The 57,671-nt window shown below is 29.2% G+C and carries 54 protein-coding genes, 1 other RNA gene and 2 pseudogenes (1 of these 57 running past the window's edge); 54 read left to right on the top strand and 3 right to left on the bottom strand.

Translation table 11 applies throughout. The annotated features are described in order from the left end of the window. The 13 genes from M4I33_RS01355 to holA all read left to right on the top strand — a co-directional run. Positions 1-680, top strand: partial view of a DUF4003 domain-containing protein gene (locus M4I33_RS01355; RefSeq protein WP_257915037.1) — the 3' portion only. Its footprint begins 292 nt before the window's first position; only the last 680 of its 972 coding nucleotides appear in the window; its start codon lies off the left edge, out of view; it ends in the stop codon at positions 678-680. Positions 681-693: 13 nt separating this feature from the next. Continuing rightward, on the top strand, positions 694-1,743 hold the full coding sequence (locus M4I33_RS01350) for a DNA polymerase IV (protein WP_257915035.1): 1,050 nt from the start codon (positions 694-696) through the stop codon (positions 1,741-1,743). A gap of 115 nt (positions 1,744-1,858) precedes the next feature. After that, positions 1,859-2,533 carry a deoxyribose-phosphate aldolase gene (gene deoC / locus M4I33_RS01345; RefSeq protein ID WP_257915033.1) on the top strand — a complete coding sequence of 225 codons (675 nt, stop codon included), beginning with the start codon at positions 1,859-1,861 and terminating at the stop codon, positions 2,531-2,533. A gap of 173 nt (positions 2,534-2,706) precedes the next feature. Then, a complete protein-coding gene (locus M4I33_RS01340) occupies positions 2,707-4,995 on the top strand; it encodes an AAA family ATPase (RefSeq protein ID WP_257915031.1) in 2,289 nt (762 codons plus the stop codon). 145 nt (positions 4,996-5,140) lie between these two features. Continuing rightward, a complete protein-coding gene (gene spoIIAA, locus M4I33_RS01335; RefSeq protein ID WP_257915029.1) occupies positions 5,141-5,476 on the top strand; it encodes an anti-sigma F factor antagonist in 336 nt (111 codons plus the stop codon). Between the two features lie 15 nt (positions 5,477-5,491). After that, positions 5,492-5,917, top strand: coding sequence for an anti-sigma F factor (spoIIAB, locus tag M4I33_RS01330; RefSeq protein WP_257915027.1), 426 nt, complete (start codon positions 5,492-5,494; stop codon positions 5,915-5,917). 12 nt (positions 5,918-5,929) lie between these two features. Beyond that, complete coding sequence (gene sigF / locus M4I33_RS01325) at positions 5,930-6,685, top strand: RNA polymerase sporulation sigma factor SigF (protein ID WP_194190880.1); 756 nt, start codon at positions 5,930-5,932, stop codon at positions 6,683-6,685. Between the two features lie 132 nt (positions 6,686-6,817). After that, positions 6,818-7,288 carry a stage V sporulation protein AC gene (gene spoVAC / locus M4I33_RS01320; RefSeq protein WP_257915019.1) on the top strand — a complete coding sequence of 157 codons (471 nt, stop codon included), beginning with the start codon at positions 6,818-6,820 and terminating at the stop codon, positions 7,286-7,288. Between the two features lie 13 nt (positions 7,289-7,301). Then, the gene (spoVAD, locus tag M4I33_RS01315) at positions 7,302-8,333 is read left to right on the top strand and encodes a stage V sporulation protein AD (RefSeq protein WP_257915017.1); all 1,032 of its coding nucleotides are present in this window, start codon (positions 7,302-7,304) and stop codon (positions 8,331-8,333) included. After that, complete coding sequence (gene spoVAE / locus M4I33_RS01310) at positions 8,333-8,686, top strand: stage V sporulation protein AE (protein ID WP_374707684.1); 354 nt, start codon at positions 8,333-8,335, stop codon at positions 8,684-8,686. The genes spoVAD and spoVAE overlap by 1 nt, the downstream gene beginning before the upstream one ends. A 99-nt stretch (positions 8,687-8,785) precedes the next feature. Next, complete coding sequence (locus tag M4I33_RS01305; protein ID WP_257915015.1) at positions 8,786-11,140, top strand: cation-transporting P-type ATPase; 2,355 nt, start codon at positions 8,786-8,788, stop codon at positions 11,138-11,140. A 14-nt stretch (positions 11,141-11,154) separates the two neighbouring features. Continuing rightward, positions 11,155-12,840: a ComEC/Rec2 family competence protein gene (locus tag M4I33_RS01300; protein WP_257915013.1), complete on the top strand. Its 1,686-nt coding sequence runs from the start codon at positions 11,155-11,157 to the stop codon at positions 12,838-12,840. A 13-nt stretch (positions 12,841-12,853) separates the two neighbouring features. Beyond that, positions 12,854-13,888 (top strand): DNA polymerase III subunit delta, encoded by a 1,035-nt coding sequence (gene holA, locus M4I33_RS01295; protein ID WP_257915011.1) that lies wholly within the window; start codon positions 12,854-12,856, stop codon positions 13,886-13,888. A gap of 94 nt (positions 13,889-13,982) precedes the next feature. On the opposite strand, the gene rpsT is transcribed toward holA, so the two are convergent. Then, the gene (gene rpsT, locus M4I33_RS01290; RefSeq protein ID WP_194190874.1) at positions 13,983-14,246 is read right to left on the bottom strand and encodes a 30S ribosomal protein S20; all 264 of its coding nucleotides are present in this window, start codon (positions 14,244-14,246) and stop codon (positions 13,983-13,985) included. Positions 14,247-14,420: 174 nt separating this feature from the next. On the opposite strand from rpsT, the gene gpr reads away from it, so the two are divergent. The 27 genes and pseudogenes from gpr to ppdK all read left to right on the top strand — a co-directional run bounded on the left by gpr (position 14,421) and on the right by ppdK (position 41,387). Continuing rightward, positions 14,421-15,395 (top strand): GPR endopeptidase, encoded by a 975-nt coding sequence (gene gpr / locus M4I33_RS01285; protein ID WP_257915009.1) that lies wholly within the window; start codon positions 14,421-14,423, stop codon positions 15,393-15,395. A 60-nt stretch (positions 15,396-15,455) separates the two neighbouring features. Then, the gene (locus M4I33_RS01280) at positions 15,456-16,499 is read left to right on the top strand and encodes a stage II sporulation protein P (RefSeq protein WP_257915007.1); all 1,044 of its coding nucleotides are present in this window, start codon (positions 15,456-15,458) and stop codon (positions 16,497-16,499) included. A 64-nt stretch (positions 16,500-16,563) separates the two neighbouring features. Further along, positions 16,564-16,932 (top strand): hypothetical protein, encoded by a 369-nt coding sequence (locus tag M4I33_RS01275; protein WP_257915006.1) that lies wholly within the window; start codon positions 16,564-16,566, stop codon positions 16,930-16,932. Between the two features lie 109 nt (positions 16,933-17,041). Then, positions 17,042-18,850, top strand: coding sequence for a translation elongation factor 4 (gene lepA, locus M4I33_RS01270; RefSeq protein WP_194190871.1), 1,809 nt, complete (start codon positions 17,042-17,044; stop codon positions 18,848-18,850). A gap of 201 nt (positions 18,851-19,051) precedes the next feature. Beyond that, positions 19,052-19,492, top strand: coding sequence for a hypothetical protein (locus M4I33_RS01265; protein ID WP_257914997.1), 441 nt, complete (start codon positions 19,052-19,054; stop codon positions 19,490-19,492). A 139-nt stretch (positions 19,493-19,631) separates the two neighbouring features. Beyond that, entirely contained in the window at positions 19,632-20,756 is a 1,125-nt protein-coding gene (gene hemW, locus M4I33_RS01260; protein ID WP_257914995.1) for a radical SAM family heme chaperone HemW, read from the top strand. A gap of 203 nt (positions 20,757-20,959) precedes the next feature. After that, positions 20,960-21,991, top strand: coding sequence for a heat-inducible transcriptional repressor HrcA (gene hrcA, locus M4I33_RS01255; RefSeq protein ID WP_257914993.1), 1,032 nt, complete (start codon positions 20,960-20,962; stop codon positions 21,989-21,991). Between the two features lie 19 nt (positions 21,992-22,010). After that, positions 22,011-22,649 (top strand): nucleotide exchange factor GrpE, encoded by a 639-nt coding sequence (grpE, locus tag M4I33_RS01250; protein ID WP_257914991.1) that lies wholly within the window; start codon positions 22,011-22,013, stop codon positions 22,647-22,649. Between the two features lie 85 nt (positions 22,650-22,734). Continuing rightward, positions 22,735-24,585, top strand: coding sequence for a molecular chaperone DnaK (gene dnaK / locus M4I33_RS01245; RefSeq protein ID WP_257914989.1), 1,851 nt, complete (start codon positions 22,735-22,737; stop codon positions 24,583-24,585). A 101-nt stretch (positions 24,586-24,686) separates the two neighbouring features. After that, on the top strand, positions 24,687-25,826 hold the full coding sequence (dnaJ, locus tag M4I33_RS01240; protein WP_257914987.1) for a molecular chaperone DnaJ: 1,140 nt from the start codon (positions 24,687-24,689) through the stop codon (positions 25,824-25,826). A 114-nt stretch (positions 25,827-25,940) separates the two neighbouring features. Continuing rightward, positions 25,941-26,882, top strand: a complete 942-nt coding sequence (gene prmA, locus M4I33_RS01235) for a 50S ribosomal protein L11 methyltransferase (protein ID WP_257914985.1) — start codon at positions 25,941-25,943, stop codon at positions 26,880-26,882. Between the two features lie 15 nt (positions 26,883-26,897). Next, positions 26,898-27,647, top strand: coding sequence for a 16S rRNA (uracil(1498)-N(3))-methyltransferase (locus M4I33_RS01230; RefSeq protein WP_257914983.1), 750 nt, complete (start codon positions 26,898-26,900; stop codon positions 27,645-27,647). Further along, positions 27,647-28,954, top strand: coding sequence for a tRNA (N(6)-L-threonylcarbamoyladenosine(37)-C(2))-methylthiotransferase MtaB (gene mtaB, locus M4I33_RS01225; protein ID WP_257914981.1), 1,308 nt, complete (start codon positions 27,647-27,649; stop codon positions 28,952-28,954). The genes M4I33_RS01230 and mtaB overlap by 1 nt, the downstream gene beginning before the upstream one ends. A gap of 34 nt (positions 28,955-28,988) precedes the next feature. After that, positions 28,989-29,333 carry a histidine triad nucleotide-binding protein gene (locus tag M4I33_RS01220; protein WP_257914980.1) on the top strand — a complete coding sequence of 115 codons (345 nt, stop codon included), beginning with the start codon at positions 28,989-28,991 and terminating at the stop codon, positions 29,331-29,333. A 120-nt stretch (positions 29,334-29,453) separates the two neighbouring features. Continuing rightward, positions 29,454-29,630, top strand: a pseudogene (gene rpsU, locus M4I33_RS01215) (30S ribosomal protein S21). A 23-nt stretch (positions 29,631-29,653) separates the two neighbouring features. Next, the gene (locus tag M4I33_RS01210; protein WP_194190860.1) at positions 29,654-30,106 is read left to right on the top strand and encodes a GatB/YqeY domain-containing protein; all 453 of its coding nucleotides are present in this window, start codon (positions 29,654-29,656) and stop codon (positions 30,104-30,106) included. A gap of 142 nt (positions 30,107-30,248) precedes the next feature. Beyond that, positions 30,249-30,548, top strand: coding sequence for a sporulation protein YqfC (gene yqfC / locus M4I33_RS01205; RefSeq protein ID WP_257914977.1), 300 nt, complete (start codon positions 30,249-30,251; stop codon positions 30,546-30,548). Then, complete coding sequence (gene yqfD / locus M4I33_RS01200) at positions 30,535-31,653, top strand: sporulation protein YqfD (RefSeq protein ID WP_257914974.1); 1,119 nt, start codon at positions 30,535-30,537, stop codon at positions 31,651-31,653. The genes yqfC and yqfD overlap by 14 nt, the downstream gene beginning before the upstream one ends. Before the next feature lie 41 nt (positions 31,654-31,694). After that, positions 31,695-33,764 carry an HD family phosphohydrolase gene (locus M4I33_RS01195; RefSeq protein ID WP_374707683.1) on the top strand — a complete coding sequence of 690 codons (2,070 nt, stop codon included), beginning with the start codon at positions 31,695-31,697 and terminating at the stop codon, positions 33,762-33,764. 76 nt (positions 33,765-33,840) lie between these two features. Beyond that, positions 33,841-34,341, top strand: coding sequence for an rRNA maturation RNase YbeY (gene ybeY, locus M4I33_RS01190; RefSeq protein ID WP_257914973.1), 501 nt, complete (start codon positions 33,841-33,843; stop codon positions 34,339-34,341). A 27-nt stretch (positions 34,342-34,368) separates the two neighbouring features. Next, a complete protein-coding gene (locus tag M4I33_RS01185) occupies positions 34,369-35,070 on the top strand; it encodes a diacylglycerol kinase (RefSeq protein ID WP_257914965.1) in 702 nt (233 codons plus the stop codon). 99 nt (positions 35,071-35,169) lie between these two features. Beyond that, positions 35,170-35,568 carry a cytidine deaminase gene (locus M4I33_RS01180; protein ID WP_257914963.1) on the top strand — a complete coding sequence of 133 codons (399 nt, stop codon included), beginning with the start codon at positions 35,170-35,172 and terminating at the stop codon, positions 35,566-35,568. A 13-nt stretch (positions 35,569-35,581) separates the two neighbouring features. After that, the gene (era, locus tag M4I33_RS01175; RefSeq protein ID WP_257914955.1) at positions 35,582-36,472 is read left to right on the top strand and encodes a GTPase Era; all 891 of its coding nucleotides are present in this window, start codon (positions 35,582-35,584) and stop codon (positions 36,470-36,472) included. 21 nt (positions 36,473-36,493) lie between these two features. Further along, a complete protein-coding gene (gene recO, locus M4I33_RS01170) occupies positions 36,494-37,234 on the top strand; it encodes a DNA repair protein RecO (RefSeq protein ID WP_257914953.1) in 741 nt (246 codons plus the stop codon). A 5-nt stretch (positions 37,235-37,239) separates the two neighbouring features. Beyond that, positions 37,240-37,845, top strand: a complete 606-nt coding sequence (locus M4I33_RS01165; protein WP_257914951.1) for a DUF4342 domain-containing protein — start codon at positions 37,240-37,242, stop codon at positions 37,843-37,845. 201 nt (positions 37,846-38,046) lie between these two features. Then, positions 38,047-38,679 carry a helix-turn-helix transcriptional regulator gene (locus tag M4I33_RS01160; RefSeq protein WP_257914949.1) on the top strand — a complete coding sequence of 211 codons (633 nt, stop codon included), beginning with the start codon at positions 38,047-38,049 and terminating at the stop codon, positions 38,677-38,679. Positions 38,680-38,759: 80 nt separating this feature from the next. Continuing rightward, a pseudogene (gene ppdK, locus M4I33_RS01155) lies at positions 38,760-41,387 on the top strand (pyruvate, phosphate dikinase). Positions 41,388-41,425: 38 nt separating this feature from the next. Here ppdK and M4I33_RS01150 read toward each other — a convergent pair. Beyond that, entirely contained in the window at positions 41,426-42,487 is a 1,062-nt protein-coding gene (locus M4I33_RS01150) for a CotS family spore coat protein (RefSeq protein WP_257914948.1), read from the bottom strand. Between the two features lie 171 nt (positions 42,488-42,658). On the opposite strand from M4I33_RS01150, the gene M4I33_RS01145 reads away from it, so the two are divergent. The 14 genes from M4I33_RS01145 to M4I33_RS01080 all read left to right on the top strand — a co-directional run bounded on the left by M4I33_RS01145 (position 42,659) and on the right by M4I33_RS01080 (position 56,788). Then, a complete protein-coding gene (locus tag M4I33_RS01145) occupies positions 42,659-43,669 on the top strand; it encodes an HD domain-containing protein (RefSeq protein ID WP_257914946.1) in 1,011 nt (336 codons plus the stop codon). A 199-nt stretch (positions 43,670-43,868) separates the two neighbouring features. Beyond that, complete coding sequence (gene dnaG / locus M4I33_RS01140; protein WP_257914944.1) at positions 43,869-45,638, top strand: DNA primase; 1,770 nt, start codon at positions 43,869-43,871, stop codon at positions 45,636-45,638. 26 nt (positions 45,639-45,664) lie between these two features. Then, a complete protein-coding gene (gene rpoD / locus M4I33_RS01135; RefSeq protein WP_194190846.1) occupies positions 45,665-46,774 on the top strand; it encodes an RNA polymerase sigma factor RpoD in 1,110 nt (369 codons plus the stop codon). A gap of 101 nt (positions 46,775-46,875) precedes the next feature. Next, positions 46,876-47,571, top strand: a complete 696-nt coding sequence (locus M4I33_RS01130; protein WP_194190845.1) for a class I SAM-dependent methyltransferase — start codon at positions 46,876-46,878, stop codon at positions 47,569-47,571. Between the two features lie 20 nt (positions 47,572-47,591). Continuing rightward, entirely contained in the window at positions 47,592-48,380 is a 789-nt protein-coding gene (locus tag M4I33_RS01125) for a Nif3-like dinuclear metal center hexameric protein (protein ID WP_257914941.1), read from the top strand. Positions 48,381-48,441: 61 nt separating this feature from the next. Beyond that, positions 48,442-48,702 (top strand): hypothetical protein, encoded by a 261-nt coding sequence (locus tag M4I33_RS01120; RefSeq protein ID WP_257914935.1) that lies wholly within the window; start codon positions 48,442-48,444, stop codon positions 48,700-48,702. A gap of 53 nt (positions 48,703-48,755) precedes the next feature. After that, positions 48,756-49,128, top strand: an RNA gene (rnpB, locus tag M4I33_RS01115) — RNase P RNA component class A. Between the two features lie 186 nt (positions 49,129-49,314). After that, positions 49,315-50,133, top strand: coding sequence for a hypothetical protein (locus M4I33_RS01110; protein ID WP_257914934.1), 819 nt, complete (start codon positions 49,315-49,317; stop codon positions 50,131-50,133). Next, positions 50,130-51,212 (top strand): FtsX-like permease family protein, encoded by a 1,083-nt coding sequence (locus M4I33_RS01105; RefSeq protein ID WP_257914932.1) that lies wholly within the window; start codon positions 50,130-50,132, stop codon positions 51,210-51,212. The genes M4I33_RS01110 and M4I33_RS01105 overlap by 4 nt, the downstream gene beginning before the upstream one ends. A gap of 3 nt (positions 51,213-51,215) precedes the next feature. Then, positions 51,216-52,373, top strand: coding sequence for an FtsX-like permease family protein (locus tag M4I33_RS01100; protein ID WP_257914930.1), 1,158 nt, complete (start codon positions 51,216-51,218; stop codon positions 52,371-52,373). Between the two features lies 1 nt (position 52,374). After that, a complete protein-coding gene (locus M4I33_RS01095; RefSeq protein WP_257914928.1) occupies positions 52,375-53,043 on the top strand; it encodes an ABC transporter ATP-binding protein in 669 nt (222 codons plus the stop codon). Positions 53,044-53,096: 53 nt separating this feature from the next. After that, positions 53,097-53,393, top strand: a complete 297-nt coding sequence (locus M4I33_RS01090) for a hypothetical protein (RefSeq protein WP_257914927.1) — start codon at positions 53,097-53,099, stop codon at positions 53,391-53,393. A 525-nt stretch (positions 53,394-53,918) separates the two neighbouring features. Continuing rightward, positions 53,919-54,683 (top strand): formate/nitrite transporter family protein, encoded by a 765-nt coding sequence (locus M4I33_RS01085; RefSeq protein WP_257914925.1) that lies wholly within the window; start codon positions 53,919-53,921, stop codon positions 54,681-54,683. 224 nt (positions 54,684-54,907) lie between these two features. Continuing rightward, the gene (locus M4I33_RS01080) at positions 54,908-56,788 is read left to right on the top strand and encodes an FUSC family protein (RefSeq protein ID WP_257914923.1); all 1,881 of its coding nucleotides are present in this window, start codon (positions 54,908-54,910) and stop codon (positions 56,786-56,788) included. 22 nt (positions 56,789-56,810) lie between these two features. Here the strand turns inward: M4I33_RS01080 and M4I33_RS01075 are convergent. Next, a partial coding sequence (locus M4I33_RS01075) for a 3D domain-containing protein (RefSeq protein ID WP_308366953.1) occupies positions 56,811-57,671 on the bottom strand: 861 nt, incomplete at its 5' end.

The following is a 57,671-nucleotide window of genomic DNA, read 5'->3' as shown; positions in this document are numbered from 1 at the left end:
CTTTAAAAGATAACGGTTTCAAAAGTAGCCCGTATTTAGTACTAGCCTCATACTCTATAGTTAAAAGAAGTAATAAAAGTGAAAGAAAAAGAGTTTTAACTAACATGAAACTTATATATTCACTTTTATATAAAGAGTTTAATAATATAACAGATGATGAAGATTACTTAATCTGTGCACTTTTAGCTATTAAATTTGTAAGAGATAATGAAGAGCCAAAAGAAGTATTAAAATATATAGAAAGTATGTTTAACTCACTTTTAGATTTAGAAAACTACAGTAGAAATGATCTTCAAAACATAGCAACTTCAATGCTTTTAAATAGTAGTGCAACGGCTCAATATGAAATAAAAGATTTAATAAATGAATTTAAAGAAAGTGATATGAAAATAGGAGATCAAGTTTTAAATATTATAAGTGTAGTAGCAAGAGACGAAGATATAAGAACCTATGTTCAAAATGTAAAAGATGTTGTAGAATATTTATGTGATGAAGAAGGGGAATATGCGTTCTATATGGATAAGACTTTTAGGACTATGATAGGTATAGTTATAGTTGAACTTTATGAGCGCAAAGAAAGTGGATTCACAAATAGATATTTAAAAGAGCTATTATGCTTCTCAATTTATTCTTTTATAGCTAGAAAAAAGCAAAACGTTTTTGAAGAGGTATTAGCTTAAGAAAAGGTGAAAGATGGAAAGAATCATATTACACGTTGATATGGATGCGTTTTTTGCATCAGTAGAACAATTAGATAATAAAGCCCTTAGAGGAAAGCCTGTTATAGTTGGTGGAGTAAGAGAGAGAGGCGTTGTATCTACTTGTTCTTATCAAGCTAGAAAATATGGTGTGCATTCTGCTATGCCTGCATTTATGGCAAGGAACCTTTGTCCAAATGGGATATTCGTTCCAGTTAGAATGCAAAGATATAAAGAAATTTCAAGAAAGGTATTTGAAATTTTTAAAGAAGTTACAGATATAGTAGAACCTCTTTCTATAGATGAAGCATATCTAGATTTAACTAATAATATAAGGTTTAAAACTGGTATGGAAGCTGCAATGTATATTAAAAGAAGAGTTTTTAAAGAAATTGGATTAACCTTATCTGTTGGTATTTCTTATAATAAGTTTTTAGCAAAAACTGCATCAGATTGGAATAAGCCAAACGGGATTAAAGAGATATCAAAAGAAATGATGCCAGATATACTTTTTGATTTAGATATAAAAAATGTTTATGGCCTTGGAAAAAAGTCAGTTCATAAGCTTAATAATATGGGACTATATAAAATAAAAGACCTTTATAAGTTAGATAAAGAGTTTTTTATTAAATACTTAGGGAAAAATGGTTTAGAAGTATATGATAGAATCAGAGGAATTGATAATAGAGAATTAAATATAGATAGAAAGAGAAAATCTATAGGAAAAGAAAGAACTTTAAAAACCGATACAGAAGATAAAGAAGAATTAAAAGAATATATTATAAATTTTTCAAAAGAAATTAAAAATATATTAGATAGAGATAATAAGAGTTTTAAAACTATAGTTTTAAAATATAAAACAAAAAGTTTTAAAAATCACACTAGATCTAAAACCCTTAATTCTTATATAAAAGATGAAAAAGAAATAATAAAAGAAGGGTTAGAACTTTTAGAAAATGAAGAATTTAATGAACCTATAAGACTTATAGGATTAAGTGTAACTTCATTTAAGGAAACTATGGTAGAACAAATTAAGTTATTTTAGTTATAAACTGATTTAAAGTAGATTTAAGCTGAAAATCAAAGATTCTATAAATTGACAAATATATACGTTTACAATTATAATTCAAGAGTAATATATTTTTAGGAGTGAGCAAAAGATGAATAAACAAGAACTTGCAAAAATGATAGATCACACAGCACTAAAGCCAGAAACAACTGGTAAAGAAATCGAAAAATTATGCAAAGAAGCATTAGAATATAATTTCGCTTCAGTTTGCGTAAATCCAGGAAGAGTAAAAGAAGCATACGAATTACTTAAGGGTAGTGATGTAAAAGTATGTACAGTTATAGGATTTCCTTTAGGTGCAAATACTAAAGAAGTTAAAGCTTTTGAAACTACTGATGCAATCAAAAATGGTGCAACAGAAGTAGATATGGTTATAAATGTTGGAAAACTTAAAGATGGAGATTTAGCATACGTTAAAGAAGATATAGAAGCTGTAACAAATGCAGCTAAAGGAAAAGCATTAACTAAAGTTATAATAGAAACTTGTCTTCTTACAGATGAAGAAAAAGTTACAGCTTGTAATTTAGCAAAAGAAGCAGGAGCTGATTTTGTTAAAACTTCAACTGGGTTCTCAACAGGAGGAGCTACAAAAGAAGATATAAGTCTTATGAGAAAGACTGTAGGGCCTAATATGGGAGTTAAAGCTTCAGGTGGAGTTAGATCTTTTGAAGGTGCTAAAGATATGATAGATAACGGAGCAACTAGAATAGGTGCTTCAGCTTCAATAGCTATCTGTGAAGGAAAAGAATCAAATAGTAATTATTAATTTTAAAAATATGATTCAAATTAAAAGAAGGCGCATAGCCTTCTTTTTTGTATTTTTGTTTATAAAAATTTTTTTAAGAAATTATCGCTAAAATTAATATATAAGAATACTAATATAATATACGACTATTAATAAGGAGGAAATACTAAATTATTTTAATTTAGGAAAGTAGTATGAGGAAAGAATTAACTCCAAAAGAAGTTATATTTAATTTAGAGATAAGTGAAAGCGAAGGGGTTAAGAAATTAAAAGATATAGATGAGATAAAAAATAATTATAAAAAGATAAAAAGGGCATTAAATATAAAGAAAGAAGGTTATAACCTTTATCTTATGGATACTTTTTCAAAAGAAAAGGTAGATGAGTTAGTTCTTTTTATTGAGGAAGAATACAAATCATTAGAACCTCCTTCTGATATATGCTATGTAACTTTAAAAGAAGATAAAAAGCCATTCCCGATATTTTTAACTAACGGGAGAGGAAAAGAACTTAAAGAAGAAATAAAAAATTTAAAAGAAGAATATTTAATTAAAGCAATAGAATTTTATAATACATCCTCAAATGAAGAAAAAGATACTATTGTAGATGATATTCATTCAAAGAGAAATACTTATATCTCAGAGCTTATGGAAGTTGCAAAAAAAGAAGGCTTTGACGTAAAGGCTACAAGTGGTGGCTTTGCATTTATTCCTTTAGATAACGGAGAAGTTATGACAGAAAAGGAATATGATGACCTTCCTGTAGATGAGAAGGATATTATTTTAAATAAAGCATCTGGACTTAAAGAAATAGCAGAAGATATATTAGAAAAACTTAAAAATATAGAAGTTAATTCTTTAGATAAACTAAAAGAGATATTTAAAGAATATATAACAGAAGAGATGCGAGAATATAAAGAAGATGTTTTACTAGAATTTATAGTAGATGATGATGTTTATAATTATTTAGAAAAGCTTTTTATAAATATAGAAGATGAACTTTTAGATAATTATAATATTGATTTAGAAGACGAGAGCACCTTAACTGAAATAGTATCAAAATATGATATTGAAGTTATAGTAGATAACACTAACTTTAAAAATCCTAGAGTAATTTATGAAGACGATCCAAGTCTTATGAACCTTTTAGGAAATATTGAATATGAAAGTCAAAATGGTAATTATATAACAGACCTTTCTTTAATAAGTAGCGGTTCGTTACTTGAAGCAAATGGTGGGTGTTTAATAATTAGATTAAATAGTTTAATAAGTAATATTAACAGTTATTATTATTTAAAGAAAACTTTGCTATCTGGAAAGCTTAACTTTGACAGCAATAGAAATTATCTAGAACTTTTATCTATAAATGGATTAAAGCCAGAAGAAATTCCGATAGATGTAAAAGTTATATTAATTGGAGATTATGAAAGTTATAACATTCTTTATAATAATGATGAAGATTTTAAAAAGATCTTTGGAATGAAATGCGATATGACAAGAACTCTAAAAGGAGTTAAAAGTAAACTAGATATTATTTGTGATTTTATAAAAGAAAGAGGGGAAAAGAATTCTTTAAGAACTATTTCAAATGATGCTATAAAATCTATAATAAGATCTTTAACTAGAAGTTCAGGAAATCGAGAAGAAATTAATTTAGAAGAATATGATATAGATAAAATCTTAATAGAAGCAGATGAAATAGCAGAAGAAAATGAAAAAGAAATTATATTAAAAGAGCATGTAGATGAAATTATTTATGAAAAAGAAAATATTGAAAAAGCTTATATAGATATGTATAAAGACAAAAAGATGAAAATTGTTTTAGAAGGGAAAAGGGTTGGTAATATAAACGGCCTTGCTGTTTTAGATACAGGACTTAGTCAGTTTGGAAAACCACTTAGAATAACTTGCCTTGCTTTAAGAGGAAATGGAAATATTATTGATGTTCACAGAGAATCAAAATTAAGTGGAAGAATACATGAAAAGTCTATAAATATATTAAGTGGGATATTAAAAAGTTTAGTTTCAAAATACGAAACATTACCAATAAATCTTCACGTTAGTTTTGAACAAAGTTATGGAATAATCGATGGAGACAGTGCATCAGTTGCTGAGATGATTGTAATGCTATCTTCAATTACTGGAAAGCCTATAAAACAAAATATAGCAGTTACGGGGTCTTTAAATCAATTTAAAGAAGTTCAAGCTATAGGTGGAGTTAATGAAAAAATCGAAGGCTTTTTCAATATATGTAAAGAATTAAATACAATAAATGATAAAGGAGTTTTAATTCCGAGTGAAAATGTAGATGAGTTAATCCTAAATGATGAAATAGAAAATGCCGTAGAGAGAGGGTATTTTCATATTTATAAAATGGATACGTTAGATGATGCTATAGAGACTTTACTATTAGAAGAAGGAGAGAGTTTAGAAAGCTTTTTTGAATTATTTAAAGAAGAGATAGATAAATTTAAGGTGGATTAAAATAAGAAACTGCATGAAAAATGCAGTTTCTTATTTTACTGTAAAAAAATGGAATAAAATAAATTGACGAGGAATATAATATATGTTAAAATATGGAAGAAAGAAGAGGGTGGAGGTGAGCTACTCTAAGTATTAGAGTGATTGTATGCATTTAAATTTTATAAAAAAATCAAATATATTAATAGTCGGCTTAATAGGCGAATTAGACCATCACACGGCTGCAGAAGTTAGATCTAAAATCGATGACAAGATAGAAAGTGAAAATATTAAAAAGTTAATTTTAGACTTTAGTAGAGTATCTTTTATGGATAGCTCTGGAATTGGAGTAGTTGTTGGACGAAGTAAAAAGTTATCACACTTAGGTGGAAGTGTATGTATAGCAAATGCTAGTGGAAGTGTAAAAAAAGTTTTTGAACTATCAGGGCTTTATAAAATAATAAGGAATTTTGATACTGTAGAAAAAGCAGTAGGGGAAATATAAAACGGAGGGGTTTTCATGTTTGATAATAGGATTAAAATAGAATTTATGAGTAAATCTCAAAATGAGGCTTTTGCAAGGGTGGCAGTAGCAGCATTTATTGCACAAATTGACCCTACTATTGAAGAGTTAAATGATGTAAAGACTGCAGTTTCAGAGGCTGTTACTAATTCAATTATTCATGGATATGATAATAAAGAAGAAAATAAAGTCATAATTGAAGCTGAAATATCAGGAAGAGAAGTTGAGATAAGTGTAATAGATTTTGGAAAAGGTATATGTGACATAGAAAAAGTTAAGGAACCTTTATATACTTCAAGACCAGATTTAGAGCGCTCAGGTATGGGATTTACAGTTATGGAAAGTTTTATGGATAGCTTAGAGATTCAAAGTAAACAAGATGAGGGAACGAAGGTTGTAATGAGAAAAAATTTTGAAGTATAGGTTGGGGTAGATATGGATAATGGGAGTTTAAAACGAGAGGAATATAATTATGAAGAAAACTCAGAGCTACTACCTTTAGCAAAAAACGGCGACGAAGAAGCTCTTAATAGATTAATTCAAATGAACCTTCCCTTAGTTTCTTCTATTTCAAAGAAATTTTTAAATAGAGGATATGAATATGAGGATATTTTCCAAATAGGTTCTATGGGATTAGTTAAGGCTATTAAAAATTTCGATCCAGAATTTAAAGTTAAATTTTCAACTTATGCTGTTCCTATGATAATGGGTGAAATAAAGAGATTTTTAAGAGACGATGGGATGATTAAAGTTAGTAGGAATGTAAAAGCTTTAGCAAGAAAATTACATTTTGCAAGGGAAGATTTAACTAAAGAACTTGGAAGAGAGCCAACTATAGATGAACTTAGTAAATTTTCTGAGATAGATAAAGAAGATATAGTAGTAGCATTAGAGTCATCATCTAGTATGCAATATCTTTATGATACTATTCATCAAGATGACGGTGCACCTGTTCTTTTAATTGATAAGCTTTCAGAAAAAGGTGAAGATGATTCTTTAATGATTGAAAAAATTGCTTTAAAAGAAGCTATAGGAAGTTTAGATAGTAAATCAAAACAGATTATAATGCTTAGATATTTTAAAGATAAAACTCAAATACAAGTTGCTAAAATGCTTGGTATTAGTCAAGTTCAAGTTTCTAGAATAGAAAAGAAAGTATTACTTAAAATGAAAGAAAAATTAATTGAATAGATTGTTAGATAAGATTGCTATTAAAGTTTTTTTATAACTTTAATAGCAATCTTTTTTTTAATTCTATATTGAGATTTTAATTTTATATTTTTGGAATACTAACTATAGGATTATTTTTTTAGAGGTGATTTTATGAGAAAAAAAGACATAAAGGAAGAGGAGATAATTGAAAAATTTGAAGCACTTGCAAAAGAAAGTGAACCAAACCCACAAATTACAAAAAACTGTGTGAGGGCGTTTATAGTAGGAGGTTTAATTTGCGTTATAGGTCAGGTTATTTTTGATTTATTTATCTATTTAGGATTTGCTGAAAATGATGTTAAAACCATAACTACAATAATAATGGTATTTTTAGGTGCACTTTTAACTGGTGTTGGAATTTATGATAAAATTGCAAGCTATGCTGGTGCTGGAACTGTTGTACCTATAACAGGTTTTGCAAATGCTGTTGTGGCACCTGCTATGGAATTTAAAAAAGAAGGGTTTATTTTTGGAGTAGCAGCTAAGATTTTTACTATTGCAGGTCCAGTCTTAGTATACGGAATAGGATCTTCAGTTATAATCGGGATAATTTATTATTTTATAGATATATGGTTTAAGTAAGGAGGATAAAGGGATGAATAATATAAAAAAAATAGGAAAACAAACAATCAAATTAGAATTTCCTCCAAAAATAATAAGTGCCTTTTCTATTGTAGGGCCAAAAGAAGGAGAAGGACCTTTAAAATCATATTTTGATGAGATACTAAACGATGAGATGTGCGGAAAGGAAAGCTATGAAAAAGCTGAAAGTGATATTATGTATAACGCCATTAAAGGCGCTATAGGTAGAGCGGATCTTAAAGAAGAAGATGTTGATTATTTATTTGCAGGTGATTTATTAAATCAAATTATTTCATCAAGTTTTGCAGCTAGGGAATTATCGATTCCGTTTTTTGGACTTTACGGTGCCTGTTCTACTATGTCTGAATCCTTAAGTCTTGGTGCACTTATAATGGATGGAGGATTTGCAAGACATGTAGTTTGTTCGACTTCTTCTCATTTTTGCGCAGCTGAGAGGCAATTTAGATTTCCTCTTGAATACGGCGCTCAAAGAAGTAAAACAGCTCAGTGGACAGTTACAGGTTCAGGTGCTATGGTACTTGGAAGAGAAGGTGATTTTCCTGAGATAACTTACGTAACTACGGGCATAGTTAAAGATTATGGAATTAAAGACCCAAATAATATGGGAGCTGCAATGGCGCCAGCTGCTGTAGATACAATTTACGCTCACTTTAAAGATACAGGGAGAGAGCCAGAATATTATGACGTTATTGCAACAGGTGATTTAGGTAGAGTTGGAACAAAGATTTGTAACAACTTAATGCTTGAATACGGCTACGATATAAGAGGTAATCATATAGATTGTGGTGATATTATATTTAATAATGAAACTCAAAAAACAGAATCAGGAGGAAGCGGCTGTGGCTGTTCTGCAGCGGTATCTTCTGGATATCTTTATAAAAAGATAATGAGAAAAGAAATTAAAAACTTTTTACTTGTCTCAACGGGTGCTTTAATGAGTACAACATCTTCACTTCAAGGTGAAACTATACCAGGCATTGCACACGCTATTGCAGTTGAGATGAAAGGGGATAAATTATGTTAATGTATGTTAAAGCATTTTTAATAGGTGGTATAATTTGTGTAATAGCACAAATTCTTATGGATAAAACAAAGTTAACTCCAGGGAGAATTTTAGTTTTATTTTTAGTGCTCGGATGTATTTTAGGTGCCTTTGGAGTATATGATAAACTTATAGACTTTGCAGGTGCAGGTGCAAGTGTTCCTCTTCCTGGCTTTGGAAATGTTTTAGCTAAAGCAGTTATTGAAGAAGTAAAAAGAGAAGGATTTATTGGTGCTTTTACTGGCGGAATTAAAGGAGCCGCAGGAGGAATAACAGCTGCAATATTCTTTGGATATATAATGGCGGTTATTTTTAATCCTAAAAGTAAAGGCTAAAACCTTTATAATAGGATAAAAATGTATTATAATCTTAAAGTAAATTAAATTATAAAATATTTTAGATTAAAATATAATAAAAAGAGAGTAGGGGGATGGATGAATAATTTTTATAATAGTAAATGGCAAGACGTTGTCGAAGGTTTAGGTAGTGACATAATAAAAGGCCTAACTAGTATAGAAGTTGAAAAGAGAAGGAAAACTTTAGGGAATAACAAAATAAGTCTTCCTAAAGGAAACAGTATCTTTAGGCAAATTCTTAAAGAATTTAAAAAAATCTATATTATATCATCTCTTATAATATTTTTTGTATTTGCGTATTATTTAAAGTTTATTTATGCCTTTATTGTTTTATTAAGTTTAGTTTTAACTATCTTAGCAAAATGGTATGGTATAAAAAAGAAAGAAGCAGACTTAAAATACATAGATAGAATAAATAAAACAAATGTTGAAGTAGTTAGAGATAGGCACAATATGATAATTCCAACTGAGGATTTAGTAGTTGGTGATATAGTAAACTTTAAAAAAGGTTCACTTATAGGGGCTGATATTCGGATAATACAAAGTGAAGATTTAAAGGTTGATGATAGTAACGTTACAGGAGAAACCTTTTTAAAAGAAAAATATGAAAATATGTTTGAAGGAAGAGCATACAACATAGGCGAAGTTAAAAATATGGTATTTAAAGGTGCTGTAATAAAAAGCGGAAGTGGAACTGGGATAGTTGTGGAAACAGGTGATAAAACTAGCCTTGGAAAACTTTTAAGTATGCTTAAATACTGTGACGTAAATAAACATAGCTTTGAGCATAACATAGAAAAGAGCTTAAACCACGTATCACTAATTCTTTTAAGTGCATTTGTTTTAATAACTTTATTTTTAAATAACAAATTTAACTTAAATACTATTTTTAATACATTACTTTTAATAAGTTTAGTTCCTTTATCTATAATAATTACAGTTTATATAAGTAGTGTTAAAAAGAAATTCAAAAAAGACGGTATTGATATATTAAATATATCTTCTTTAGATGAACTTAGTGGACTTGAAGTATTCTTTATAGATAAAATTGGAGCAATAACAAAAGAAGAAATGATAGTTAAAAAGCTTATAACAGATCACGAATTAGTGCCTTTAGAAAAAGTAGATTTTAAAAATAATATAAATGCAAAAAGAGCTATAGATATACTTCTTTTATCAAATGATTCAACATTTAATGCAGAAGATAACACAGGTAAAGGTGATTTAGAAGAGATTGCATTCTTAAAATGGGGAGCGGAAAACCAAATCTATAAATCTATATTAGATAGTCAAAATAGAAGGGTTTTTGAACTTCCTGTTGATACGGACAAGCCTTTTTTAACAACTATAACTAAATCTAAAAAAGGATTTAGAGCAAATATAAAAGGAAACGTAGAGCAAATCGTAGATAGATGTACTCATATAATGGTAAATGGTATTGAAAAAGAAATAACAAATGAAGACTTAGAAAAAATAAGGGCTATGGATTTTAATCTTTCAGGAGAAGGTCTTATAACAAACGGTATAGCTTATAGAAGTTTTAGTTATGAACCTAGTATAGATGAAAATATTGAAAGTAATTTAGTTTTTGTTGGGATAGTTGGTCTTTTAAATCCTTTAAATGATTTTATAGATAAAAAGATAATGGCTATTAAAAAAAGAGGAATTATACCTATACTATTTACAGAAGATAATAAGATAACTGGTGAAGCACTAGGAAAGAAAACAAGGATAATTAATTCAGATAGTGAAGTTATATCAGGGGTAGAACTTGATTCTTTAAATAGAGAAGAGATTATATCTGTTTTATCAAAGGTTAGAGTATTTTCAAGAGTAACACCTGAAATAAAAAATAAGATAATTGGATTATTTTCAAAAGATAAATATAGTGTTTTAGCAACAGGAGAAGGGCTTGGAGACTTACCGGCACTTAGCCTTTCTAAGGTTGGAATAAGTAAAGGAAAAGCATCTAATCTAGTTAGGAAGGTTTCAGATATCTTTATATCAGAAAATTATTTAGATAAAGTAATGATGCTTTATGGAGAAGGGATTAAAGTTAGGGATAATATATTTAATATCTTTAGCTTTTACGGAATGATTTTAATTCTTCAAATGGCACTTGTTAATATTTTAAATATAGATTTTTTATTTATGATACTTGGAAGTATAGCTTTAATTTTTATAATTTACTGGAGAATGTTTTTAAATACTTCTGAATGTAATATAACAAAGCTAGGTATTATATTCATTATAGTAGCATTAGCTTCGCATTTTGGAGTTAATAAATTTAATTTAAATCCTAATTATATTTATTTAGGGGCAATAACTCTTCTTACTATTATCTTAAATATAATAGATGGTAAGCTTATTAAATTTAAGAAGATAAAGAAAAAGATGAATGATGAAAAGAAAGATGGCAACACTCTAAAATAGGGGTGTGATGCTTTATGTTTAAAACTTTAAATAATACAAAGGCACCTATAATTTATATAGGTGTCTCTTTTTTATTTAGTTCTATACTTTATTTATTTTTAAATGTAGATATTTTTTATGGATTTATATTTTCTTTAGTTTTCTTTTTATTTATATATTTAAAAGAAGGATTTGGTTTTCTTATTTTAATTTCTTTATTTGTGATTTTTGGTTTATTTATAAATTATAATTTTTATAATTTTGAATTAAAACCTTTAGAAATAGCAAAAATAGAAAAAATATATAGTTATGGAGGGATTTCTGAAATTAGGGGTAGGAAGGTTTATTTAAGTGGTGACTTAAAAGATTTTAAACCCTTAGAAAAAGTTATCCTAAAAGGAGAATTTACTAAAAATATAGATATCGAAAAAGGTTTAGTTGGAGAAATTAAGGTCTTAAGTATAAAAAGTCAAAAGAGCATTTTAAATAAGATAAACGATTTTAAAATAGAATTTGTAGAAAAATTAAAAGAAAGTATAGGAGATAGAGAAGGAAGTCTTGTAAATTCTATTCTTTTTGGGGATAAGAGCGGTTTAGATGAAGAGGATAAGGAGAATATGAAAAAGTACGGAGTGGTACACGTAATTAGCGTATCAGGCCTTCATATAGGGTTAATTTATTTAATATTTAAAAAGCTATTTAAAGAATATATAGGGCTTTTAATTTGCTTTTTTTATTGCGTTATTACAGGGTTTGCCTTTTCAAGTATAAGAGCTTTTATAATGATTTTTATTCTAAGCTTAGGATTAAAACTTAGAAAGAGTAGTAATAGTAAAGCTGCTTTAGCTCTTTCAGCTATTATAATATTTTTAATAAAACCTTATAGTATTTTTGATTTAGGGTTTATATTATCTTTTTTAGCTACTCTTTCAATTATTTTATTTTATAAACCTTTAAGGAAAAAACTATATAAAATAGGGGGTTGGCTTGGTGATACTATAGCTATATCTTTAAGTGCTCAAGTTTTAGTTATGCCTATATTAATATTTTATTTTAATGAGTTTTCTATAATGTTTTTAGTTGGTAATATAATTTTAGTTCCTTTGATTAATTTAATATTAGTATTAGGTTTTTTAGGATTTATTTTATTTAAGATAAGTGTTATTTCTAATATAATAAATTTTATTTTAGGTACTACTATATATCTTTTAGATTACTTAATTGAAATTTTAGATAAGTTTTCTTTAGATATAATATTTTTAAATGAAAAGTATGCAATATTTTATGTTAGTTTATTAATCTCCTTTTATTTTTATAAAAGGGGTATAAAAAAGATTATAGTGCTTCCCTTAGCGACTATATTATTTATAGGTATTAATCTTTATAGCTTTTACCCAAAGATTATAAATCTAAAAGAAGGCTTACTAGTAAGGTATAAGGGAGATAGCGTAATTTTACTTAAAGATAAAGTAGATTATAAAAGGGCAGTTTCTGTTTTTAAACCTAGAGATATATATAAAGAATTTGAAAAAACCTATATTAAAGAAGATTGCACTTTAGTTAGAAATGGAGAAAATTTCATTTTGGATTTAGGAGATAGAGAATTTACACTTTTATTAAAGGATTTAAAAAGGGAAAGTTCTTATGATATAATTAATTTTGAAAAAGAAAAGATAAGAGAAATTATGATATTTAAAGATTATATAATAGATTTAAGATAAATAGGTGATTAATTTGATAAATTACGAAGTATTAGAAAAAGATTTAAAAAGTAAAAAGTTTAGTAATTCTTATGTTTTATGTGGAGTAGATGAAGAACTTTTAAAAGAAGGGGTTAAAAAGATAATTAAACCATTTATAGACAAAGACACAATGGATTTTAATTTTGTTAAATTCGATGGTATGAAATGTACTGTAGATGAAATAATAAACGCATCAGAGACCTTGCCTTTTATGGGAGAAAAAAAGGTTGTTGTTGTTTATAGAGCTGCATTTTTAAGTGATAAGTTAGATAGTGCAAACAAAAAGGCATATAACGAAATGAAAGAATACTTAAAAGATGTTCCAAGTAGTACTGTTTTAGTTATGTATTATTTATTTAGTGATAAAAGAGATACAGCTAAAAAAAATAAAAATATTATGGCTTTAGATAAAATAACAACAGTCGTATCTATAGATAAGCTTAGAAGAGATGGGTTTAGTAAAAGAATAGAAGAGTATTTTAAGAAAAACTCTGGAAACATAAATAAAATAAACCTAAGGTATTTATGCGAGAAACTTCCTATGAATTTAGATATTTCTAAAAATGAAGTTAAAAAACTAACAGATTACGCAAAGGGAAGGGAAGTAACTAAAAAAGATATTGATTTACTTATACAGAATAAAAGTGAAGACGACGTTTTTGATTTAGTAGAATTTATATCAAATAAAAAAACTGAAAAAGCTATTGATGTTTTAGATGAACTTTTATTTAAAGCAGATCAACACATGTTAATAATTACTTCTATAGAAAACCAATTCAAAAGACTTTACGATATAAAGCTTGGAATGGAAAGCGGAAAAAGGCTTAAAGACTTTATAGGAGAATTTAGACTTCCTCAGTTTGTAATTGAAAAGTTAATAGCTCAAAGTAACAGATTTTCTCTTAAAGGGTTAAACGAAATCTTAAAATTATGTCTAGAAACAGAAGGAAGGCTTAAAACTTCTTCAAATGATAAAAAAACAGAACTAGAACTATTATTATTAAATATAGCGATGGTAAAAAGATAACAAAAAAACATCTAAAGGGTTGTCCTTTAGATGTTTTTTATTTAACATAGGTCATAAAAAGTAAATAACCGACCGTTAAGGTCGGTGTATATTACTATGCCATAGCTTTTACTTTAGCAGCTAATCTTGATTTCTTTCTAGCTACCATGTTCTTGTGAAGAACTCCTTTAGAAGCAGCCATATCTAGTGACTTGTTAGCTTTAACTAATAAAGCGTTTGCTTCTTCAGCATTGTTAACATTAACAGCTTCTTCAAACTTCTTTATAGCAGTTTTAACAGCTGATTTAACCATTCTATTTCTTAAAGTTTTAGTTTCAGTAACTTTAATTCTTTTTTTTGCTGATTTTATGTTTGCCATTCGGTTTCACCCCCTTGAAATTTTATAGGGCCTCTCGCAGTTTTTTGGGGAATCTGCGTACGAGTTTAATTCAACAAACCATATTATAGCATTGAAACCTAATAGATTCAAGTATTAAATTCAAACAAAAAGGAAAAATAAATTAGAATAGAATAAATGATGAGAGGTGAAAGCATGATAAACGTACGAACTGACTTAGCTGTAGAGGCTAACGAGGACTATAAAAAAGTTCATAAAAGAGAGATAGATGGAGTAATTATAAACGAAGAAGAAGGAGAAAGTGCAAAAATTACTGAGGTTAAAATTACAAATCAGGAAGGTTCTGTAAAACTAGGCAAACCTATAGGAAATTATATAACAATAGATATGCCAGAACTTACTATGTACGATGGCGATATAATGGATGATGTTTCCGAAATTGTAGGAAAATACATAAGAAAACTTGTAGATATGGATTCAGAAAAAACAGGGTTAGTTGTAGGTCTTGGAAACAGGCAAGTAACTCCAGATGCTTTAGGACCTAAAGTAACAGATAGCATAATGGTAACTAGGCATTTAAAAGAAGTTATGCCAGAAGCTATTGATGATGACGTTAGACCTGTTTGTACTATAGCACCAGGCGTTCTTGGAATAACAGGAATAGAAACAGTAGAAATTATTAAGGCGCTAGTTGAAAAAATTCACCCAGATTTTGTTATATGTATAGATGCCTTAGCTTCAAGAAAGATCCAAAGGGTAAACAGAAGCATTCAAATTAGTGATACTGGAATTTCACCAGGTGCTGGAGTTGGAAATCACAGACTTGAAATAAACGAAAATAGTTTAGGCGTTAAAGTTATAGCAATCGGAGTTCCAACTGTAGTTCATGCAGCAACTATTGCAAACGACAGCATAGATTTAGTTATAGATAATTTAGCTTCTTATGCAAATAAAGATTCAGAGTTTTATAAACTTTTAACTAAAATAGATAAAGAAGAAAAAAGCATTTTAATAAAAGAAATATTAAATCCTTTCATAGGAGATTTAATTGTTACGCCAAAAGAAGTTGACTATGTAATAGATTCTTTAGCTAAAATAATTGCAGTAGGAATAAATATTGCAATACAACCAAACTTGGATTTAGAAGAGATAAATAAATTTACAAATTAAATAATAATTATGTCAATCCTCTCATATACATAAAATGTAGCGGTGAGGAGGAGAGGATTTGTGGTAGTTCAAAGAGTAAATAGTGGTAATCAAAAGAGCGGTTTGGATTTTGGGATAGTAGTCATATTAATTTTTTTGATTATATTTTTGGCTAGATGTATATCTATAGTTTCAAAAAACACAGAAAGAGGGGGATTAGCATACGTTCAAATGCTAAATTTCTCACTTCCAGTTATAGAAACCCAAGTTTACAACGAAGGTGCTTACTTAGAAAATGATTATTCTATAAAAAATATAGCACTAGAAGCATTAGGACTAGAAGATATAACAACTGAAAAGATTTTAAAAGCAGAAGTTCCGATGATTTCTGATTCTTTAATGTCTATAGACGGTAAATTAGTAGAATACTCTGAGTATAAACTAGGTGAAGGAAGTATTTCAAAATATGATAAGACAGAAGTTCCAAAAGGAATTCATGATGACTCTTTAAAAAAGGAATTAAACAAAAGCAAGCCAGAAGTTTTAATTTATCATACTCATTCAGCTGAAAACTATGCAGAATCAAAAGGACCTACAGATAATAAAGACCAAAACGTAGTTGGGGTTGGTGAAGTTATTGAAAATGAACTTGAAAAAAGGTATGGAATATCTGTTATTCACGATAAGACTAAACATGATGTTTCATATAATGACTCTTATGATAGGTCACGTGAAACTGCAAAGAAATATTCAGATAAATACGGAAATTCATTTAAACTTGTAATAGACCTTCATAGAGATGGAGGTAAAAACAAAAGTGCATTTACTCAAAATATAAAAGGAAAAGATGCAGCTAAAGTTATGTTTGTAACAACTAGAAATAGTAAAAGATTCGAAAAAAATAATAAAGTTGCAAATGATCTTCAAAAGCTTACAGAGAATACTTTCCCAGGTTTAACTAGAGATAGAATGATATATAACAATGGTATTAATGCATTTAACCAAGATATATTTGATAATAGTGTTATTTTTGAAATAGGTGCAAATATTAATACTTCTTCTGAAACTCAATATACAGGAGAGCTTATGGCTAGAGTTATAGCTGAGTATATAAATGGAAAATAATGAATAAAAATTTCTAAGAGGGTTACCATTAATAATACAGATTATTATTAAGAGGTGACCCTTTATGAAAATTAAAAAAGGATATGTATATATTTTTATTCTATTTATGTTTATAATATCTATTATAGGAATAATACAAATTAATATTATAAATACAAAAGCGCTTTCCCCTATAGGAAACACTAAAGATAACTATGAGATGATAACTTTAGAATTCGGAGAAGATTTTGATAAATTTATTCAAGATAATGCATCACTTAAGATTTACGAAGGTGATGATGGAGTTTTGGTAAATTTAGATGATTTATCTTTTAAAATAAAAGAAGAGTCACCTATAGTTAATAAAGCTAAAGATATAACTAAGTTTTTTTCTGAAAAAGTCTATAATGTTTTTGATGGAATAACTGATTGGGTAGCTAGTTTGATAAGCTAGTAGTTTAATTGTTGACAGTTATATATTAGTGTATGTTATAATTTAGCTTGACTTTGAAATTATGGGGGTGAAATAACTGCTTTTGTAAAGAAGAAAGGCAGTTTTGCATATGAAAAATGATAGACAAAAGTATATTAGAAACTTTTCTATAGTAGCACATATAGACCACGGTAAATCAACCCTTGCGGATAGATTATTAGAAAAGACAGGAACTCTTACTCAAAGAGAAATGGATAATCAAGTTTTAGATAACATGGAACTTGAAAGAGAAAGAGGAATTACAATAAAATCACAAGCAGCTAGACTTATATATAAGAGAGAAGAAGACGGAAAAGAATATATTTTAAATCTTATAGATACTCCAGGGCACGTAGACTTCACTTACGAAGTATCAAGAAGCCTTGCGGCCTGCGAAGGTGCAGTACTTGTAGTAGATGCAACTCAAGGGATACAAGCTCAAACTTTAGCTAACTGCTACTTAGCACTTGATAATGATTTAGAGATAACTCCAGTTATAAACAAAATCGACTTACCTTCAGCTAGACCTGATGAAGTTAAAACTGAAATCGAAGATGTTATAGGAATTCCAGCAGATGAAGCACCTATGATATCAGCAAAAACAGGTTTAAATATCGGCGATGTTTTAGAAGCTGTAGTTCGTGATATTCCAGCACCTACAGGAGATGATGAAGCACCACTTAAAGCTTTAGTATTTGATTCATATTACGATACTTACAAAGGTGTTGTTTGTTACGTTAGAGTTATGGACGGAGTAGTTAAGCCTGGAACTAAGATTAAGTTTATGGCAACTGATAAAACATACGATGTAACAGAAGTTGGAGTATTTACTCCAGGTATGATGCCTATTAAAGAGTTAAGAGCGGGAGATGTTGGATACGTAACAGGTTCAATTAAAAACGTTAAAGATGCTAGAGTTGGTGATACTATTACTGAAAAGAATAGAGAAACTAACGAAGCACTTCCAGGATACAAACCTGCAATTCCTATGGTTTATTCAGGTATCTATCCAGTAGATGGAGCTAAATATGAAGAGCTTAAAGAAGCACTTGAAAAGCTTCAAATAAATGATGCTGCATTAAACTTTGAACCAGAAACTTCTATAGCTTTAGGGTTTGGATTTAGATGTGGTTTCTTAGGATTATTACATATGGAAATAATTCAAGAAAGAATAGAGAGAGAATTTAATTTAGATATTATAACAACTGCACCATCAGTTATTTATAAAGTTAAAAAGACTAATGGAGAAGCTTTTGATATAACAAATCCAAGTAACCTTCCAGAACCAAGTGAAATTGATTATATGGAAGAGCCGATTGTTAAAGCATCTATAATAACTCCAACAGAATATGTTGGTGCTATAATGGAACTTTGCCAAGAGAGAAGAGGAACTTATTTAGATATGCAATATCTTGAAGAGACTCGTGCTGTAATAAATTATGATATCCCACTAAACGAAATAGTTTATGATTTCTTTGATACATTAAAATCAAAAACTAGAGGATACGCATCATTTGATTACGAATTCAAAGGATACGAAAGATCTAAATTAGTTAAGCTTGATTTATTATTAAATGGAGATGTAGTAGATGCTTTATCTATGATAGTTCCAGAAGAAAGAGCTTACAAAAGAGGTAGAGGAATAGCAGAAAAGCTTAAAGAAATAATTCCAAGACAAATGTTTGAAGTTCCAATTCAAGCTGCAGTAGGTTCAAAAGTAATAGCTAGAGAAACTGTTAAAGCTATGAGAAAAGACGTACTTGCAAAATGTTACGGTGGAGATATTTCAAGAAAAAGAAAACTTTTAGAAAAGCAAAAAGAAGGAAAGAAGAGAATGAGACAAGTCGGTTCTGTAGAAGTTCCACAAGAAGCATTCATGTCTATCCTAAAAGTAGATTAAATTTTAGCAGAGAATTTATATTCTCTGCTTTTTTATATCTATAAAATACAAATACTAATAAATTAACCTTAAGAAAAAACATGAATTATTAGGAAAATATGGATAAAATCTTAATAATAAATAAAGAGTTATTAAGAATTGCAAAATACGGTATTATATATGGTATAATGACGTCATTAGATATATTTTGGGAGGGATTATATGTTTTTAAAAGAATTTAATAAGGGTGAAGCTATCGCATTTATGAACTTAGTAAAACTTTTCTCAGAGGTTGATAAAGATGTAGCAAGAGAAGAAAAAAGATTGATAAATGATTATTTAAAAGAACTAGACTTAAAAGAAGATGAAATTACTGATTTAAGCTACGACGAGCTTATGAAAATATTAAAAGTTATGACTGAGAGACAAAAGAAGATAGTTTACTTTGAACTTGTAGGTTTAGCTTTAGTTGACGGTAAATATGGTGATGATGAAGTTGACTTTTTAGATAAAGTTGCTATTGATTTAGATATAAATAGATCAAAAAAGATTGCCTTTGCAAATTATTTCTATAACTTTAAAGAAATTCATGATTTTTCAGTTTTAGAAACTGAAAATTTAGAATTAGAATCATTAAAAAGAGAAGCTGAAACTTTATTATAATAAAGTTTTATATATAGTTAAAAGAGGCTAAAAATTTAGTCTCTTTTATTTTTTTAGAAATTATATATTTTAAATTTGTATCAAATTATATATAGATATATAATTTTTAGTAAAGAAAATAAAAAATAGGAGTGTATTTATGAAAGAACTATCATTATATGTTCATATACCTTTTTGTAAGTCAAAATGTTTATATTGTGATTTTCCGTCTTATGGAGGGAAGGATCATTTAAAAAAAGATTATATATTAGCTTTATGCAAAGAGATAGAAGAAAAATCAAAAGATAAAATTATAAATACTTTATTTATAGGGGGAGGAACACCTTCTTATTTAGATGAAGAGGATTTAGAGATTCTTTTAAAGACTTTGAATAATTTAACATATAAAAAAGATGCTGAAAAAACAATAGAATGTAACCCTGGTACATTAAATAAAAAGAAGATAGAAATAATAAAAGATAACGGAATAAATAGAGTAAGCTTAGGACTTCAAACTACAAATGACAATCTTTTAAAAGAGATAGGTAGAATTCATACTTTTAAAATTTTCAAAGATAATTATGAGGAGCTAATAAAAGGTGGAATTACAAATATCAATATTGATTTGATGTTTGGTCTTCCAAATCAAAATTTAGGTGAATTTTTAAATACTTTAAATGATGTTTTAAAATTAAACCCAAATCATATTTCAGTTTATAGTTTGATTATTGAAGAAGGAACGCCTTTTTATAATTTATATGAAAAAGATATGTTGAAATTGCCAAGTGAAGAAGAAGAAAGAGAAATGTATAGTAAGGCTAAAGAGCTATTAGAAGAAAAAGGATATCATCAATACGAGATATCAAACTACTCTAAAAAAGATAAAGAGTGTAAACATAACATAGTTTATTGGAAACTAGAAGATTATTTAGGAGTAGGTGTATCATCTAGTTCTTATGTAGAAGGCGAGAGATTTAAAAATATTGATGATATAGAAAAGTATATAAAAAATATAAATGAAGGGCATACTGTAATAGAAACGAAATCTAAGAACTCAGAAAAGGAAGATATTGAAGAATTTATTTTCTTAGGTTTAAGGTTAATAGATGGAATAAACCTTAAAGAGTTTGAAAAAAGATTTAAAGTTAGCATTTTTTCTATATATGAAGAAGTTATAGAAAAGTATATTAAAACTAACGCTTTAACTATAGAAGGAGGTAATTTGAAATTTACTCCTAAGGGGATAGAAATTTCAAATTACATATTATCTGACTTTATTAAATAAAAGTCAAAAAAGGTGAAAAATAATTTAAAATAATTAGTATAAAAGAGTATTTTGAAGAAAATTAAAGAAAAATAAAAATAAAGGCGGTTAGACTTTAAAATTTAAGAATTTAAATTATTGACAAAAAAGTTTAATCGTCATATATTTGTATTGTAGTCATTAGCACTCGATAATAGTGAGTGCTAACAAATAGAGGTGATGGTATGATTATTGATGACAGAAAGATAAAAATACTTGAAGCTATTATAAATGATTACATTAGAACAGGCGAACCTGTAGGTTCAAGAACAATAGCTAAAAACCATGACCTAGGAGTAGGATCCGCTACGATAAGGAATGAGATGTCTGATTTAGAGGATTTAGGTTTTTTAGAACAGCCTCATACATCAGCAGGTAGGATTCCTTCAAGTAAGGGATATAGACTCTATGTAGATTCAATTATGGATCAACAGATGTTAAGCAAAGATGAAGAGCTTAGAATAAAGCAATACCTCATCGACTCAGCTATGCTTGAAGTTAATAAGATTGTAAAAAGTGCAAGCGAACTTCTTTCAGAGTTAACTAATTTAACTTGTATTGTAAGTACCCCATCTATGAAGATGAGTAGAGTTAAATCTATTCAGATAGTTAAAGTAGATGATAGAAGCTTACTTGCAGTTATAGTTACTGATAGTGGCCTTGTAAAAAATAATCTTATTAAAGTAAATTATGCACCTGAAACCGGGTCTATAGAAGAGATTAATTACTTATTAAATAAGAACTTAGTTAATCTAACTATAGATCAAATAAATCTTGAAGTTATTAATAACTTAAAAGAAGATCTAGGAGGGCATGATGAACTTTTCAATGCTATACTACCAGCACTTTACAATTGCTTAAAGGAAGATGATACTTCTAGAGTATTTATGGAAGGTACAACAAATATATTCAACTATCCTGAATATAACGATATCGATAAAGCAAAGAAAATTCTTTCGCTTTTACACGATAAAGAGTGTGTACTTGAATTATTAGAACCTAATAAAGATATAACTATAAAAATAGGCGAAGAAAATTACTTGCCTGAAGCTAGTGAATGCTCTGTTATATCTTGTGAATACTCGTTAGGCAATAATGCTAAAGGGACTATTGGACTTATTGGACCAAGAAGGATTAATTATTCTAAAGTAATAGCGATAATGGCACAGGTCATGAACGAATTGAATAAAACCTTACGAGGTAAATCAGATAAATAAGAAAATGGGGTGTGAGCGCATGGAAGATAACAAAGAAAAGTTAGAAAACGAAGAAACGTTAGAAAACTCAGAAGAAAATGCAGAAAACATTGAAACGAATGAAGTTGAAAATGAATCAAAAGAAGAATTAAATGATTCTAAAGAAGAAGCTTCAGAAAATAAAGAAGAAGCTTCAGAAAATAAAGAAGAAGAGGATGAGGTTCAAATGTTTAAAAAGAGCAAAGAGGAAATAAAAAAATTAAACAGTGAACTAGAAACTCTTAAAGACAGATTACTTAGAGTAACAGCTGAGTATGATAACTTTAGAAAAAGAACTGCAAAAGAAAAAGAAGGAATTTACACAGATGCATGTGTAGACGTACTTAAAGAAATCGTACCAAATCTTGATAATCTAGAAAGAGCAGTAGAAGCAGAAGGTTCTGTTGAAGATATGAAAAAAGGTGTTGAAATGACACTAAAAGGCTTCCAAAACTCACTAGATAGACTTGGAGTAGAACTTATAAGTACAGAAGAAGGATTTGATCCTAACGTGCATCAAGCAGTAGCACACGTTCAAGATGAAAATTTTAAAGAAAATTCAGTAGCTGAAGTATTCCAAAAGGGATATAAAAGAGGCGACAAAGTAATAAGACATACAATGGTAAAGGTTGCTAACTAGTTTAGAAACTTTACATTATATATAATAAAAAATAAAGAATTTTTAATGGCAAGGCATAAGAACTTGTTTTAAGGAGGAATAGATTATGGGAAAAATTATAGGAATTGACTTAGGAACAACTAACTCATGTGTAGCAGTTATGGAAGGTGGAGAACCAGTAGTTATAACTAACGCTGAAGGTTCAAGAACTACTCCATCAGTAGTATCTTTCCAAGCAAATGGAGAAAGATTAGTAGGACAGGTAGCTAAAAGACAAGCAATCACAAACCCTGATAAAACAATAATGTCAATCAAAAGACATATGGGTACTGATTTTAAAGTGAAAATTGATGATAAAGATTACTCACCACAAGAAATATCAGCAATGATACTTCAAAAATTAAAAGCAGATGCAGAAAGTTACTTAGGAGAAACTGTAAACCAAGCAGTTATTACAGTTCCAGCATACTTTAATGATGCTGAAAGACAAGCAACTAAAGACGCAGGTAGAATTGCTGGACTTGAAGTTTTAAGAATAATAAACGAACCAACAGCAGCAGCGCTTGCTTACGGTTTAGATAAAGTAGACCACGAAGAAAAAGTATTAGTTTATGACTTAGGTGGTGGTACATTCGACGTATCTATCCTAGAACTTGGAGATGGTGTATTTGAAGTTTTATCAACAAACGGAGATACAAAACTAGGTGGAGATGATTTCGATAACGCAGTTATAAACCACATTGCAGAAACATTCAAAGCTGAAAATGGAATAGATTTAAGAAACGATAAAATGGCTCTTCAAAGATTAAAAGAAGCTGCTGAAAAAGCTAAAATTGAGTTATCATCATCAACTCAAACAAACATCAACTTACCATTTATCACAGCTGATGCAACAGGACCAAAACATATAGATATGAACTTAACTAGAGCTAAATTCAACGAATTAACTCACGACTTAGTTCAAAGAACTATAGAACCAATCAGAAAATCATTACAAGATGCAAATCTTTCAATTAACGATATAGATAAAGTATTATTAGTTGGTGGTTCAACAAGAATTCCAGCTGTTCAAGATGCAGTTAAAGAATTTATAGGAAAAGATCCTTCAAAAGGAGTTAACCCAGATGAGTGCGTAGCTATAGGTGCTGCTATCCAAGCTGGTGTATTAACAGGTGAAGTTAAAGACGTATTATTATTAGACGTTACTCCATTAACTTTAGGAATAGAAACTTTAGGAGGAGTTGCAACTCCATTAATCGAAAGAAATACAACTATCCCAGCTAAGAAGAGTCAAACATTCTCAACTGCTGCAGATGGTCAAACTTCAGTTGAAATTCACATAGTTCAAGGTGAAAGACAAATGGCAGCTGATAACAAAACTTTAGGAAGATTCACTTTATCTGGAATAGCTCCAGCACCTAGAGGAATCCCTCAAATCGAAGTTACTTTCGATATAGATGCTAACGGTATAGTTAACGTATCAGCAGTAGATAAAGGAACAGGAAAAGAAGCTAACGTAACAATCACAGCTTCAACAAACCTTTCAGATTCAGAAGTAGAAGCAGCTGTTAAAGAAGCAGAAAAATTCGCTGAAGAAGATAAGAAAAGAAAAGAATCAATAGAAGTTAAAAATAACGCAGACCAAGCTGTTTACCAAACAGAAAAAACTTTAGCTGACTTAGGAGATAAAGTTTCTGCAGAAGATAAAGCAAAAGTAGAAGAAAAATTAAATGCAGTTAAAGCTGTTAAAGATGGTGAAGATTTAGAAGCTATCAAAAAATCAGTTGAAGAATTAACTCAAGAATTCTACGCTATATCATCAAAAATATACCAAGAAGCTGGAGCTCAACCAGGAGCAGAAGGATTTGACCCAAGTAATATGGGAGCAAATGCTGGATCAGCACCACACGACGACAATGTTGTTGATGCAGACTTCAAAGTAGAAGATGATAAATAATTATTGTAAACAATAGTTAATTTAAACTATAATGAATAAGGGAAGACAAAAGTCGTCTTCCCTTTTTAAAGGTTAAGAATAAATTAGGTGGTGACAAATAAATGGCAGGAAAAGATTATTATGAAGTTCTTGGCGTTGAGAAGGGTGCAACAGATGCTGAAATTAAAAAAGCGTTTAGAAAATTAGCTGTTAAGTACCATCCAGATAAGAATAAAGATAATCCAGAAGCTGAACAAAAGTTCAAAGAAATTAATGAAGCTTACCAAGTTTTATCAGATGCTGATAAGAGAGCAAAATATGACCAATTCGGTACTGCAGATTTCGATGGTGCAGGATTTGGTGGAGGCGGAGCTGGATTTGGAGGCTTTGACTTCGGAGATATGGGCGGCTTTGGTGATATATTTGATACGTTCTTTGGAGGCGGTGGTTCTTCAGGTGCTAGAAGAAATGGACCTAAAAGAGGCGCTGATTTAGAATATACTTTAAGATTAACATTTGAAGAAGCTATAAATGGTGCAGAAAAAGAAATATCTGTAACTAGAAATGAGAAATGTTCAAGTTGTAACGGAAGTGGTGCAAAAGCAGGTACTTCTCCAAAAACTTGTCCTTCATGTAACGGTACAGGACAAATTAGAGTTCAAAGACAAACTCCTCTTGGAAGTTTTGTAAGTACTGCAACTTGTGATGAGTGTGGTGGTACTGGTAAAATAATTGAAACTCCTTGTCCAGATTGTAAAGGAAAAGGTTCAGTTAGAAAAACTAGAAAAATCAAAATTAATGTTCCAGCAGGTGTTGATACTGGAAATGTTATGCCTTTAAGAGGACAAGGTGAAGATGGAAGTAATGGAGGACCAGCAGGTGATTTATACATTAAATTTATAGTTACTCCATCAAATAAATTCGTAAGAAAAGGTGTAGATATACACACAGAGACTCACATTTCAATAGCTAAAGCAGCTCTTGGTACTGAAATAACAGTTGAAACTGTAGATGGAAATGTTAAATATACTGTTCCAGCAGGTACTCAATCAGGTGCACTTTTCAGATTAAAAGGAAAAGGTGTTAAAAAGCTAAATGGAAGCGGAAGAGGAGATCAATACGTTAAAGTTATAGTTGATATTCCTAAAAAATTAAATCAAAAACAAAAAGAAGCTTTAGAAATGTTTATGGAAGCATCAGGTGAAAAACCAGAAAGTGAACATAAAGAACATAAAAAAGGATTCAAAGATTTGTTTAAATAAGAAGTCTGTTTTTCAGACTTCTTATTTTATTTATTTAGGAAATTTATCCGCCCTAGACAGTTAGGGAAGTAAAGTGTAAAATAAAGTGAAACTTAATAAGAGAGGATGAAAGTAATGGAAGGAACATGGATATCAATTAGTGTTAAAACAACTAGTGAAGCTATAGAACCTGTCTCAGGTATTTTTTATGGAATAGATTGTAACAACGTATCAGTGGAGGATCCTAACGACCTTTTCAAAACTGAAAAAGGGCCATTAACTTGGGATTTTGCAGATAAAGATGTTTTAGAACATAAGGGAGAGTACGCTGTAGTTAAAGGGTATTTCTCAGAAGAAGATAATATAGATAGTGTTGTAGAACTTATAAAAGAAAAGCTTATAGAACTTAAAGATATGGGTATAGATATAGGTCTTGGAGAGATAGAAGTTGAAGAGACTAAAGAAGAAGATTGGGCAAATAACTGGAAGCAATACTATAAACCTTTTAGAGTTGGTGAAAGAATTGTAGTTAAGCCGATTTGGGAAGATTATGATAAAAAACCTGAAGATTTAGTAGTTGAATTAGATCCAGGTATGGCGTTTGGAACAGGAGACCACGAAACTACTAGTCTTTGTATGAAAGCTTTAGAAAAGTATGTTAAAAGAGATAGTATAGTATTTGACGTAGGTTGTGGTTCTGGAATACTTGCAATCACAGCTGCAAAGCTTGGAGCTAAAAAAGCTATAGGAGTTGATTTAGACCCTGTTGCTGTAGAATCAGCGAAAGAGAATATAGGATATAATGATATAGATAATATAGAAATTCTTTACGGAAATTTAGTTGAAGTTATAGATGGTAAAGCTGATATTGTAGTTGCAAATATCTTAGCTGAAATAGTATGTATCTTAACAGAAGACGTAAGAAGAGTTTTAAAAGATGATGGATACTTTATAAGTTCTGGAATAATCCACGAAAGAGTTCCTATGGTTAAAGAAAAACTAGAAAGTGCTGGTTTTGAAATAATAGAAATAAACAAAGATGGAGAATGGAACGCAATAGTTGCAAAAGCAAAGTAAGAGAGGAGGCTATATATGCATAAATTTTTTACACCTAAAGAAAATATTATAGATAGCTTCGCCAAAATACTTGGGGATGATGTTAAACATATATATAAAGTTTTAAGACTTTCAGAAGGTGATGAAGTAGTTTTAAATGACTGTGAAGGAATCGAATATTTAGCTTCTATAAATGATATTAGTAAATCAGAAGTTAATTTAAAAATAATAGAAAAGCTAGATATAAATAACGAAAGTAGAGTTAACATAACACTTTTTCAAGGGATGCCAAAGGCTCAAAAGATGGATTTGATAGTTCAAAAAGGAACAGAACTTGGAATAAGTTTATTTAAACCTGTAATTACTGAAAGGGTTGACGTTAAACTTAAGGGTGATTTTAAAAAGCTAGATAGATTAAATAGAATAGCACTTGAAGCTTGCAAGCAAAGCAAAAGAAGTGTAATTCCAAAGGTTTTAGAACCTATAACTTTTGAAACTCTTTTAGAAGAGATAAAAGAATATGATTTAGTTGTAGTTCCTTATGAAAATCAAGAAGGATACGGAATGAAAAAACTTTCAAAAGAGGTATCAAAAGAAGATATAAAAAATGTTTGTATTATAGTTGGGCCAGAAGGTGGATTTGAAGAAATAGAAATCTCAAAACTAAAAAGTTCTGGTGCTAAAATTATAACTCTTGGAAAAAGAATTTTAAGAACAGAGACTGCAGGTTTCGTTGCAGCATCACTTATTCAATATGAATTTGCTGATTTAGGAGGAATAGAATAATGAAGGTAGCATTTTCTACATTAGGTTGTAGAGTTAACGTATATGAATCAGAGGCTATGGTTGAAAAATTCGTAAGAGATGGTTACAGTGTAGTTGATTTTTCAGAAAAAGCGGATGTTTATGTAATAAATACGTGTTCAGTAACAAATACAGGAGATAAAAAATCAAGACAGATTATAGGAAGAGCTAGAAGACAAAACTCTAATGCTATAATTGCAGTAGTTGGATGTTATTCACAAATAGCCCCAAAAGAAGTTTCTGAAATAAAAGGTGTAGATGTAGTCCTTGGAACTAGAAACAAAGGGGATATAGTTTACTATGTAAATAAAGCTAGAGACGAAAAGAAGATCCAAATAGAAGTTGGGGCTGTACTTAAAAACAAAAAATTCGAAAATCTTCAAATAGAAGATTATAGAGATAAGACTAGAGCTTTCTTAAAAATTCAAGATGGATGCAATAGATTTTGTGCATACTGCTTAATTCCATATACTAGAGGTGCGGTTTGTTCTAAAGACTTTGATGTTGTTTTAAACGAAGTAAAGCAATTAGCTAATAAAGGATTTAAAGAGATAATACTATCAGGTATCCACACAGCATCTTATGGTGTTGATTTAGAGGGGAATATAAGCCTTGTAACGCTTCTTGAAGAAATAGAGAAGATAGATGGTATAGAAAGAGTTAGAATAGGTTCTATAGAGCCATCATTCTTTACAGATGAAGTAGTAGAAAAGTGCAAGAATATGAAAAAGCTTTGTCCTCAATTCCATTTATCTCTTCAAAGTGGATGTAATGACACTTTAAAAAGAATGAATAGAAGATATACAGCTGAAGAATACGAAAAAATAGTTAATGTTTTAAGAGAAAACTTAGAAGATGTATCTATAACTACGGACGTTATAGTAGGTTTCCCAGGGGAAACTGATGAAGAGTTTAATGAAACTTATGAATTCTTAAAAAGAATTAAATTAACTAAAACCCATATATTTAAATTTAGTCCAAGAACTGGAACTAAAGCTGCCGATATGGAAAACCAAATTGATGGTAATAAAAAAGAAGAAAGATCTAAAAAGCTTATAGAACTTAATAAATTTAATGAAAATAACTTTACAGAGTCTTTAATCGGAAGAGAATTAGGTGTTTTAATAGAGCACGAAGTTAAGGGCGAAGAAGGCGTTTACGAAGGTTATACAAAGAATTACGTTAAAGTTCATGTGCATGGAATAAAACCTAAAAATATAGGAAAAATAATAAAAATAAAAATTTTAGCTTCAAAGGGTGACTATGCAGAGGGAAAAGTGGTAGAATAGTATATAGTGTTTATAATTTAAAGGGGGTGAAAAAATGACAGACTGTATTTTTTGTAAAATTATAAAAGGTGAAATACCTTCAAAAAAGATATATGAAGATGATTTAGTTTATGCATTTTATGACATAAACCCTGAAGCCCCTATTCACTTTTTAGTAGTACCAAAAGAACATATACAAGGTGCAAATGATATAACAGAAGAGAATTCTAAATACATTGCACACATATTCCTTGTTATAAATAAAATAGCAAGTGAACTTGGTATTAGAGAAGGTGGATATAGAATTATAAATAACTGTGGTGAAGATGGTGGGCAAACTGTTAATCATATTCACTTTCACGTTATGGGCGGCAAAAAGATGAAATGGCCACCATGCTAAAAAAATTTCTATTATATATTGACATTCTTAGAGAAAGTGATATATAATATACCGTGTGTTATTAAGCCCGTAGCTGATTTAAGTTGATTAATTTAAGCTAGCGGAGGGAGGGATAATTAAATGTCAGAAATCAAAGTTGGAGAAAACGAAACACTAGAAAGTGCGTTAAGAAGATTTAAAAGAAAATGCGCTAGAGCTGGAGTTCTTTCATAAGTAAGAAAAAGAGAGCACTACGAAAAGCCAAGCGTTAAAAAGAAAAAGAAATCAGAAGCTGCAAGAAAGAGAAAATTTAAGTAGTTTTTTGAAAGAAGGTATGAAATATGCCAACAATTAAAGAAAGACTTCAAGAAGACTGGAAAACATCTTTAAAGGCTAAAGACAAATTCAAAACTAAAGTTTTAGGTAGCGCTAAAGCTGCTATACTTCAAGTTGAGAAGAATGAGCAAAAGCCTGCAGATGACAGTACAGTAATCGAAATTTTAGCAAAAGAAGTCAAGCAAAGAAGAGAAGCTGTGCTTGAGTTTGAAAAAGGTAATAGACAAGATTTAGTTGATGAAGCTAACGCAGAAATCGAAATCTTGCTAAATTATCTACCTCAGCAACTAAGCGAACAAGAAATATTACAAATAGTCAAAGAATCAGCACAAGACGCGGGAGCTACTAACATGAAAGACATGGGCAAGGTTATGGCATTAGTTAGACCTAGAACTGTAGGTAAAGCAGATGGTAAACTTGTTAGTGGAATAGTTAAAGATTATTTAAGTAATATATAATAGAATATTTTATTTTATTATTACTTGTTATAGAAAAGAGCTAAATATTATATTTAGCTCTTTTTTTGTTGCGCAAAAATAGTAATTAATCTCCTTTAGATAACATAAATTATTATGATAGAAATTATAAGGAGATAGAAATATGTTTGAAGAGATTAGAGAAAAGAAAGAGAGAGTTGTAGATTCTTTAGGTTTACCTAAGGAAGTCTTATATAATATTCCTAAAATAACGGTGCTTGGGAATCAGGAAGTATTAATTGAAAACCATAAAGGTCTTTTGAAATTTACAAATGAAGAGATTTTACTAAATAGTAGGCTTGGAAAAATAACTATAGAAGGTTCAAAGTTAAATATTATGTATATAGGGGATGATACTATTGCTGTAAAAGGGGAATTTAATTCTATTTACTATAAGGAGAAAGTTATAAATGAAAGAGAGTAGATTTGATTCTGTTTTAACTATAGAGATTAATATATTAGAACCTGAAAAAGTTTTAAACATAATATCTAAAGAAGGAATATTTATTAAAAATGTAAAAAGGCTAAACATAGCCCTTTTAAGTTTAGATGTATATGAAGAAGATTATAAAGATATAAAAAAGATAGTAAAAGCTAATAGAGGGAAAATTAAAATAGTAAAAGAAAGAGGAAGAAATATTTTAATTAGAAGGCTTAAAAGAAGATCTTCTTTGTTAGTTGGATCTGTTTTATTTGGATTAATAATTTTTATTTTGTCTACACATATATGGTCAATAGATATAAAAACTACAGAGAACTTATCTCCATACGAAGTGCGTGAGATTTTAAGTAAGCTTGGAGTTAAACAAGGGATGAAAAAGAATGCTTTAGATGTTTATTCTTTAGAGAAAAAATTAGAAGATTCAAGTTCTGAAATAGTTTGGGCAAGAAGCAGAATAGAAGGTTCTACTTTAAAAATAGATATAGAGGAAAAGGTAAATCCGCCAAAGCTTTTAGAAAAAGAAGTTGATAGCGTAATTGCTACTATGGATGGTGAAGTTAAAAGGATATACACAGAAAGTGGTACGGCTGTTGTAGAACCTGGTAATATGGTAAAGAAGGGTGATATATTAATTGAGCCTTATAACGGCTCAGAAGGCACAAAATACGAGTGTATAGCTAGCGGTAAAGTAATGGCAAATACCTTTTATGATAAGGAAGTAGATATAAGAATTAGTGGAAAAGAATTAAAAAGAACAGGAGAAAGTTTTAAAGAAAAATATATAACTTTCTTTGGGCGAAGAATTTATTTAAAAAAATATACAAATTCCTTTAAGGAGTATGATAAAATAGAAGATAATACTGGGTTGATTAAAGGGGTAGAGTACTTTGAAAAGGAACTTAAAGAAGTTAAATTAGAAAGAGACGAAGAAGTTTTAAAAGCTTCTAAAAAGTTAGAAAAATTATTACTTAAAGATTTAACTAACGAAGCTAAAGTCGTAGGTAAAGATATAGATGTAACTGATTTAGGTGATGGTATGATTAGAGTAAAAGTGCAATTTGTTGTGCTGCAAGACATCGCTTTATAAGATTTAGAAAATTAGCTCTTTTGATAAGAAGGTGATAAACATTGAAAAAAATTAAAAGATTAAAATTGAGTCCTAAAGAAAAATATATAAGGTATGCTATGTATGGACTTAGCTTTTTAATAACATACATACTACTTATAACTTCAATTTCTTTTAAGCAATACGATCTAAAAGAAGGGGATATTGCAAGAACAGATATAAAAGCTCCGAGAGATACAATTAACGAAGTTGCAACTAAAGACAAAGAAGATGAAGCCGCTAAGGGAGTGGAAAAGAAATATACTTTAAACACAAGCATTGAAGAAAGTGCTAAAAGTTATATTGAAGGATTTTTTAATAAGATAATAAATATTAAATCATCTGATAAAAACACAGAGGATAAAGTAAATGAACTTAAAAAGCTTAGCGATTATAATTTAAGTGAAGACGAACTAAAAGTTTTGCTTAATCTTAGTTCAGAAGAATTAGATAGCCTTAAATACGATTTAAATGGCGTTATAATTGATGTTTATAGAAAAAACATACCAGATGACAATGAGGAAAGCTTAGCTCAAGCTAAAAATTTAGCAGAAGAAAAAATAGGATATTTAAATACTTCAAACAAAGTAAAAGATGTCTTAAAAAAAGTTATATTGCCTCAGATTAAGCCAAATTTTTATCTTGATGTTGGAGCGACAGACCAAGCTATTAAAGATGCTAAAAAGAATGTTCAAAAAGTTATTATAAAGAAAAACCAAACTATAGTAAGTGAAGGCGAACCAATTACAGGAGAGCAGCTTTCAGTTTTAGAGGATTTAGGTTTATTAGATAAAAGTAGTGGTAGAGAATTTTTTATAATGTATGTTGTTTTAGCTGTATTTGTTGTTTTAGTATTTGTACTTCAAAACGTATATATAGCTAAAAATCACAAAGAAACTTATAAAGATACAAAAATGATGATACTTATAAATACAGTATCTATAATATCATTTATTTTATCTAGAGTTATAGGGGCTCTATCGCCCTTTGCAATTCCTTTAACTTCGGCGCCTATACTTTTATCGCTTCTTATAGATTATAGATTATCTATGGTTATATGTAGCTTAAATGTATTAGTTATAAGTGCTTTAGTTAATTTTAACCCACAAGTTATGCTACTTGCGTTATTAAGTGCTATACTTGGTTCTACATCACTTAAAAAGATGCAACAAAGAAACGATATAATGCGTTTATCTGTATCTATAACTATATTTAGTACTGTATTAACTTTTACAACAGGAGTTTTAATTTCAAACAACTTAAGTGAAGTTTTAAGCATAAGTTTAATTTCAGGAGTTGGAGTTATTTTTTCAGCAATACTTGCTATTGGATTTTTACCGTTTTTAGAATCAACTTTTGATGTAGTAACATCCTTAAAGTTATTAGAACTATCAAATCCAAATAATCCGCTCCTTAAAAAATTACTTATGGAAGCGCCGGGTACGTACCACCATTCTATGCTAGTTGCAAACTTAGCTGAAATGGCGGCGGAAGAAGTAAATGCAAACCCTGTTATAGCAAGGATTGGGGCTTATTTCCACGATATTGGAAAAACTAAAAGGCCGTACTTTTTTGGTGAAAACCAAATAGGAAGAGAAAATCCTCATAACAACATAACTCCAAACTTAAGTACTCTTATAATAACGTCCCACGTAAAAGATGGAGTTGAACTTGCAAAAGAATATAATATGCCAAAAGTAATAAAAGATATAATAGAGCAGCATCACGGAACGACTTTAGTTAAATATTTTTATTACACTTTAAAAAACAATTCAGAAAATCCAGATGAAATAAAAGAAGAGGATTTTAGGTATCCTGGGCCTATTCCAAGCAGTAAAGAAGCTGGGATTATAATGATTGCAGATAGCGTTGAAGCTGCAGTTAGGTCTATTAGTGACCCAACTAAAGGTAAGATAGAAGAAATGGTAAATAACATCATTAAAGATAAACTTTATTCAGGACAGTTAGATGATTGCGATTTAACTTTAAAGGATTTAGAAAAGATAAGAAAGTGCTTCTTAAAAACTTTAAATGGAATTTACCACCAAAGGGTAGAATACCCTACGGAAAAGAAAATAAAAAGTGCAAATTAACAAAAAGGGGAGCGAAAACTCCCCTTTTTAAATGTATATAATATTCATAAAATTATTTAAAAGGAGAGTAAAAAGAATGATATACGTAGAAAATAATCAAGATAAAATAGAAGTAAGTGAAGACTTAATAAAAAAAATAAAAGAGGTTATTAATTTTGCATTAAAAGAAGAAGATGTAAATATAAAAACAGAAATATCTGTGCTTTTAGTAGATAATGAAGAGATAAGAGAGATAAATAACCAAACTAGAAATATAGATAGAGCGACAGATGTATTATCTTTCCCTATGTTAGATTTTGAAGATAAAAAGGTATATAAAGAAGTATATAAAGATGAAAAATTTGATGATAGCTATTTTGATGGGGAAGATTTAGTTTTAGGAGATATGGTTTTATCTTTAGAAAGAGCAAAAGAACAATCAGAAGAATTTAATCATTCTTTTGAAAGGGAAGTTTTTTATTTAATAGTGCATTCAGTTCTTCACCTTTTAGGATATGATCATATGGAAGAAGATGAAAAGTCTATTATGAGAAAAAGAGAAGAAGAGATACTCGGCTCTTTAGAGATTGTAAGATAAGTTATTTTTAGAATAGAGGGTGTTTTTATGAAATTGAAAAAGATTGTAGATAGTTTTAATCATGCAATAGATGGGGTAATTTATACAGTTAGAACTCAAAGAAATATGAAAATTCATATGATAGCTACACTTTTAATTTTAGCTTCTTGTCTTTTCTTTGATGTTTCAAAAATTGAATTTTTAATTTTAGCTGTAACTATAACTATGGTAATAGGTGCAGAAATGATAAATACAGCAATAGAAGCTGTAGTCGATATGAATACAAATTATTATCATCCCTTAGCTAAGATTGCAAAAAACGTTGCAGCTGGAGCAGTACTTCTTACAGCTGTAAATGCTTTAGTTGTGGGGTATTTAATATTTTGGGATAAACTATCAAACCTTTCTTATGGTGTTATGCATAAGATTAAAACATCAGAGCCACATACTATTTTTATAGTATTAGTTATAGTATGTATTGGAACAATAATAGCAAAAGCTATATTTGGAGAAGGTACTCCTTTAAAAGGAGGAATGCCAAGCGGACATAGTGCTTTAGCTTTTTCTTTAGCAACTGCAATTTCTCTTATAACAGAAGAACCAATTTGTGTTATGCTAAGTTTTATTATGGCTATAATTACAGCTCAAAGTAGAGTAGATTCAGAAGTTCACTCTACCTTTGAAGTTGTTGTCGGAGCTATCTTTGGAACGCTTTTAACAATACTAGTATTTACAATCTTTAGAATTTAAACCACATACTTTTTTAATTTTATTATTAGTGTTATAATGAAAAGACTAAATAGTATATACTATTTAATTTAGAGTGTTGAGGCTAGGAGGTTTATGAAGATGAACAGTAAAGAATTAATTAAATCAGCAATAGAAGCGAGAGAAAAGGCATACTGCCCATACTCAAACTTTAAAGTAGGAGCTGCAGTGCTATTTGAAGATGGTAAAATCTATACTGGGTGTAATATAGAAAACGCTTCATTTGGTGGAACTAACTGCGCTGAAAGGACTGCTATTTTTAAAGCCGTATCAGAGGGTAATAGGGTTTTAAAAGAAATAGCTTTAATAGGTGATCCAAATAACTACACATATCCATGTGGTATTTGCAGACAGGTTTTAACTGAGTTTGCAGAAAGTGGAGATGTAAAAGTATATATAATTAAAAATGAAAATGATTATATAGTTAAAACTATAGAAGAGTTAATGCCAGGTTCATTTACAAAAAAAGACCTTGGCTAATTTAGGAGGAAAAATGTTTAAATCAGGATTTGTATCAATAGTCGGAAGACCTAACGTAGGTAAATCAACTTTATTAAATTATATAATGGGTGAGAAGCTTTCAATAGTTTCAAACAAACCACAAACAACTAGAAATAATATTCAAACAATCTTAACAACAGATGATTATCAAATGATATTCGTAGATACGCCAGGTATTCATAAGCCAAAGCATAAGCTTGGAGAATATATGGTAAACTCAGCAAAAGAATCAACTAAAGACGTTGATTTAGTTTTATTTTTAACTAATCCAGGAGATGAAATAGGAAGAGGAGATAGATTTATTTTAGAAACTCTTAAAGGGAAAAAATGCCCTGTATTTTTAGTTTTAAATAAAATAGATGAATTTACTCAAGATGCAGTTGCAAAAACTCTAGCGGACTTCTCAAAAGAGTTCCAGTTTGATGAAATAGTTCCTATTTCAGCAGCTAAAGGGAAAAATGTAGATAAATTATTAGACCTTATGGTAAAAGAATTACCAGAAGGACCTAAATACTACCCAGAAGATATGATTACAGATGTTCAAGAAAGATTTGTAGTTTCTGAAATAGTTAGAGAAAAAGCTTTAAGATGCTTAAGAGATGAAGTTCCTCACGGTATAGCTGTTGATGTAATTCAAATGAAGCAAAAAGAAAATGGAACTTATCACATAGAAGTAGATTTAATTTGCGAAAAAGATTCACATAAGGGAATCATAATAGGTAAAAATGGGCAAACTTTAAAGAAAATCGGAGAAACTGCAAGATACGAACTTGAAAGATTCTTAAGAGCTAAAGTTAATATTAAAATTTGGGTAAAAGTAAGAAAAGAGTGGAGAGATAATGCACTATTACTAAAGGAACTTGGTTACAAAAAGCAAAAGTAGTAATAGGCAGGGGATGGTTTAATGTCACTATTAGAAACTAGTGGTGTTGTTATAAAAGTGCAAGACTACAAGGAAAATGACAAACTGGTATGGTTATTTACAGAAAAGTTTGGGAAGATTACTTGTATAGCAAAAGGAGCTAAAAAGAGTAAAAGTAAACTATTTTCAGTTACTCAGCCTTTATGCTATGCAGAGTATATGGTCTTTAAAGGGAAAAATTTATTTAACCTTAGAGAGGGAAAGATTCAAAACTCCTTTGGAGGTCTTATGAGTAATTTAGAAAAGCTTACTTACGCTTCCTATCTTTCAGAACTTATAGATATAGCTCTTTTAGATGGAGAAAGTAACAGTACTTTATATAAAGATTTTTTAACAGCTTTATATTTATTAAATACTGATGCTATAGATTACGAATTACTTATAAGGTCTTTTGAACTTAGACTTTTAAAAGCAACAGGTTATGGACTTATGCTAGATAACTGTGCTGTTTGTAGAAAAAAATTAAAAACTGCAAATTACATAAGTTTATCAAACTTTGGGGGAATTTGTGAAGAGTGCCCTAAAAATCATGGTTTATTTATATCTAAGGGAACTTATAATGCTTTGAGATTTTTAAGTAATATGAGGCAAGATAAAATTTATATGCTAAACTTATCAGATGATATAAAAAGAGAAATTGCAAAAGTTACAACATTTATAATATCGTCAAACTATGCAAAAAAACCTAAAAGCTTAGAAATGTTAAATTATTTGAAGGAGTGATAGTAATGAGCGAAATAACATTAGAAAAAGTAGATCAAATTAGAGAAAGAACTGGAGTTAGCTATGCTGTAGCTAAAGAAGCACTAGAACACACTTCTGGAAATGTTTTAGATGCATTAATTTATCTTGAAGAAAGTGCAGTAGTAGTTAATGATAACTTTAAAGCTAAAGAAGACTCAGAAGGAAAAGGAGTAAAATCTGTTGAAGAGTTTAAAACTTTCCTTAAAGAGCTAATTGAAAAAGGTAACGTTAGTAGAATTAAAATCAAAAAAGAAGATCAAACTTTAGTTGATGTTCCTGTAAATGCAGGGATTGCTGCAACTGTTGTAGCTATAGTACTTCCACCAGTTCTTGCTTTTGGAGTAATAGCAGCAGTAGCAACTAAAATAACAATAGAAATTACTAAAGCTGATGGAAGCGTAGAAGTTATAAACCAATACGTTAAAAAAGCATACGATGAAGCTAAAGATAAAGCTTCAGAAGTTTGTGGAACTGTAAAAGAAAAGATTTCTGAAGTAAAAGACAGAGGAATCCAAAAAGGTGAAAAAGGTAAAGTTTACACTGGAGATGAAACTGTTTATACTTATACAGTTAAGTTTGATGAAGAGTAGAATTTTAAAGCAATAGAGAGAAAAGACGTGCAATAACTAGATAAAATAAACAAAAAGGGAATAAACGGAAAATTCAAAAGAATTTAAAGGAAAATGGTTATAGTAAAATAACGGTAAAATGGTATAATTAGATTAAGCAAAATTTTCCAAAAATCTGAATTGTCTGATAATTCCCTTTTTAGATTAGAAAGAGGGATAAATTTGAAGTTGTCAGATAGACAAGAAGAAATTATAAGGTTAGTAAAAGAAGGACAGCCAATTACTAGTGAGGCAATAGCAGAAAAGCTTGGCGTAACGAGAGCAGCACTTAGGGCAGACCTTGCAATACTAACTATGATAGGAACGCTCGATGCTAGACCTAAAGTAGGTTATATATATTCTAATAAATCTAAAAATAGTTTTATAAATGAATATATAAACGAGATAAAAGTTGGTGACATTATGTCAAAACCTTCCATAGTTAGTGAAGCTACTACAGTATATGATGCAATCGTATACTTATTCTTAAATGATGTAGGAACATTATTTGTAGAAAACGAAGGATTTTTGACAGGTGCGGTTTCAAGAAAAGATTTTCTTAAAATTGCAATAGGAGGTACAGATATTCATAAAGTTCCAGTTGGAGTAATAATGACTAGAATGCCAAACATTGTATGCGGGTCTGTAGAAGATCAAGCTTATGATATAGCTAAAAAAATAATCGAACACGAAATTGACAGTATTCCAATTGTTGAAAAAGTTACTACTGAGGAAAGAGAACAATTTAAAATAGTAGGTAAGGTTTCAAAAACTAATGTTACTAAATTGTTTGTTAAATTAGGGGAAAGAGATTAACTTAATTTGCTAACTACAGGGGGGCTAAAATTCTCCTGATAGTATATATAACTTTAGTATTGAACGGAGGAGTATTGAGAATGGAGAAAAAATACGTATACCTTTTTAAAGAGGGAAATGCATCTATGAGAAATCTTATAGGAGGAAAAGGGGCAAATTTAGCAGAGATGACTAATTTAGGAATACCAGTTCCTCAAGGTTTCACTGTTACAACAGAAGCGTGTACAAAGTATTATGATGATGGAAAAGTAGTAGCATCTTCAATTATCGAAGAAATAGAAAACTCTATGAAATATCTTGAAGAAATAACAGGTAAAGAGTTTGGAAGCACTACTAATCCACTACTTGTTTCAGTAAGGTCAGGAGCAAGAGTTTCAATGCCAGGTATGATGGATACAATATTAAATCTAGGATTAAATGATGAAGCGGTTGTAGCTTTAGCAGAACAAACAAATAATCCAAGATTTGCTTATGATTCATACAGAAGATTCATACAAATGTTCTCAGACGTAGTTATGGGAGTAGAAAAAAGGCTTTTTGAAGATGAAATCGATAAAGCTAAAGAAGCTAAAGGTGTAGAAGTTGACACAGATTTAACTGCTGATGACTTAAAAGTACTAGTTAAGAATTTTAAATAAGTCTACAAAAAAGAAAAGGGTGAAGATTTCCCACAAGACCCTAAAAAGCAATTAATAGAATCTATAACTGCTGTATTTAGATCTTGGGACAACCCTAGAGCTCATGTCTATAGAAGATTAAATGATATACCATCAGAATGGGGAACTGCTGTTAACGTTCAACAAATGGTGTTTGGTAACAAGGGAGAAACTTCAGGAACAGGAGTTGTCTTCTCAAGAAACCCAGCTAATGGTGAAAATGAAATCTACGGAGAATATTTAATGAATGCACAAGGCGAAGACGTTGTTGCAGGAATAAGAACTCCACTTCCAATCGCTCAATTAGAAGAGCAAAATCCAGTTATATATAAAGAATTTATTGATATAGTTAATACATTAGAAAAGCATTATAGAGATATGCAAGATATGGAGATTACTATAGAAGAAGGTAAATTATATTTCCTTCAAACTAGAAATGGTAAAAGAACAGCGCAAGCTGCTTTAAAAATAGCTGTTGACTTAGTTGAAGATGGAACTTTAACTAAAGAAGAAGCTATCTTAAAGGTAGAGCCTAAGCAATTAGATACATTATTACACCCAGCTTTCTATGATGAAGATTTAAAGAAGGCTACTCCAGTAGCTAAAGGTCTTCCAGCTTCTCCAGGTGCTGCATGCGGTAAAATAGCATTTACAGCAGAAGAGGCAAAAGAGAGAGCTCAAAACGGTGAAAACGTAGTTTTAGTAAGACTTGAAACTTCACCAGAAGATATAGAAGGTATGATAGCTGCACAAGGTATCTTAACTGTAAGAGGGGGAATGACTTCTCACGCAGCGGTTGTAGCTAGAGGAATGGGAACTTGTTGTGTAGCTGGTTGTGGCGCACTAAAAGTAAATGAAGAAAAGAAAACTTTAGAAGTAAACGGTAAAGTTTATAAAGCTGAAGATTACATTTCAATAGATGGTACTTCAGGAAATGTTTATGCAGAGAAAATCAAAACTGTAACTCCTGAAATAACAGGACACTTTAAAACATTTATGGAATGGGTAGATGAAATAAGAAAGTTAAAAGTTAGAACTAACGCTGATACTCCAAGAGATGCAAAACAAGCTGTTGAGTTTGGTGCAGAAGGAATAGGACTTTGCAGAACTGAGCATATGTTCTTTGCAGAAGATAGAATATTAGCAGTTAGAGAAATGATTTTAGCTAAAACTTTAGAAGATAGAAAAAAAGCATTAGATAAGATACTTCCAATGCAAAGAGCTGACTTTATAGCTATATACGAAGCACTTAAAGGAATGCCAGCTACTATAAGGCTTTTAGACCCACCACTACATGAATTCTTACCTCATACTTTAGAGGATATGAAAAACTTAGCAAAAGAATTAGATGTTAGTGTTGAGGATATTAAGTCAGAAGTAGATAGCAAGCACGAATTTAACCCAATGATGGGACACAGAGGTTGCCGTTTAGCTGTAACTTATCCAGAGATTGCAGAAATGCAAACTAGAGCTATAATAGAAGCTGCAATTGCAGTTACTGTTGAAAGAGGGTATGAAGTAGTTCCAGAGATAATGATTCCTTTAATAGGTGATGTAAAAGAATTAAAATTTGTTAAAGATGTAGTTGTTAAAACAGCAGAAGAAGTTATGGCTGAAAAGGGAACTAAAATTGACTACAAAGTAGGAACAATGATAGAAATCCCAAGAGCTGCACTTACAGCAGATAGCATAGCTAAAGAAGCTGAATTCTTCTCATTTGGAACTAATGATTTAACTCAAATGACATTTGGATTCTCAAGAGATGATGCAGCTAAGTTCTTAAATTCATACTATGATAGTAAAATTTATGAGCAAGATCCATTTGCAAAGCTTGATCAAAATGGAGTAGGACAGTTAGTTGAAATGGCGGCTTCAAAAGGAAGAGAAACTAGAAAAGATATTAAACTTGGAATTTGTGGAGAACATGGAGGAGACCCTTCATCAGTAGAGTTCTGTCACAATATAGGTTTAGATTATGTTTCTTGTTCTCCATTTAGAGTTCCATTAGCAAGACTTGCAGCAGCGCAAGCTCAAGTTAAAAATAAAAGATAGTAAATTTTAAGGTCTATCGGAAATATCCGATAGACCTTTTATAATGTTATATTATATTCTTTTTCAATTCTTGGAATTATTTCTTTTACAAAATCAATTTGAAAGTTAAGCTTTTCATTACTCTTCATAAGAAGGGTTATAAAGGCACTTTTATTGCATTTTCCTATATTTTTAAAGTAATCTTTTGAAATTTTCCAAAACTTTTGTGGAAAACTTATATAAGTCACTAGATATCTTAAGTCAGATGGGGTAAGCTTAGAGTGATAGTTGTATTCTCTTAGTAGAGATAGTGCGAGTTCTAAGTTAAAACAAGTATTGTCTCGTCTAAGGAGTCTTCTTAAAAAATAACCGAGGTCACGAATAGAATAATCGTATTTACACTTATCTAAATCTATAACCCAGATATTATTATCGTTATCAAAAAGTATATTTTTACTAACATAATCACCATGACATATAGATTTAGATAGTTCATCATCATCAATACGAGATGCTATTTCTAAAGATTTTTTTGCAAGAAACAAATTATCTTCAAAATTTTCTAAGAAGATATTTGAAAATTTATCTTTAGTAGATACAGCTTTATTGTATGAAGTAAGTAAATGATTAAAATGTTTTAAGATAGATATGTAGTAGCTATTTAGACCTACTCTATCTTCACTTCCTTTAATAGGGAAAAAGCTTCTTGAGCTGTTGTGAATGTGGGCAAGCTGTCTAACAGAAAGAATAATGTGGTCTAAATTATCAAAGTCACATTTATATCCGTCGACCCAAGGTGTAAGTATAAAAATCATTCCATCATGTTTTACATATTTCAAACCGTCTTTAGTGTTTAGTAGGATAGGGGTTTTTATTCCTTTTTTCCATAACCACTGAAGTGCAGAATAAACAAACAGTAAGCTATCTTCGTTAAAATATATTTTTTTTAGGCAAAAGGCAGCGCTTTTAGATGAAATTTTATAAACAGCGCGATGCTTTTGAGTGTCTTTAAATTTTATTAAACCGATAGTGGAATCTTCTAAGTCATAATGATGCAAAATATTTTTTTTAACATATTCTTCAGAAAAAATATTTTGTTTAGAAGAAGGTTTTTTGCTCATAACAGAATCCTCCTATAATTTTTGTACTTAATATTATAATATTAGTGAGAAATAAAAATTAGAATATAAATATAAAAATAATAATATTTATAAAAATGCAAATAATAACTTAGTGTAATATTTTGAGAATATAGGTGGTAAAGATAGAATAAGTAATTAGAGGTGAAAAAAATGAATGTAAGAGAGAATATTGAAAGAATTGAGAGTTTGACATTAAGAAAAGAAGGAAAGTTATCTAAAGAAACTCTTGGAAGAGAGAGTTTTGAAAAGTTAGATGATTATAAAAATGCATTCATGGTTGATAGAGATAGAATAATTAACTCTAAAGCTTTTAGAAGACTAAAAGATAAAAGTCAAGTTTACACAGTTAAAAAGGGAGCGCACTACAGAAATAGACTTACTCACACTTTAGAAGTAAGCGCTATAGCTAGAGATATAGGAGTTGGAATAGGATTAAACGAAAACTTAATAGAAGCTATAGCACTAGGTCACGACGTAGGTCACTCAGCTTATGCGCACGCTGGAGAAGACGTTCTTAGAGAATTTTTAGGACACTTTTCTCATTCGGAACAAAGCATTAGAGTTTTAACTAAACTTGAAGGAAAAGGTGAAGGTTTAAATTTAACTCAAGAAGTTTTAGATGGTATTTTAAAACATAGCGGACTTGGCGGAATAAATAGTCAAATAACTTTAGAAGGAGTAGTAGTTAGATACTCTGACAAAATAGCTTATTTAAATCACGATATAGACGACTCTATAAGAGCTGGACTTTTAAAAGAAGAGGATTTACCTAAAGAATGCGTAAAAGTTTTAGGTGAAACTAACGAAGAAAGAATAAATACCTTAGTTCACGATTTTATAAATAACTCAAATAAATTATTAGACGAAGGTAAATTCGAAGTTGGACTTAGTAAAGAAGTAGATGATGCTATGCTTAAACTTAGAAAATTTATGTTTCAAAATATTTACGGCGGCGATTTCTTAAAAGAAGAAAGAAAAATAGTAAAAGTTAAAATGGAAGCTATCTTAAATTACTATATGGATAGAGTATACCTTATGCCAGAACTTTTTAAAACTATTGCAAAAGAAGAAGGAAACCCTCGTGCGGTAGCTGATTATGTATCTGGAATGACAGATGAATTTTGTGATAACTTATACGAACAATTATTTGGAAAAAAATAAAAAAATAGGAATAAAAAGCGGATATTATGGAAAGATAAAATTATCATAAAAAAGAGGATTTTATAATATAAAGAAGAATAGTAATAAAAGACGATAAAAATCTTATAAAAACTTTCCTAATAAAAAAAGGAAATGTAAAAATAGTGTCGAATAAAATATAAGTTGCAAAAAATATAAAGGTAAGGAGGGAGATTTCTCCTTGCGTATTCAAGAGGAAACAATTGAAAGAATTAAAGAGGAAAATGACATCGTTGATATAATTTCAGAAACTGTTAGACTTAAAAGATCAGGAAGAAATTATATGGGGCTATGTCCTTTTCATGGTGAAAAATCACCATCATTTAGTGTATCACAAGATAAACAGATATATAAGTGTTTTGGTTGTGGCGAAGCTGGTAATGTCTTAACTTTTGTAATGAAGCAAAAAAACTTGAATTTTATAGAAGCATGTAAAGTTCTAGCTGAAAGAGCTAATATAACTCTAGACTTAGGCGATGGAGAAAGTAGTGTAGTTTCTAAGAAAAAAGAAATACTTTACAAAGCAAACGTCGAAGCTGCTAGATTTTTCTTTTCAAACCTTCAAAGGGATAGGATTTCAAAATCTTATTTTATTAGAAGAGGTATAGAAGAGAGCACTATTAAAAGATTTGGTTTAGGCTTTGCAAAAGATGGCTGGCAAAACCTTAGAACTTACCTTAAAGGAAAAGGCTTTAATGATAATATTCTATTAGAAGCAGGGCTTGTACTTAAAAGTCAAAAAGGAACTATTTACGATAGATTTAGAAATAGAGTTATGTTTCCTGTATTTGATATTAAAGGTAAAGTTATTGGATTTGGAGGAAGAGTCTTAGATGATTCTAAACCTAAATACCTAAATTCGCCAGAAACTATGGTTTTCCACAAAGGAACTAACTTATACGGGTTAAATTTTGCAATAAAAAATCAACTTAAAGAAAGATATTTCATTATAGTTGAAGGGTATATGGACCTTATAAGTTTAAATCAGCATGGCATCACAAATGTCGTGGCTTCTTTAGGAACAGCACTTACAGTAAATCAAGCAAGACTTCTTAAAAGGTATGCTGATAAAGTAATTATTTCTTATGATGCTGATGTAGCAGGTCAAACTGCAACGCTTAGAGGATTAGAAATATTAAAAGATGCTGGATTTGATGTTCGGGTATTAAGTATACCAGAAGGTAAGGATCCAGATGAGTTTGTAAGAAGCAATGGGAAAGACGCATTTTTAAAGTTAGCTCATAATTCAGAAACTCTTATTGGATACAGACTTAGAAGAGCAAAAGAAGGTATTGATTTTAGAGACAATCAGGCCTTAGTTGAGTATGGTAATAGGGTTACTGAAATTCTTTTAGGATTAAATCCTGTCGAACAAAGTGTATATATTAAAAGTATTTCAGAAGATACAGGGCTTAAAGAACAAGCCTTATACGACTTGCTTTCGAGAAGTTCAAAAGGAAAAAATGAGGCTACTATGTATGAAAAGGAACAAAATGGAACAAAATTATATGTGGAGCCTAGTTATATGAAGGCTGAGAAGTCGCTTCTTAAACTAATGCTTAACGAAGATGATTTTAATACAATCATTGGACTTATAGACAGTGATGAGCTAAACTTAAAAGCTCATAGCAAAATATTTAATTTAATAAAAGAGGGTAGAGAGAAATCTATTAAGGATATTTCTTCATACGTTGAGCTTAACTGTGATGATGTTGAATCATCTAAAGAATGGGTAATAATTAAAGAGATGGAAGTTTTAAAAGCTAATGATGCTAAAAGAGTTATTTTAGATTACATAAAGCAAATCAGAAGTTTTAAACTAAAGAAAAAGACCCAAGAGTTAAAGCAAAAGCTAAAGGAATTTGAGAAAAAGGGAATGTTTGAAGAATCAATTAAGGTTGCTAAAGAACTTAGTAAAATTAATGCAGACCTTAATATGAATAAGGGGTAATGGTCATTACGGAAGGAGGTAACGATATGGCTGGAAGAACAAAGGTAAAAAAAGAAGATAATAAAGAAAAAAATAATAAAATGTCTATTGTTAAAAATTTAATTGATAAAGGTAAGAAAAATAATTCTTTAACTTATAAAGAGATAATGGATGAAATAGATAATATCGAATTAAGCCCAGAACAAATCGAGAAAATCTACGAAGTTCTAGAATCTATGGGAATCGAGGTAGTAGGTGAACCTAATAAAGGTGAGGATACTGAGGAAGAAGAAGAAGAGGAATTAGACTTAACTGTACCAGAAGGTATAGCTATAGATGACCCAGTTAGAATGTACCTTAAAGAAATAGGTAAAGTGCCACTATTATCATCAGAAGAAGAGATAGAACTTGCAGAAAAAATCGAAGAGGGAAGCCAATACGCTAAGAAAAAATTAGCAGAAGCAAACCTTAGACTTGTTGTAAGTATAGCTAAAAGATATGTAGGTCGTGGAATGTTATTCTTAGACCTTATTCAAGAAGGTAATTTAGGTCTTATTAAAGCTGTAGAAAAGTTTGATTACAGAAAAGGGTTTAAGTTCTCAACTTATGCTACATGGTGGATAAGACAGGCGATTACAAGAGCTATAGCTGACCAAGCGAGAACTATAAGAATACCAGTTCATATGGTTGAAACTATAAACAAATTAATAAGAGTTCAAAGACAATTACTTCAAGAACTAGGTAGAGATCCATTCCCAGAAGAGATTTCTAAAGTTATGGATTTACCAGTTGAAAAAGTTAGAGAAATACAAAAAATAGCTCAAGAGCCAGTTTCACTTGAAACTCCAATCGGTGAAGAGGAAGATAGTCACTTAGGAGACTTTATTCCAGATGACGACGCTCCAGCACCAGCTGAAGCTGCAGCATTTACTATGCTTAAAGAACAATTAATTAACGTTTTAGATACTTTAACTCCTAGAGAAGAAAAAGTATTAAGACTTAGATTTGGTCTAGATGATGGAAGAGCTAGAACTCTTGAAGAAGTAGGTAAAGAGTTTAACGTTACTAGAGAGAGAATTAGACAAATTGAAGCTAAAGCTTTAAGAAAGCTTAGACACCCTTCAAGAAGTAAAAAATTAAAAGATTATTTAGATTAATATATTAAAAAAGCGCGTAATACGTGCTTTTTTAATTTGCTATAAAAGATAGTGATTTGTTATAATGGATTTCTAAAATAAAATTGACAGGAGAAATGAAAATGGAATTAAGCAGAAGATTAAGTTTAATAATTCAAAATATTGATGAATGTGATACTTTAGTGGATGTAGGGACAGACCACGGATATATACCGATAAAATGTATAAAAGATGGGTTATGTAAAAAGGCGATAGCATCTGATATTAATAAGGACCCACTTGATAAGGCAAAACTTAATTCTGTATTCGAGGGAGTAGATGAAGAAGTAGAGTTTAGATTAGGTGGTGGATTAAGCACTGTAGAGGTTTCAGAGTGTAACGGGATAGTTATAGCTGGAATGGGTGGGAATCTTATTAGAGATATACTAGAAGAAGATAAAGAGGTAGTTAAAGAGGCTGATTATTTAATTCTTTTACCAGCACAAAATCCAGAAGTATTAAGAGAGTATTTATATACTAATAACTACGAAATAATAAAAGAAGATTTATGTTTAGATGATGGAATATATTATGAATTATTTAAAGTAAGATCAAAAGATGGAGAAACTACTGAATTAGATTCAATATACTACGAAGTTAGTCCAACACTTTTAAGAGAAAGACATGAACTTTTAAAAGGATTTATAGAATCTAAAATAGAAAAGTATGAAAAAATCAAAGGTTTAATAACTGATGATAGCGAAAGTGCTAAATTAAGATTAGAAGAATTAAATACTAAAATAGATGTTTTAAATAATTTATTAAACTACTGCAGTTAATAAAGAAAGGATGAGAGGTTATGAAAAAGGTTAAAGATATTATAAGCGTTATGGAAAACTTTGCACCTCCTATATTAAAAGAAGATTTTGATAATGTAGGACTTATGGTGGGAGATAAAGAGGAAAAGGTTTCTAAGGTGTTACTTGCACTTGATTGTACAAACTCAGTAATTGAAGAGGCTAAAAAAAATAATTGTGATATGATAATAACTCATCATCCTCTTATTTTTAAAAAGCCAAATAGAATAGTTAAAGATGATTTCCTTGGAAATAAAATAATAGAACTTATTAAAAACGATATATCACTTTATTCAAGTCACACAAACTTAGATTCAGTTAAAGGTGGAATAAATGATACTATAGTTAAGATGCTTGGTTTTGAATTTAACTCAATAATAGAAGAGTCTAACAAGGGATACGAGGGAGCAGGTCTTGGAAGAATAGTTAATTTAGAAGAGGAATTAGATTTGAATTCTTTAATAGAAAAGATTAAGTCTAATTTAAATGTTTCTAATTTAAGAGTAGTTAAAGGAAAAGAAAGACTTAAAAAGATTGCTATAATAAACGGAAGTGGACAAAGCTTTTTTAATGACTGTATAGCTGAAGGTGTAGACTGCATTATTACAGGGGATACTACATACCACTTTGCATCAGATTTAAAAGAACTTGGAATCACAATAATAGACCCAGGGCATTTTAAAACTGAATGGTTAGTATTTTTAAGCGTTATGGAAAATATAATAGAAAAGTTTAAAGATATAGAATTTATAGTTTCTAAAGAAAGTTCTGACCCTTATACTTTTATTTAAAGGAAAGATATCACCTTTTAGTTCATATACTTAAATGAGTATGAATTGAAAGGTGATTTTTATGGGAAGAAAAAGGAAAAGGAAAAATCTTTATAGAGATGGTGGAAATAATAATTTTGACATAACAGCATTTTTTAAAAACATAGAAAATTTTATAAATAATTTTAGTAGAAAGAATTATTTTAAAAGATCAGAATATTTTACTCCTATAAAATGTGTTATTTATTTAGGAGTTTTAGCTACTTTGATGTTCTCGGGGGTAGGGATTTTAGGGGTTATAATTGTAGGGTTATTTATAGTTGCTTTAATGATTTTTGACTAAATGGAATAAAATTCATTTGCATAAGATATTTAATTATGTTATCATAGGTTTTGCGAGTAAGACGTGCAATCGCTGCTAGCCTTTGAGCTAGGAGAGGAAAGTCGGAGCTCCATAGGGCAGGGTGCTGGCTAACGGCCAGTCAAGGCGACTTGAAGGATAGTGCAACAGAGATATACCGCCAGAATCTAAACTTAGTTTAGATGAGTTCACTTTTGTGACTGGTAAGGATGGAAAGGCGTAGGTAAGAGCTCACCAGCATAGTGGAGACATTATGGCTATGTAAACCCCACCTGGAGCAAGACCGAGAAGAAACATTGTGGGATAGCCCGTCCCGTTTCGTGGTGTGTCGCTTGAGCATGCTGGCAACAGTATGTCTAGATAGATGATTGCTTAATACAGAACTCCGCTTATGGCTTGTCTCGTAACATGTAAAACACTAGGTAGTACCTAGTGTTTTTCTTTTTGCTCTAAATTTATTAAGAATATACTAGAATTTATAAGATGTAAATATATTGAAGATAATTGGAATAAATTGTATAATTAAATAGAATAAAAAATTCATAAAAGGCTATTTGGCCTTTTTATATTTTATAAGGGAATTGAGGGGGAAAGATGAAAAAAATAATTGTGGGATTTATTTTAAGTTTTGGAGTTTTTATTTTAGTTGGGTGTAGAGATAAGGGCTCAATCCAAGCTATAAGTGCATTAGATCAAGTTTGGAATGGTGGATTTTCCTATGGGATAGTAAAAGATAATGAAAATGGGACAGACCTATATAAATTAAAAAAGGTTGATTTTAAAAATGGATCATTAAATATGGGTATCAAATATGAAGGTGAAGTTGAACGAGACTTTACTATAACACCATTATTAAATAATGAAAGAGTGAAATTTGATTTTGATGGTAAAGGTTTAACTGATAAATATACTGTAAAAATAAAAAATGGTGATAATAAGATTAGTATAAAAACTAATGAGTTAAATGACGGGATTGTTAGCTTTATATTTAAGTCTTCTGATATTTGTTTTGGGGTATATGGATATAATAATCACGCTAAGATGAAAGAAATAGCGAGTGGTGTAAAATATGATGAGTTAAAGGTTTCAAAAGAAGGGGCTAATGAAGAAATCATAGGAAAGAGTTTAGAAGAAGTAAATTATTCTTTTAAAGTAGAACTTCCAAAGGAAAGATTTGAAGGGGATAACTATGGTTATAAAGTTTTCTTAGGTGATACTTTAATAAAAATAGACGGTAAAGACTCAAAGGTATTTAAAGAAAATAATGATATTTTTGAAGATGAATTTAAGTTTACTTTACCTAAAAAATCAGGAACATATGATTTATATGTTTTTAGGGAGGCAAACCCTATAAGCGAGACACAACCTATAGGAAGTATTGTATTTAAAACAAAGGTAAATGTAGAAGAATGATAGGGTTTACTTTAGAAAAAATAAAAAAGAATTTTAGTATGTATACTGGAATAATTCTTTTGTTTACAGTAGGTACATTTAGTTTATGTTTTATCGCAGCGATACAGGAAAATAGTATTAAAATAACAGAGAGATTATCTATGGGTAATTATAAGAATCGATTAAATATTACTTTAAATAATGTAACTAACGTAAGGGAAGTTCAAAATATAATAAAAAAATTTCAAGGTAAATCTACGCTTAGGATAAACGGAAGTGACTCTGTAGTTTTAGTTAGCTATAAAGATGGCCTTGACTATGATTATTTTATTACAAAGGGAAGATTTTTAAATCCTAATGAGACTAAAGAAGAGATAGTTTTAGGTTATAAAAATGCAATTGATTTGTTTGGAACTAGTGATGTTTTAGGAAAATCAGTAGAGGTTCTTTCAAAAGAGTATAAGGTTGTCGGAATTTTAGGAAATGAAATATCAAAGGAATTAGATATTTATAATAATTATATAGCATTAGGGTCTGTAGATGAGTTTTTCGATTTTTGCTCTGATAATGGAAAGTTAAGTTTTTCATTATATGATAAGAATGAAAAGCCTATAGAAATCGCTAAGGAGTTAGAGCTAGAATTAAAAAAGGTAGATAAAAATATTTATTTTGAAATTAGTGATTGGAAGGAAAATAAATCTGAATTAACTGTAACTAAAGAGCAGATTATTTTATTTAATGGAATAATCTTTATAATTATATTATTTACGTCATTTCAGATAGGGATATTTAATTATAGATTAAAGAAAAAAGATTATAAATCACTTTTAGTAACTGGTTATAGCAAAAGTGATATTGGAATTTTAATTTCAATAGAGAACTTTATTATAGTTTTGATAGGTACAATTATAGGAATAGGATTATTTTTTTTATTAGAAGAAAAACTTAGCATCATCTTAAATAAGTACGAGTATTTTAATAGTTTTAATTTAAATCTTAGAGGAGTAATATATTCGTTAGTTATAAACATATTAGCGTCTATAATATTATCTTGTACAATGATTCTTAAAATAAATAAAGGGCAAATAAAGGATATTTAGGTTATGGGGATAGTTTTTATAAAAAATAGATTAAAAAAGGATAAAATAATAATAATTTTCTTTACTATACTAATTATATCTGGTAGTTTTTTGCTTAATTCTATAGATATATTATCTAGGTATCCAAGGTATATAAAAAATATTTGTGATGTAAATAATACTTACACAATAAATATAAACTACTATGACAAAGAAAAAGGGATAGAAGAGAGCATTTCATCAATTGCTATGATGACAAGAGATGAAGCTAAATTAGATAAATTAATAAAGCTTAAAGAAGAATTATTTAATATAAATAATAATAAGTATAAATTTTTAGAGATGCCTATATTTGAGGAAGCACGGAAAAATGGACAAATTATAGATATAGCTTATATAACAGATAATACAAAAATTCCATATAATGATTTAAATAAAGAAGAAGAGGCTTTAATTTCTAATAATTTAAAAGAAACATACAAAGTAAATAATAGCTATAGATTAAATCATGAAAATAGTATTAAAGTAAAAAAGGTTTTAGGTGCAGATAATATTTTATTAAAAGATATATTTGATGAAACGAAATATACTAAAAGGTTTATAGGAATTAGAAAAGATAATTTTTCTAAAGAATTTCTAAGAAAAAATGCCTTTGATATATTAAAAGGTATTATGGTAGAAGTTCAAAAAGAAGATATAGAAACCTTGAAAAAAGAAATAATAGCCATTGATAAAAATATTTCAAGTATAGATTTAAAACCTGTAAGTGATATTATCTATGAAAATTATACAAGTAAAAATACATTTAATATGATAATTATGGCTTCTTACGTAAGTATAATAGGCGGCTTAATTATTATTTCAATGATAATAGTAAATTATATAAATATGAAGAAAAGAAAACGGGACTTCATGACATTACGTGCTATAGGATATACTTATAAAAGCATAATTACAAATACTACTTTAGAAGAGGGGATACTAGTAAGTTTATCTTTAGTTATTTCTTTAATATTACAAAAGGCTATATATTTAGTTACTAAAGTAGAGTGGGTAGATATAAGATTTAATGTAACTTTAATTATAATAATTCTACTTTTAATATTTCAAATTATACTATGTATAGCTATGTATATTTGGTTTTATAGAAATAGAAAAAATATAGTGGTTAGAGGTGAATAAAGTGGAATGTATAAGATTAGAAGAAATAACTAAAAAATATGGAAAAGATAAAAATACAGTTACAGTTTTAGATAAATTTAATTATACCTTTGAAAAAGGAAAGTTTTATATGATAAGAGGAGCTTCAGGTTCTGGAAAAACAACTATTTTAAATATAATAAATGGGCTAGATGAGGAGTATACAGGAACTTGTTATATAAATAATGAAAACATAACTAACAAAAATGAAAAAGGGAAAGCAAAGATAAGAGCTTTAGATATGGGATATATTCATCAAGAATATTTACTTTTAGAGGATTTATCAGTATTAGAAAATGTAAAGATAAGATTAAAATGTAAAAATAAATACTTAAAAGAAAAAATCACTTCTAAATCTATAAAAGAAAAAAGCATAAAGGTTTTAGAAAGTTTAGGGCTTAAAGATCATATAAATAAATCACCTAAAGAACTTTCAGGAGGGCAAAAACAAAGAGTAGCTATAGCAAGGTGTTTAGTTTCAGATGTTGAAATTATATTAGCTGATGAGCCTACAGGAGCCTTAGATAGTAAAATAACAATCGAAATAATGGATTTATTAAAGGGATTAAATAAAGAAGGAAAAACTATAATTATGGTAACTCACGATATATCTATTTTAGATTATGCTGATGAAATAATTAATTTAATATAATTATTTACTTATTTGAAAAAAATGGTAATATTAAATAAAAAGGGGGGATTAATTTGAATATTATAATAGTGATTTTAGCTGTATTTGTAGTACCTAGTTTTGTAGCTAAATTACTTTACAAAATTGAAAAATTAGAAAAAACCAAGAGATATTTTATAGAAAACAAAAGTAAAATCAAGAGTATTTTAAATTTAGTATCATTTTTAGTGCTTGCATTTATGCTAGTTGATGTATGTTTACTTGATACTATTTGGCTAGTTTATTTGCTCCTTCCATTTATTGTGATAAGCATGACTTTAGATAGATTTTTGGAGTTAACATGCAAAGAAAAAGTAAATTCTTTAGAATAAAATAAATTAAAAAGCAATCAATTAAATTTGATTGCTTTTAATTTTTATCCTATGTTTTTTATTTTTTTAGTAAGTATGACTTTGGATTATTAAGCCTATAACAAAAATAGCTACTTAATATCATTAATGGAAACATTAATTTAAAAGCTAAGCTGTAGTCTATTATATTTAAAAAATATGATAAACAGATTATAATCCCAAATATAATTACAGTAATCCTAGTCTTTAGTAAATAATTTGATTTAAATACTTTTTTAAATAAGTTATTCATATATTTACCTCAATAAGATTTTATATAGTTTATATTAATTATATAATAGAAGAGGATATCTTACAAATTATACAAAAATTATATTAAAAGGAAAAATATAATAACAACTTCCTTTAAGAGAAGAGAATAACTTAATTTTAGTGAATAAATAAATATAAATGATAAAAAAATAACAATATTGTGATAAAAATCACAGATTTTATATGTAACCCTTTATATAATTTACTAGATATTATATGAGGAGTGAATTTATTATGTATGAAAATGATTTAATGGCAGTTGGTGCTGCGTCTAAGAGTAAAGTCGATTTATATGAAAAAAATAAGGTAGGATATTTAATATCTTCAATGTTTGCAGGGCTTTTTGTAGGGCTTGGAATTATGCTTATATTCTCTATAGGAGGGCTTTTAAGTAGCGGTGGCAGTGCTGGAACTAAGGTAGTTATGGGAGCTTCTTTTGGAGTTGCACTTAGTCTTGTTATTTTTGCAGGAGCTGAATTATTTACTGGAAATAACTTTGTAATGACAATAGGGCTTGTAAGAGGGGATGTTGATACTCTAGGAGTTATTAAAGTATTTGTAGCATCCTTTATTGGAAATCTTTTAGGTTCAGTTTTAGGAGCATTCTTATTTGTTCAAGCAGGTCTTAGCAAAGGTCCTATAGGAGAATTTATAGCTAAAGGTGCTTTAGGTAAAATGACAGCATCTAGCGGAGAATTATTTGTTCGTGGAATTTTATGTAATATATTAGTTTGCTTAGCTATTTGGTGTTCTTTTAAGATGAAAAACGAAGTCGGAAAATTAATAATGGTTTTTTGGTGCCTTTTCGTATTTATTACAGCGGGATTTGAACATAGTATAGCTAATATGACTCTTTTAAGTATAGGGTTATTTGCTAAAAATGGATTAGCTTTAACTTTTGGAGGATTCGTACATAATTTACTTTGGGTAACTCTTGGAAATATGGTAGGTGGAATATTACTTGCGTTAGGTTATGCAAAAGTAGGAAAGAAAAATTAATAAATTAGAATTTTAAGCTATATCATTATATTAATGATATAGTTTTTTTTATTTTAGGTAATTATAAATAGAATATTTAAAGGCAAAAACCAGTTATTAAACAAATTTGATAAATATAACCTTAGAATTGTTAAAAGTATATGAAAAGGGGGAGTGCATATAAGATACTATTAATTTTTTGTGCTATACTTCACCTTATAAGCAAGTAGAAAAGGGAAATGATTATGAATATAGAAAATATTATTAAAAAAATTAAATATGGATTGCCAGCTGCTTGTTTGTCGTTAATTTTATTTTTTACAAATAAATATATGTTTGGAATAAGTAACGCAATAATAGCAACTTATATGACTCTTACATTTGTAAATATGAGAAAAAATATATTTATTGAAAGTAATGGATTTAGAAATTATTTAGTTCATTTATCTTTAGGTATATTTGCATGTTTAGCATCTCAAAATATAGTGAGCGCTATAGTAATTAATTTTGTAGTTACTTTTGTAGCTTCTTATTTTTTAACTAGAGCTTATGATTCTTCAAGATATTTTGTATTTATGCTAGGGTTTGTTATAATGCAGCTTTTACCTTTAAAGCTAAGCGATATAGATTTAAGGATTTTTGCAATTACGTATTCTTATATATTAATTAGAATATTTTTAAGAATATTTAACAATAATGGACTTAGAAAAGAAATTTATAGGCTTATAAATAAAGGATTTTCACTTTTAAGAGAAGAGTTAGATTATGCTTATTTAGGAAATGAAGAAAAGTTTTTAGGAGCTGAAGAAAATCTTACAGAAGTTATTACTGAATTAAATAGGATTGTTTATGAAAGCTATGAAAAAGCTTATTTTGAAATAATTATAGCCTTTGGTCAATTTAATAACTTTAATAAAAGAATCTTAAAAAGGCGTGATATTGCAAGGAAAAATAAAGATTTAATTATTGCTTTAAAAAAGTTACTTGATGAATCTAAAGGAATAGAATCAGGTGAGGATCTTATAGATTACTCAAATAGCATAAAATCCTTTTTAAGTAAATTTAAAGATAAGAGTACATTTAACGATTGTTTAGAGTTTACCTTTAAATACATCATTTCAGCTGGAATTAAAATATCTTCTTTAGAAAATAAAAAAACACAAAAGTTTTTTAGTTTAAGAAGAAACTTCGAAGGTGAAGGGGAGATATTTAGAACTAGATTTTCTTTAGATGATTCTAGAGTAAGGTTTGCATTAAGGCTTAGTATTTTATTAAGTATTGGGTTTGGATTAGATAAGGGATTAAGTTTTCCAAAAGTGTACTGGCTACCTTTAAGCATATACGTTATGGCAATGCCTTTTTATGAGGATGGCAAAAAGAGAATTCAAGAAAGAGTATTAGGAACAATAGTTGGGCTTAGTTTATCTTTTGTACTGTTTTATATATTTAGAACTGAAAGTGGACACATAATGATTATAATTATAGCGACAATGTTTATGTTCACTATAGATAATTATGTTACTAAATGTATTTATACAACTTGCTATGCTATGGCACTTACGTCCCTTTCTATGAATCCAGATTTAGCTATGATATATAGGCTTATTTATACTGTTTTAGGAGCTTTGTTTGCATACTTAGGTAATAAGTATATATTTAAAAATAAGAACAGCTTTGAAATAGATAAATCGGTTTTAAAATATATTGAGATAGATATGGGGATGATAATTAACACTATAGATAGAGGTAAATATGGTGATGAATTATTACTTTATTATGTTAAGGCTAATTATCTTTTAAATAATAAGCTAAATAAAATTTTAAGTAAAAAAGATAAAAATTATGATAATGTAAAAAGTATTATCCTTATAAATAATGAGTGGATAAGCAGTATGCTGTATTCATATATACTTATTAAAAATAGCAACTTAACAGATATAGAATTAGATGATATTAATAATTACCTTAAGGGAATGCAAGAATTATTTAGTAAAGACATAGAACTCCTTAATATAGAAACTAGCGTGCCTGATATTAATTCATTCCTTAAAGAAAGTTATAGAAAAGAATTAAAACTAATTGATTTATTAAAAGATATATTTAATTACAAAAAAACTCCAGCATAATTTATGCTAGAGTTTTTTTATTTTAAGATAGAATTTTTACAGTAACTTGTCTTCTACCAAAAGCGTTGCATTCAGCTTCGCTATTCATGAATAAATCTATTATGTTTCCTTTTATAACACCACCTGTGTCAGCAGCTATAGCGTAGCCATAACCAGAAACATAAACCTTTGTACCTAAAGGTATAACACTAGGGTCAACAGCTATTGTACTTATACCATTTGGGTCTCTAACAGGTTTAGTACCTGTTGCAGTGATTGTGTGACCTGTATAAGCTGTAGCTTCCATAGTTAATGTTTTGTGATCACCTGAAGGTGGAGTAGTATTACTATTATTAGATTCAGGTGTTACCTTTGGCTGATTAAGTTTTTCGATTTTTTCATTTCCTTTTGAAATGTATGATTTTGCTTTATCTACAACTGAGCTTGTAGTAAGTTGAGGAACTATCCCTTGAAGTGTAGAAACAGCGTCTCTTAAACTTGAAACATCAGAAGAACTATCAATTGTTTTTATAGGACCATTTATTAAAGCTTCTTCGTTAGATTTAATCTGTGCTTGGACCCCTTTTAGTTCATCGTCGTATTTTGATTTTGATTCTTCAAGTTTAGCTTTACTCTCTTTAACTTTTGCTAAATTGTTTTTATTATCTTCATTAAGTTTAACAACGTCATTTTTCTTTTGATTAAGTGAATCAATATCACTTTGTAATGATTTCATACTTGATTTTAAGTCTGATAACATTTTATTATCAGCATCGACTATTTTATTTAATGCATATATTCTTCCAATCATATCACTAAAGCCATTAGCTTCAAAAACGTAAGCTATGTAATCTGCACCAGAGTATGAGCCAGATTTGTACATTGCACGAAGTCTGCTAGATAA

The sequence above is a fragment of the Clostridium sp. LY3-2 genome (genome assembly GCF_024705715.1).
Taxonomy (GTDB): Bacteria; Bacillota; Clostridia; order Clostridiales; family Clostridiaceae; genus Clostridium.
This window is presented reverse-complemented; position numbering and strand designations above follow the sequence as displayed.

Excerpts from the sequence above, each read along its gene's own strand:
- M4I33_RS01145 (WP_257914946.1), top strand. The coding sequence starts at position 42,659 with ATGAATGTAAGAGAGAATATTGAAAGAATTGAGAGTTTGACATTAAGA.
- dnaJ (WP_257914987.1), top strand. The coding sequence starts at position 24,687 with ATGGCAGGAAAAGATTATTATGAAGTTCTTGGCGTTGAGAAGGGTGCA.
- dnaK (WP_257914989.1), top strand. The coding sequence starts at position 22,735 with ATGGGAAAAATTATAGGAATTGACTTAGGAACAACTAACTCATGTGTA.
- spoVAE (WP_374707684.1), top strand. The coding sequence starts at position 8,333 with ATGTATGTTAAAGCATTTTTAATAGGTGGTATAATTTGTGTAATAGCA.
- recO (WP_257914953.1), top strand. The coding sequence starts at position 36,494 with ATGTCACTATTAGAAACTAGTGGTGTTGTTATAAAAGTGCAAGACTAC.
- M4I33_RS01080 (WP_257914923.1), top strand. The coding sequence starts at position 54,908 with ATGAATATAGAAAATATTATTAAAAAAATTAAATATGGATTGCCAGCT.
- rpsT (WP_194190874.1), bottom strand. The coding sequence starts at position 14,246 with ATGGCAAACATAAAATCAGCAAAAAAAAGAATTAAAGTTACTGAAACT.
- M4I33_RS01130 (WP_194190845.1), top strand. The coding sequence starts at position 46,876 with ATGGAATTAAGCAGAAGATTAAGTTTAATAATTCAAAATATTGATGAA.
- rpoD (WP_194190846.1), top strand. The coding sequence starts at position 45,665 with ATGGCTGGAAGAACAAAGGTAAAAAAAGAAGATAATAAAGAAAAAAAT.
- M4I33_RS01210 (WP_194190860.1), top strand. The coding sequence starts at position 29,654 with ATGCCAACAATTAAAGAAAGACTTCAAGAAGACTGGAAAACATCTTTA.
- M4I33_RS01305 (WP_257915015.1), top strand. The coding sequence starts at position 8,786 with ATGAATAATTTTTATAATAGTAAATGGCAAGACGTTGTCGAAGGTTTA.
- spoVAC (WP_257915019.1), top strand. The coding sequence starts at position 6,818 with ATGAGAAAAAAAGACATAAAGGAAGAGGAGATAATTGAAAAATTTGAA.
- M4I33_RS01150 (WP_257914948.1), bottom strand. The coding sequence starts at position 42,487 with ATGAGCAAAAAACCTTCTTCTAAACAAAATATTTTTTCTGAAGAATAT.
- M4I33_RS01185 (WP_257914965.1), top strand. The coding sequence starts at position 34,369 with ATGAAATTGAAAAAGATTGTAGATAGTTTTAATCATGCAATAGATGGG.
- M4I33_RS01265 (WP_257914997.1), top strand. The coding sequence starts at position 19,052 with ATGTTTTTAAAAGAATTTAATAAGGGTGAAGCTATCGCATTTATGAAC.
- era (WP_257914955.1), top strand. The coding sequence starts at position 35,582 with ATGTTTAAATCAGGATTTGTATCAATAGTCGGAAGACCTAACGTAGGT.
- M4I33_RS01275 (WP_257915006.1), top strand. The coding sequence starts at position 16,564 with ATGAAAATTAAAAAAGGATATGTATATATTTTTATTCTATTTATGTTT.
- yqfD (WP_257914974.1), top strand. The coding sequence starts at position 30,535 with ATGAAAGAGAGTAGATTTGATTCTGTTTTAACTATAGAGATTAATATA.
- spoIIAB (WP_257915027.1), top strand. The coding sequence starts at position 5,492 with ATGTTTGATAATAGGATTAAAATAGAATTTATGAGTAAATCTCAAAAT.
- prmA (WP_257914985.1), top strand. The coding sequence starts at position 25,941 with ATGGAAGGAACATGGATATCAATTAGTGTTAAAACAACTAGTGAAGCT.
- M4I33_RS01110 (WP_257914934.1), top strand. The coding sequence starts at position 49,315 with ATGAAAAAAATAATTGTGGGATTTATTTTAAGTTTTGGAGTTTTTATT.
- M4I33_RS01340 (WP_257915031.1), top strand. The coding sequence starts at position 2,707 with ATGAGGAAAGAATTAACTCCAAAAGAAGTTATATTTAATTTAGAGATA.
- M4I33_RS01230 (WP_257914983.1), top strand. The coding sequence starts at position 26,898 with ATGCATAAATTTTTTACACCTAAAGAAAATATTATAGATAGCTTCGCC.
- spoIIAA (WP_257915029.1), top strand. The coding sequence starts at position 5,141 with ATGCATTTAAATTTTATAAAAAAATCAAATATATTAATAGTCGGCTTA.
- M4I33_RS01165 (WP_257914951.1), top strand. The coding sequence starts at position 37,240 with ATGAGCGAAATAACATTAGAAAAAGTAGATCAAATTAGAGAAAGAACT.
- M4I33_RS01180 (WP_257914963.1), top strand. The coding sequence starts at position 35,170 with ATGAACAGTAAAGAATTAATTAAATCAGCAATAGAAGCGAGAGAAAAG.
- sigF (WP_194190880.1), top strand. The coding sequence starts at position 5,930 with ATGGATAATGGGAGTTTAAAACGAGAGGAATATAATTATGAAGAAAAC.
- M4I33_RS01100 (WP_257914930.1), top strand. The coding sequence starts at position 51,216 with ATGGGGATAGTTTTTATAAAAAATAGATTAAAAAAGGATAAAATAATA.
- M4I33_RS01350 (WP_257915035.1), top strand. The coding sequence starts at position 694 with ATGGAAAGAATCATATTACACGTTGATATGGATGCGTTTTTTGCATCA.
- hrcA (WP_257914993.1), top strand. The coding sequence starts at position 20,960 with ATGATTATTGATGACAGAAAGATAAAAATACTTGAAGCTATTATAAAT.
- M4I33_RS01085 (WP_257914925.1), top strand. The coding sequence starts at position 53,919 with ATGTATGAAAATGATTTAATGGCAGTTGGTGCTGCGTCTAAGAGTAAA.
- M4I33_RS01300 (WP_257915013.1), top strand. The coding sequence starts at position 11,155 with ATGTTTAAAACTTTAAATAATACAAAGGCACCTATAATTTATATAGGT.
- grpE (WP_257914991.1), top strand. The coding sequence starts at position 22,011 with ATGGAAGATAACAAAGAAAAGTTAGAAAACGAAGAAACGTTAGAAAAC.
- deoC (WP_257915033.1), top strand. The coding sequence starts at position 1,859 with ATGAATAAACAAGAACTTGCAAAAATGATAGATCACACAGCACTAAAG.
- M4I33_RS01120 (WP_257914935.1), top strand. The coding sequence starts at position 48,442 with ATGGGAAGAAAAAGGAAAAGGAAAAATCTTTATAGAGATGGTGGAAAT.
- ybeY (WP_257914973.1), top strand. The coding sequence starts at position 33,841 with ATGATATACGTAGAAAATAATCAAGATAAAATAGAAGTAAGTGAAGAC.
- M4I33_RS01125 (WP_257914941.1), top strand. The coding sequence starts at position 47,592 with ATGAAAAAGGTTAAAGATATTATAAGCGTTATGGAAAACTTTGCACCT.
- spoVAD (WP_257915017.1), top strand. The coding sequence starts at position 7,302 with ATGAATAATATAAAAAAAATAGGAAAACAAACAATCAAATTAGAATTT.
- gpr (WP_257915009.1), top strand. The coding sequence starts at position 14,421 with ATGATAAACGTACGAACTGACTTAGCTGTAGAGGCTAACGAGGACTAT.
- M4I33_RS01105 (WP_257914932.1), top strand. The coding sequence starts at position 50,130 with ATGATAGGGTTTACTTTAGAAAAAATAAAAAAGAATTTTAGTATGTAT.
- lepA (WP_194190871.1), top strand. The coding sequence starts at position 17,042 with ATGAAAAATGATAGACAAAAGTATATTAGAAACTTTTCTATAGTAGCA.
- yqfC (WP_257914977.1), top strand. The coding sequence starts at position 30,249 with ATGTTTGAAGAGATTAGAGAAAAGAAAGAGAGAGTTGTAGATTCTTTA.
- mtaB (WP_257914981.1), top strand. The coding sequence starts at position 27,647 with ATGAAGGTAGCATTTTCTACATTAGGTTGTAGAGTTAACGTATATGAA.
- hemW (WP_257914995.1), top strand. The coding sequence starts at position 19,632 with ATGAAAGAACTATCATTATATGTTCATATACCTTTTTGTAAGTCAAAA.
- M4I33_RS01220 (WP_257914980.1), top strand. The coding sequence starts at position 28,989 with ATGACAGACTGTATTTTTTGTAAAATTATAAAAGGTGAAATACCTTCA.